At 69.2% G+C, this 57,671-nt stretch carries 49 protein-coding genes (1 of these 49 running past the window's edge); 15 read left to right on the plus strand and 34 right to left on the minus strand.

The features are described from left to right. Window positions 1-389: 389 nt before the first annotated feature. The 16 genes from tyrS to B9C99_RS21270 all read right to left on the minus strand — a co-directional run bounded on the left by tyrS (window position 390) and on the right by B9C99_RS21270 (window position 18,073). Window positions 390-1,667, minus strand: a complete 1,278-nt coding sequence (gene tyrS / locus B9C99_RS21195) for a tyrosine--tRNA ligase (protein ID WP_088899249.1) — start codon at window positions 1,665-1,667, stop codon at window positions 390-392. Window positions 1,668-1,682: 15 nt separating this feature from the next. Next, entirely contained in the window at window positions 1,683-2,333 is a 651-nt protein-coding gene (locus tag B9C99_RS21200) for a DNA-3-methyladenine glycosylase (protein WP_088899250.1), read from the minus strand. After that, window positions 2,318-2,539, minus strand: coding sequence for a Trm112 family protein (locus B9C99_RS21205; RefSeq protein WP_016692763.1), 222 nt, complete (start codon window positions 2,537-2,539; stop codon window positions 2,318-2,320). The genes B9C99_RS21200 and B9C99_RS21205 overlap by 16 nt, the downstream gene beginning before the upstream one ends. 39 nt (window positions 2,540-2,578) lie before the next feature. Continuing rightward, window positions 2,579-5,563, minus strand: coding sequence for an AMP-binding protein (locus tag B9C99_RS21210; protein WP_088899251.1), 2,985 nt, complete (start codon window positions 5,561-5,563; stop codon window positions 2,579-2,581). Window positions 5,564-5,716: 153 nt separating this feature from the next. Continuing rightward, window positions 5,717-7,138, minus strand: a complete 1,422-nt coding sequence (gene argH / locus B9C99_RS21215; RefSeq protein WP_016692765.1) for an argininosuccinate lyase — start codon at window positions 7,136-7,138, stop codon at window positions 5,717-5,719. A gap of 2 nt (window positions 7,139-7,140) precedes the next feature. Next, window positions 7,141-8,340, minus strand: a complete 1,200-nt coding sequence (locus B9C99_RS21220) for an argininosuccinate synthase (RefSeq protein ID WP_088899252.1) — start codon at window positions 8,338-8,340, stop codon at window positions 7,141-7,143. A gap of 47 nt (window positions 8,341-8,387) precedes the next feature. Beyond that, window positions 8,388-8,897, minus strand: coding sequence for an arginine repressor (locus B9C99_RS21225; protein WP_016692767.1), 510 nt, complete (start codon window positions 8,895-8,897; stop codon window positions 8,388-8,390). A 2-nt stretch (window positions 8,898-8,899) separates the two neighbouring features. After that, complete coding sequence (gene argF, locus B9C99_RS21230) at window positions 8,900-9,829, minus strand: ornithine carbamoyltransferase (protein ID WP_088899253.1); 930 nt, start codon at window positions 9,827-9,829, stop codon at window positions 8,900-8,902. A 6-nt stretch (window positions 9,830-9,835) separates the two neighbouring features. Beyond that, window positions 9,836-11,023 carry an acetylornithine transaminase gene (locus B9C99_RS21235; RefSeq protein WP_088899254.1) on the minus strand — a complete coding sequence of 396 codons (1,188 nt, stop codon included), beginning with the start codon at window positions 11,021-11,023 and terminating at the stop codon, window positions 9,836-9,838. Next, window positions 11,020-11,958 (minus strand): acetylglutamate kinase, encoded by a 939-nt coding sequence (gene argB / locus B9C99_RS21240; protein WP_088899255.1) that lies wholly within the window; start codon window positions 11,956-11,958, stop codon window positions 11,020-11,022. The genes B9C99_RS21235 and argB overlap by 4 nt, the downstream gene beginning before the upstream one ends. Next, window positions 11,955-13,205 (minus strand): bifunctional glutamate N-acetyltransferase/amino-acid acetyltransferase ArgJ, encoded by a 1,251-nt coding sequence (argJ, locus tag B9C99_RS21245; RefSeq protein WP_059381097.1) that lies wholly within the window; start codon window positions 13,203-13,205, stop codon window positions 11,955-11,957. The genes argB and argJ overlap by 4 nt, the downstream gene beginning before the upstream one ends. Beyond that, window positions 13,202-14,275, minus strand: coding sequence for an N-acetyl-gamma-glutamyl-phosphate reductase (gene argC, locus B9C99_RS21250; RefSeq protein ID WP_060652954.1), 1,074 nt, complete (start codon window positions 14,273-14,275; stop codon window positions 13,202-13,204). The genes argJ and argC overlap by 4 nt, the downstream gene beginning before the upstream one ends. A gap of 60 nt (window positions 14,276-14,335) precedes the next feature. Further along, window positions 14,336-14,836 carry a PspA/IM30 family protein gene (locus tag B9C99_RS21255; RefSeq protein ID WP_088899256.1) on the minus strand — a complete coding sequence of 167 codons (501 nt, stop codon included), beginning with the start codon at window positions 14,834-14,836 and terminating at the stop codon, window positions 14,336-14,338. Next, window positions 14,833-15,837: an SDR family oxidoreductase gene (locus B9C99_RS21260; protein ID WP_088899257.1), complete on the minus strand. Its 1,005-nt coding sequence runs from the start codon at window positions 15,835-15,837 to the stop codon at window positions 14,833-14,835. Before B9C99_RS21260 ends, B9C99_RS21255 begins: the two co-directional genes overlap by 4 nt. Beyond that, window positions 15,834-16,745, minus strand: a complete 912-nt coding sequence (locus tag B9C99_RS21265) for a bile acid:sodium symporter family protein (protein WP_088899258.1) — start codon at window positions 16,743-16,745, stop codon at window positions 15,834-15,836. Before B9C99_RS21265 ends, B9C99_RS21260 begins: the two co-directional genes overlap by 4 nt. Continuing rightward, window positions 16,742-18,073 (minus strand): NAD(P)/FAD-dependent oxidoreductase, encoded by a 1,332-nt coding sequence (locus B9C99_RS21270; protein ID WP_088899259.1) that lies wholly within the window; start codon window positions 18,071-18,073, stop codon window positions 16,742-16,744. The genes B9C99_RS21265 and B9C99_RS21270 overlap by 4 nt, the downstream gene beginning before the upstream one ends. Window positions 18,074-18,131: 58 nt before the next feature. On the opposite strand from B9C99_RS21270, the gene B9C99_RS21275 reads away from it, so the two are divergent. After that, window positions 18,132-19,199, plus strand: coding sequence for an Lrp/AsnC family transcriptional regulator (locus tag B9C99_RS21275; RefSeq protein ID WP_088899260.1), 1,068 nt, complete (start codon window positions 18,132-18,134; stop codon window positions 19,197-19,199). Here B9C99_RS21275 and pheT read toward each other — a convergent pair. The 6 genes from pheT to infC form a co-directional block, all read right to left on the minus strand. Then, entirely contained in the window at window positions 19,188-21,674 is a 2,487-nt protein-coding gene (gene pheT, locus B9C99_RS21280) for a phenylalanine--tRNA ligase subunit beta (RefSeq protein WP_088899261.1), read from the minus strand. The two genes, B9C99_RS21275 and pheT, sit on opposite strands and share 12 nt — an antisense overlap. A 59-nt stretch (window positions 21,675-21,733) precedes the next feature. Next, the gene (pheS, locus tag B9C99_RS21285) at window positions 21,734-22,804 is read right to left on the minus strand and encodes a phenylalanine--tRNA ligase subunit alpha (protein WP_026061249.1); all 1,071 of its coding nucleotides are present in this window, start codon (window positions 22,802-22,804) and stop codon (window positions 21,734-21,736) included. A gap of 84 nt (window positions 22,805-22,888) precedes the next feature. After that, window positions 22,889-23,701: an RNA methyltransferase gene (locus B9C99_RS21290; RefSeq protein ID WP_026061250.1), complete on the minus strand. Its 813-nt coding sequence runs from the start codon at window positions 23,699-23,701 to the stop codon at window positions 22,889-22,891. Window positions 23,702-23,739: 38 nt separating this feature from the next. Beyond that, window positions 23,740-24,120, minus strand: coding sequence for a 50S ribosomal protein L20 (rplT, locus tag B9C99_RS21295; RefSeq protein WP_006553977.1), 381 nt, complete (start codon window positions 24,118-24,120; stop codon window positions 23,740-23,742). A 67-nt stretch (window positions 24,121-24,187) separates the two neighbouring features. Continuing rightward, window positions 24,188-24,382 (minus strand): 50S ribosomal protein L35, encoded by a 195-nt coding sequence (rpmI, locus tag B9C99_RS21300; RefSeq protein WP_006553978.1) that lies wholly within the window; start codon window positions 24,380-24,382, stop codon window positions 24,188-24,190. A 71-nt stretch (window positions 24,383-24,453) separates the two neighbouring features. Then, complete coding sequence (gene infC / locus B9C99_RS21305; protein ID WP_080597679.1) at window positions 24,454-25,167, minus strand: translation initiation factor IF-3; 714 nt, start codon at window positions 25,165-25,167, stop codon at window positions 24,454-24,456. 319 nt (window positions 25,168-25,486) lie between these two features. Between infC and B9C99_RS21310 the strand changes: the two genes are divergently transcribed. Beyond that, entirely contained in the window at window positions 25,487-25,852 is a 366-nt protein-coding gene (locus B9C99_RS21310; RefSeq protein WP_016692782.1) for a DUF1844 domain-containing protein, read from the plus strand. A gap of 97 nt (window positions 25,853-25,949) precedes the next feature. On the opposite strand, the gene uvrA is transcribed toward B9C99_RS21310, so the two are convergent. Next, window positions 25,950-28,973 carry an excinuclease ABC subunit UvrA gene (gene uvrA / locus B9C99_RS21315; protein WP_088899262.1) on the minus strand — a complete coding sequence of 1,008 codons (3,024 nt, stop codon included), beginning with the start codon at window positions 28,971-28,973 and terminating at the stop codon, window positions 25,950-25,952. Window positions 28,974-29,104: 131 nt separating this feature from the next. Here uvrA and B9C99_RS21320 point away from each other — a divergent pair, with 131 nt between their 5' ends. Continuing rightward, window positions 29,105-29,794, plus strand: a complete 690-nt coding sequence (locus B9C99_RS21320) for an MBL fold metallo-hydrolase (RefSeq protein ID WP_088899263.1) — start codon at window positions 29,105-29,107, stop codon at window positions 29,792-29,794. Between the two features lie 36 nt (window positions 29,795-29,830). After that, complete coding sequence (locus B9C99_RS21325; protein WP_016692785.1) at window positions 29,831-30,154, plus strand: hypothetical protein; 324 nt, start codon at window positions 29,831-29,833, stop codon at window positions 30,152-30,154. A 43-nt stretch (window positions 30,155-30,197) separates the two neighbouring features. Here the strand turns inward: B9C99_RS21325 and B9C99_RS21330 are convergent, their stop codons facing one another. Then, on the minus strand, window positions 30,198-30,464 hold the full coding sequence (locus tag B9C99_RS21330; protein WP_016692786.1) for a hypothetical protein: 267 nt from the start codon (window positions 30,462-30,464) through the stop codon (window positions 30,198-30,200). Window positions 30,465-30,657: 193 nt separating this feature from the next. Here B9C99_RS21330 and B9C99_RS21335 point away from each other — a divergent pair, with 193 nt between their 5' ends. The 4 genes from B9C99_RS21335 (at window position 30,658) to B9C99_RS21350 (ending at window position 36,585) form a co-directional block, all read left to right on the plus strand. Then, complete coding sequence (locus tag B9C99_RS21335) at window positions 30,658-32,352, plus strand: alkaline phosphatase D family protein (RefSeq protein ID WP_088899264.1); 1,695 nt, start codon at window positions 30,658-30,660, stop codon at window positions 32,350-32,352. A 166-nt stretch (window positions 32,353-32,518) separates the two neighbouring features. Further along, window positions 32,519-33,562, plus strand: coding sequence for a DoxX family protein (locus B9C99_RS21340; RefSeq protein ID WP_172415046.1), 1,044 nt, complete (start codon window positions 32,519-32,521; stop codon window positions 33,560-33,562). Window positions 33,563-33,792: 230 nt separating this feature from the next. Next, complete coding sequence (locus B9C99_RS21345) at window positions 33,793-36,054, plus strand: ATP-binding domain-containing protein (RefSeq protein WP_172415047.1); 2,262 nt, start codon at window positions 33,793-33,795, stop codon at window positions 36,052-36,054. A gap of 111 nt (window positions 36,055-36,165) precedes the next feature. Beyond that, the gene (locus B9C99_RS21350) at window positions 36,166-36,585 is read left to right on the plus strand and encodes a hypothetical protein (protein ID WP_088899267.1); all 420 of its coding nucleotides are present in this window, start codon (window positions 36,166-36,168) and stop codon (window positions 36,583-36,585) included. 4 nt (window positions 36,586-36,589) lie between these two features. Here the strand turns inward: B9C99_RS21350 and B9C99_RS21355 are convergent, their stop codons facing one another. The 3 genes from B9C99_RS21355 to uvrB form a co-directional block, all read right to left on the minus strand. Continuing rightward, window positions 36,590-37,042: a universal stress protein gene (locus tag B9C99_RS21355; protein ID WP_059381080.1), complete on the minus strand. Its 453-nt coding sequence runs from the start codon at window positions 37,040-37,042 to the stop codon at window positions 36,590-36,592. A gap of 156 nt (window positions 37,043-37,198) precedes the next feature. Then, a complete protein-coding gene (locus B9C99_RS21360) occupies window positions 37,199-38,071 on the minus strand; it encodes a hypothetical protein (protein WP_088899268.1) in 873 nt (290 codons plus the stop codon). A gap of 45 nt (window positions 38,072-38,116) precedes the next feature. Further along, a complete protein-coding gene (gene uvrB / locus B9C99_RS21365; RefSeq protein WP_016692792.1) occupies window positions 38,117-40,276 on the minus strand; it encodes an excinuclease ABC subunit UvrB in 2,160 nt (719 codons plus the stop codon). Window positions 40,277-40,345: 69 nt separating this feature from the next. On the opposite strand from uvrB, the gene B9C99_RS21370 reads away from it, so the two are divergent. From B9C99_RS21370 to B9C99_RS21390, 6 genes are all read left to right on the plus strand, one after another. Further along, window positions 40,346-40,864: a DUF402 domain-containing protein gene (locus B9C99_RS21370; RefSeq protein WP_088899269.1), complete on the plus strand. Its 519-nt coding sequence runs from the start codon at window positions 40,346-40,348 to the stop codon at window positions 40,862-40,864. Window positions 40,865-41,326: 462 nt separating this feature from the next. Next, the gene (locus B9C99_RS21375; protein WP_051033008.1) at window positions 41,327-43,042 is read left to right on the plus strand and encodes a sodium:solute symporter family protein; all 1,716 of its coding nucleotides are present in this window, start codon (window positions 41,327-41,329) and stop codon (window positions 43,040-43,042) included. Further along, entirely contained in the window at window positions 43,039-43,170 is a 132-nt protein-coding gene (locus B9C99_RS26040; RefSeq protein WP_016692795.1) for a putative transporter small subunit, read from the plus strand. The genes B9C99_RS21375 and B9C99_RS26040 overlap by 4 nt, the downstream gene beginning before the upstream one ends. A gap of 1,052 nt (window positions 43,171-44,222) precedes the next feature. Next, window positions 44,223-45,389, plus strand: a complete 1,167-nt coding sequence (locus tag B9C99_RS21380; RefSeq protein WP_253250156.1) for a hypothetical protein — start codon at window positions 44,223-44,225, stop codon at window positions 45,387-45,389. Between the two features lie 305 nt (window positions 45,390-45,694). Further along, entirely contained in the window at window positions 45,695-46,231 is a 537-nt protein-coding gene (locus B9C99_RS21385; protein WP_088899270.1) for a sigma-70 family RNA polymerase sigma factor, read from the plus strand. A gap of 104 nt (window positions 46,232-46,335) precedes the next feature. Next, window positions 46,336-46,629, plus strand: a complete 294-nt coding sequence (locus B9C99_RS21390; protein ID WP_088899271.1) for a hypothetical protein — start codon at window positions 46,336-46,338, stop codon at window positions 46,627-46,629. A 29-nt stretch (window positions 46,630-46,658) separates the two neighbouring features. Here the strand turns inward: B9C99_RS21390 and B9C99_RS21395 are convergent, their stop codons facing one another. Continuing rightward, window positions 46,659-47,348, minus strand: coding sequence for a TetR family transcriptional regulator (locus B9C99_RS21395; RefSeq protein WP_088899272.1), 690 nt, complete (start codon window positions 47,346-47,348; stop codon window positions 46,659-46,661). 182 nt (window positions 47,349-47,530) lie between these two features. Here B9C99_RS21395 and B9C99_RS21400 point away from each other — a divergent pair, with 182 nt between their 5' ends. Continuing rightward, entirely contained in the window at window positions 47,531-48,553 is a 1,023-nt protein-coding gene (locus B9C99_RS21400) for an NADP-dependent oxidoreductase (protein WP_088899273.1), read from the plus strand. Between the two features lie 572 nt (window positions 48,554-49,125). On the opposite strand, the gene B9C99_RS21410 is transcribed toward B9C99_RS21400, so the two are convergent. The 6 genes from B9C99_RS21410 to B9C99_RS21435 form a co-directional block, all read right to left on the minus strand. Continuing rightward, window positions 49,126-49,788 (minus strand): FMN reductase, encoded by a 663-nt coding sequence (locus B9C99_RS21410; protein WP_088899274.1) that lies wholly within the window; start codon window positions 49,786-49,788, stop codon window positions 49,126-49,128. Then, window positions 49,785-50,927, minus strand: coding sequence for an LLM class flavin-dependent oxidoreductase (locus tag B9C99_RS21415; protein ID WP_060652933.1), 1,143 nt, complete (start codon window positions 50,925-50,927; stop codon window positions 49,785-49,787). Before B9C99_RS21415 ends, B9C99_RS21410 begins: the two co-directional genes overlap by 4 nt. Before the next feature lie 97 nt (window positions 50,928-51,024). Next, window positions 51,025-52,242 carry a dephospho-CoA kinase gene (gene coaE, locus B9C99_RS21420; RefSeq protein ID WP_186455092.1) on the minus strand — a complete coding sequence of 406 codons (1,218 nt, stop codon included), beginning with the start codon at window positions 52,240-52,242 and terminating at the stop codon, window positions 51,025-51,027. A gap of 47 nt (window positions 52,243-52,289) precedes the next feature. Further along, window positions 52,290-53,123: a DUF5602 domain-containing protein gene (locus tag B9C99_RS21425; RefSeq protein WP_071935114.1), complete on the minus strand. Its 834-nt coding sequence runs from the start codon at window positions 53,121-53,123 to the stop codon at window positions 52,290-52,292. Between the two features lie 47 nt (window positions 53,124-53,170). Further along, on the minus strand, window positions 53,171-54,559 hold the full coding sequence (locus tag B9C99_RS21430; RefSeq protein ID WP_016691433.1) for an FAD-binding oxidoreductase: 1,389 nt from the start codon (window positions 54,557-54,559) through the stop codon (window positions 53,171-53,173). 112 nt (window positions 54,560-54,671) lie between these two features. Further along, a protein-coding gene (locus B9C99_RS21435) for a BTAD domain-containing putative transcriptional regulator (protein ID WP_088899276.1) crosses the window boundary here: on the minus strand, window positions 54,672-57,671 show its 3' portion. Its footprint extends 423 nt past the window's final position; 3,000 of the gene's 3,423 nt are visible here — the last part of the coding sequence; the start codon falls outside the window, past its right edge — the gene reads right to left on this strand; the stop codon is at window positions 54,672-54,674.

Consider the following 57,671-nt stretch of genomic DNA (forward strand, 5'->3'; position numbering starts at 1 on the left):
CTGGATCACCGCAGACGGAAGAATGCGATGTCCAGCAACAACCACCCACAAAAAGTGAAGTGGTCGCACCAAATATTATTTGGCACTGACATTCATCGGCACACTGTTGAGTTCTCAAAGAACACGCGCACATCATCACGTTTCCGGACACCTGTCCGGCTCGCTCCGAGGCAACCGTTCCAAGCTATCACATCCGATTTCAGGGCCGCAAATCGCTGCTTTCCTGTTCTCTTCCGTGAGAGCCGATCGATGCGACATCGAACATGCCTGTTTCCGAACCTCTCGGTCCGGCGGGCTGTTCGGTGTCGCTCGAACGACGACTAAGTTACGCCGACGCTAACGAGCCGTCAAATCCGCTGGTCAGAGGCCCGCCAGCGTCGGCGAAGGTGTCAGTCGCGGACGACTCGCACGCCGGCGAAGTTCCGCTTGCCCCGACGCAGGACGAGCCAGCGTCCGTGCAGCAGTTCTCCGTCGCGCGGGGTCCACTCCTCCGAGGCGATGCGAACGTTGTTGACCGATGCGCCGCCTTCCTTGACGGTGCGACGCGCAGCTCCCTTGCTCTCGCACAGACCCGACGCGACGAGCAGGTCGATGATCGTGTCCGGCTCGCCGGCGCGGAGCTCCGTCACGGACGCCTCGGTCAGTGCGGCCGCGAGCGTGGCCTCGTCCAGCTCGCCCAGCTCGCCTCGTCCGAACAGGGCGCGGCTGGCCAACTCGACCGCAGCGGTGTTGTGCGCCCCGTGGACGAGCGTGGTCATCTCGGCAGCGAGTCGCTTCTGGGCCTCACGTGCGTGCGGACGCTCCGTGGTGGCGGTCTCGAGCTCGGCGAGTTCGTCCTTGTCGAGGAAGGTGAACCAGCGCAGGTACTTCATGACGTCGGCGTCGGCTGCGTTGACGAAGTACTGGTACCAGGCGTACGGGCTCGTCATCTCCGGGTCGAGCCACAGGCTGCCACCACCGGTGGACTTACCGAACTTCTTGCCGTCGGACGAGGTCACGAGCGGGACGGTCAGGGCGTGCACGCTCGCGCCGTCGGTACGGCGGTTGAGCTCGACGCCGGCGATGATGTTGCCCCACTGATCGGAACCACCGACCTGCAGCGCACATCCGTATTCGCGGCGGAGCTGCACGTAGTCGTTGGCCTGCAGGAGCATGTAGCTGAACTCGGTGTACGAGATGCCGTCGCCTTCGAGGCGGCGCTTGACCGTGTCGCGGGCGAGCATCACGTTGATCGAGAAGTGCTTGCCGATATCGCGCAGGAAGTCGATCGCGGACAGCTTGCCGGTCCAGTCGAGGTTGTTCGCGACCACGGCTCCCGTCGGGGAGTCGTCGAAGTCGACGAACCGCTCGAGCTGCCCACGGATCCGCCCTGCCCATTCGGCGACGGTGTCGGCGGAGTTCATGGTGCGCTCCCCCACGTCCCGCGGGTCGCCGATCATGCCGGTCGCGCCACCTGCGAGAACGATGGGCCGATGGCCGGCGCGCTGGAAACGCTTGAGTGCGAGGAGCGGAACGAGGTGACCGGCGTGCAGGCTCGGGCCGGTCGGATCGAAACCGGCATAGAGGGTGATCGGACCCTTGTCGAGTTCGCCTCGGAGTGCGTCGAGATCGGTCGCTTGCGCGATGAGCCCGCGCCAGGTCAGTTCGTCGAGAATGTGCTCAGTCACCGTTCGATCATCCCATCACGCTCGAGGGGCGGCGGGTGCGCGTGGGCTGCGCCGGTACGCGGAGACCCCGATCGCGCCGGGAACCCACAATCGCCACGGCCTGTCGGCCGCCACGCTGATCCCCACGCGCGGACCCCGCGCGACCTCCCCGACCAGCGGTTCGGACGGAAGTTCCACCCGTACCCGAGCGTCGGAAGCATCCACGTCGATGCCGTTGTCGGTCAGGTCGAGTCCGAGCGCAGCGGCCAGATTGCCCGGACCGCGCGCAAGATTCGCGAACGGTGTGCCGGGCGTGCGACGCGAACGGACGGCCTGTTCCCCCTCGACGACCTCGCCACCCCGCAACAGCACGGCCGCGGCGGTGCCGTCGGGACCGAGGGAGACGTTCGCGCAGAAGTGCAACCCGTAGCTGCGGTAGACGTACAGGTGCCCCGCAGGTCCGAACATGACCGAATTGCGCGGGGTCGGTCCGCGGTACGAGTGCGCGGCCGGGTCCGGCCACGGTCCGTCCTCGGGTCCGCCGTAGGCCTCGACCTCCGTCAGCAGGACGGCGGTCTCCCCCACCCGGACGGTTGCTCCGAGCAGCGCTTCGGCGGCCTCGACCGGATCGAGTCCTTCGAGTTCGCCGCGGACGGATCGACGATTGCGGCTCAGTCGGTGCTCCATCCGGCGACACCGCGCGCGGTGAAGTCCTCGTGCTCGGCGTCGGTGACCTCGCGGGCCTCGTCGACGAGGAGGACCGGGATGCCGTTCTCGATCGGATACGCCCGTCGCAGTCGCGGGTTGTACAGGACGGCGTCGTCGACGAGAAGCAACGGCCCCTTGTCCTCCGGACAGGCCAGAATGCTCAGCAACGTGGGATCGACAGCCACGGATGTCCTTTCGAAGGGCGGAACCGAACCGGACCCAGGCTACCGCGCCCCGGCGGGCGAACCGGCCGTGCCCGCCTTCCACGCCGTGGCCACGGCCTTGGTGAACCGCTTGTACGTGCCGGTGTCGGGGTTGAGGTACCAGGTGCGGACGGTGGGCACGGGCAATCCCTGTTCGCGCAGACGATCGGCGGACGGGCGGTAGGACGGGCCCAACGGGATGTCGGGTACGACGTGCACGAGATCGGGTCGTTCGTCGGCCGGGACCGAGTCGAACGCCGCCGTGATCTCCGCGGCGGTCGGTGCACGGTTGCCCCGCAGCGAGCAGCCGGCCACCGCGATGTCGCGTCCTCCCACCGAGATGCCGTAGGCGACGGCGAGATCGACGCGCGGGATCGCTTCGAGCACGTCGGCCACGCTCTGGGTGAAGACCGGGCCGTGGAAGGTGGGGATGACCGTCCGCCGACTGTCGAGCAGCCAGTAGTCGCCGTCCGCATCGCGCCGGAACAGGTTGTCGGTGGGCACCCACACGTCGCCCGGTTCGAAGACGCCGCGCATCACACCGGTGATCGCCGAGGTGGCGGGGCCGGGACGGCCGAGCAGCAGCCCGACCTCGCCGACCTGCGCCTCCCGCACGAAGCCGCGTTCGTCCTCGACGAGTCGGCCTGCGCCGGCGTCGTAGGCGGCGAGGCGCACGTCGGCGCTGCCGGGCAACGGCCGGCCCTTCGAGCCGATCTTCGAGCCGGAGACGTTCGCGAGCACGACGTTGCCCTCGGTCGACGCGTAGAACTCGAGAACCCGGGCGGGCTGGAACCGGTCGAGGGTACGGCGCCACAACCCCGGTGGCATGCCGGAACCGATGAACAACCGGATGGGATGGATGGCGTCGATGTGCAGCGACGGACTGTCGAGCACCTCACGCATCATCGACCAGGTGTAGGTGACGACGGTGACGCCGTAGCGGTGCACCTCGTCGCTGAAGAGCGACGGATTCAACCCGCGCGACAGCGCAATACGCGCCCCACCGGCCAGCGCACCACCGAAACTGACGAGCAGACCCGACGAATGATGCAGGGGCGCAAGGCAGTACATGGTGTCGCCGCGGCCCAGCGAAGCGGCGGTGGCGGTCCCGAAGGCCGACAGCGCCCATCGGTAGTTGGTGACCCGTCGCACCGCGAGCGTGTCGCCGCCACCGGAGAACAGGATGAACGCGAGTTCGCGTGCGAGTCCCGGATCGGCGACGTACCAGCCCGGCAGTTGCACGGAGGAAATGTCGAGTCGTTCGAGATCGACGACGTCGGCGCCGGGTTCGATGTCGAGGTCGCGGACGTCACCGCCGCCGAGTACCAGCACGGGCAGGCCGGTCGCGACGGCCGCGTCGAGGTTCTCGGGATCGGCGACGATCTTCTCGACACCGCCGAGTCGTACGGCCTCGGCGATGTCCGGTCCCGGCGGGATCAGGACGGACACGCCGCCGAGACGGGAGATCGCCGCGACCGCCGCCATTGCGCTGGGGCGCACGTCCATGAGGATGCCGACGTGCATCGCGGGACGGATGCCGTTGTCGACGAGCCCGAGGACGACGTTGTCGATCCGCCGGTTGACGGCCTCGAAGGTGTAGACCCGGTCCTCGAAGATGAAGCACTCCCGCTTCGGCGACTTGCGGCCGATCTCGGCGAGCAGGCCACCGACGGAGATGCGGGTGCGCGGCTGGATCTGCCCGAGCCGCGCGAGCCGGGGCAACGCGCGAGCGGCCTCACCGGTCAGATCGCGTGCTCCGCGGACGGCACCGACCGCGATCCCCGCGAGCCCCTTGCCGAAATCGGTTCCGACGTCGGCGAGCGTTGCGGCCGTATGCGTGATGCGGGATGCGACCGAGACGCCGGTGCCCTCGTCGGTGGGGTTCGGCACGGCCATCGGCGCGATGCCGACGGGCCGGTCCCCGACGCCCTCGCGCCACTGCACCCACTCCCCGACCGACGGCCACGTCTGCTGACCGGCAACACTACCGACGACCAGACCGAAATGCCCTGCGCGCAAGGTGTATTCGTAGACCTCCGCGCGGGGCGACGCCTTGCGGATGCCGCGCACGGCGAGCGGTTGCCCGATGTCGTCGACCTCACCGATGAACGCGAGGACGGGGCAGGTGATCTCGGCGAGGCTCACCGCCCGGTCGTTGATGACGAAACCGCCACTGACCATGCGGTTGTGAGCGATGAACTGGCGCAACACCTCGGCGACGGCCGGTCCGGACCACGCCACCCACCCCTCGGTGTCGAGGAACCGGCGCTGAGGTTCTCGCGGCAGCAGCGCTTCCCGGTCGTGGAGCTGGAGCAGGAAGTCGATGCGCGATCGCACGGTCTTGACCGGATCGAGCAGCTGGAAGCCGGTGCGCGCCATCCACCCCGTGATCGCGAGGCGGTTGAAGACGTGGTCGGCGAGGAAGTCCGCGGAGTGGGTCGCGACGATCTCCGGGATCCCGAAGGGCAGGGCGGCGAGGGTGTCGACCGGGCTGCCGAAGGTGATCAGGCTCGCGATGCCGCGGCTGCGCCGGTACGCCGCGACCTGATAGCAGAACATGCCGCCCTGCGAGTACCCACCGAGGTGCACGTCGCGGCCGGTGTAGGCGCGGACGCAGTCGACGACCTCGTCGAGGGCGAGGATGTGATCGGTGAGGGTGCGTTTCCAGCCGCCCTCCTCCTGGTCGGGCGACCCGAAGTCCACGACCCAGGGGTCGAGTCCCGCTTCGTGGAGGGTGCCGACGGCGCCGGCGTCACGGGTGACGTCGTACACCTCGGCGGACACCATCATCGGTGGCACGAGGACGATCGGGATGCCCGTGGAAGCGGTGTCGGACTCGGGGAAGTACCGGCGGAGCCGGTACATGGAGGTGCGCTCGACGACCTGATAGGGCGACGACGACCGGCTGGGTTCGAGGCCACCGAAACGCAGGACTTCGAGACCGTTCTGGGCAGTGGCGACGAGCCGTCGCACCGACTCGGTCACTACATCGGCGTCCAGTCCCACGGTCCGCTCCCCTTCTCGACGATGTATCCGCACCGGTCCCCGGCACCTGCGGTTCTACACCGGTACCCGCTGCATGCCGAGAGTATGTGCCAGCCTGCCACACCACCCTCACCGTCCCGGGCAACTCGGGGTGTGCCCGGGACGGCAGGCGTGTCAGCCGCGAACCCAGTCGCGCAGGTGTGTCGCGGCGTCGCGCACGCGGCCGAGCTGCTCGGCCACCCGCACGCCCGCGGTGCCACCACGCGCGTCGCGTGAGGCGATGGATCCTTCGACGGTGAGCACTTCCCGCACCTGCGGGGTCAGGGCCGGATCGACGCCGGCGAGCTCCTCGTCCGTGAGGTCCTCGAGGCCGACCCCGCGGCCTTCGGCGACCCGCACGCATGCCCCGGCCGCCTCGTGGGCGACGCGGAAGGGAACACCCTGGCGGACCATCCACTCGGCGATGTCGGTCGCGAGGGTGAATCCGGCGGGTGCGAGCTCGGCCATCCGCTCGGTGTGGAAGGTCAGCGTCGAGACGAGACCTGCGATCGCCGGGAGCAGCAGCTCGAGCTGTGCGACGGAGTCGAAGACCGGCTCCTTGTCCTCCTGCAGGTCGCGGTTGTAGGCCAGCGGCTGCGCCTTGAGCGTGGCCAGCAGACCGGTGAGGTTGCCGATGAGGCGACCGGCCTTGCCGCGGGTGAGCTCGGAGACGTCCGGATTCTTCTTCTGCGGCATGATCGACGACCCGGTCGACCATTCGTCCGCGAGGGTGACGTACCCGAACTCGGGGGTGCTCCACAGGATGACCTCCTCCGCCATGCGGGAGAGGTCGACGGCGATCTGCGCGAACACGAACGCCGCTTCCGCCGCGAAGTCGCGGGAGCTGGTCGCGTCGATCGAGTTGTCCGCCGCCGAGTCGAAGCCCAGGTCGGCTGCGATCGCGTCGGGGTCGAGACCGAGCGACGAGCCGGCGAGTGCTCCCGACCCGTACGGCGAGACCGCAGCGCGCTTGTCGAAGTCACGCAACCGGTCGACGTCGCGCAGCAACGGATGCGCGTGCGCGAGCAGGTGGTGCGCGAGCAGCACGGGCTGCGCGGCCTGCAGATGCGTCTTGCCGGGCATCACGGCATCGGGGTGCGCCGCGGCCTGGCCGGCGATCGCCTCGACCACGTCGAGGACACCGTCGGCGATGCGCCGCGCGCTGTCGCGCAGCCACATGCGGAACAGCGTCGCGACCTGGTCGTTGCGGGAGCGGCCCGCGCGGAGCCGGCCGCCGACCTCGGGGCCGACCCGCTCGATGAGTCCCCGTTCGAGCGCGCCGTGCACGTCCTCGTCGGACTCGGCGGGGCCGAACGCACCGGAGGCCACATCGGCGGCGAGTCGGTCGAGGCCGTCGAGCATCGTGGCGAGGTCGTCGTCGGTGAGGAGTCCGGCGCGGTGCAGGACCTTGGCGTGGGCCTGCGAGGCGCGCACGTCGTACGGGGCCAGCGCCCAGTCGAAGTGCGTGGACTTGCTCAGCGCCGCCATGGCGGCGGCCGGTCCGGATGCGAACCGGCCGCCCCACAGGGCACCTTCGTTGGTGCCGTGAGCCGTCATGACTACAGGCCCAGATCGCGCTTCGCGGCGACCTTCGACGACAGGCCGTGGATCTGCACGAAGCCCTTGGCGTTGGACTGGTCGAAGCTGTCGCCCTCGTCGTAGGTGGCGAGGTTGAAGTCGTACAGCGACTCGGGGCTGCGACGGCCGTTGACGGTGATGTGTCCGCCGTGGAGCACCATGCGGATCTCGCCGGTGACGCGTTCCTGGGTGTTCTCGATGAAGGCGTCGAGAGCGGTCTTCAGCGGCGAGTACCACAGGCCGTCGTACACCAGCTCGCTCCAGCGCTCCTCGACGCGGCGCTTGTAGCGGCCGAGTTCGCGCTCGAGGGTGACGTGCTCGAGTTCCTGGTGGGCGGTGATGAGGGCGATGGCGCCGGGGGCCTCGTAGATCTCGCGGCTCTTGATGCCGACGAGGCGGTCCTCGACCATGTCGAGGCGGCCCACACCCTGTGCGCCGGCGCGACGGTTGAGTTCCTGGATGGCCTCGAGGACGGTGACGTGCTTGCCGTCGATCGCGACGGGGCGACCGGCCTCGAAGGCGATGATCAGCTCGTCGGGTGCCTGCCAGTGGGCGGTGGGGTCCTCGGTGTAGTCGTAGACGTCCTTGGTGGGGGCGTTCCACAGGTCCTCGAGGAAGCCGGTCTCGACGGCGCGGCCCCAGACGTTCTGGTCGATGGAGAACGGCGAACGCTTGGTGACGTTGATGGGCAGGCCGTGCTCCTCGGCGAAGGCGATGGCCTTCTCGCGGGTCCAGGCGTAGTCGCGGACCGGTGCGATGACCTGGAGGTCGGGGGCGAGGGCGCCGAAGCCGACCTCGAAGCGGACCTGGTCGTTGCCCTTGCCGGTGCAGCCGTGGGAGACCACGGTGCCGCCGTGCTCGCGGGCGGCCTGCACGATGTGCTTGACGATCAGCGGGCGGCTGATGGCCGAGACGAGCGGGTAGCGATCCATGTAGAGCGCGTTGGCCTGGACGGTGGGCAGGCAGTACTCGTTGGCGAACTCGTCCTTGGCGTCGACGACGATCGATTCGACGGCACCGCAGTCGAGGGCGCGCTGACGCACGACCTCCATGTCCTCGCCACCCTGGCCGAGGTCGATGGCCACGGCGACGACCTCCTTGCCGGTCTCCTTGCCGATCCAGCTGATGGCGACGGAGGTGTCCAGCCCGCCCGAATAGGCGAGTACGACGCGTTCGGCCATTGTCTTTGTGCTCCTTCGTATTTCGACGTGCGTCTATGAGTGGTAGGTCAGGCGAGTGATTCGATTTTCGCGGCCAGTTCGGCTCCCGTCGTCGGTTCGCGGGCGATGACCGCGATGGTGTCGTCGCCGGCGATCGTTCCGACCACCTCGGGTAATGATGCCCGATCGAGTGCACTGGCCAGATAGTGCGCCGCCCCGGGTGGGGTGCGCAGCACGGCGATGTTGCCGCTGGAGTCGGTGGACACCAGCAGTTCGCCGAGCAACCGGGACAGGCGGTCGGTGCCTCCGGTCACGCCGCGCACAGGGCTGCCGTCCTCCGGGACGACGTACACCCCGGCGCCGCCGTCGGCCGCGCGGAGCTTGACGGCGCCGAGTTCCTCGAGGTCGCGGGACAGGGTGGCGGTGGACACCTCGATGCCGTCCTCGGCGAGGAGGGCGGCGAGTTCGGTGTGGCTGCGCACCGGGTGCGCGGCGAGCAGTGCGACGATGCGGGCCTGCCGCGCCGCGCGGGTCGGCGCGGTCGCTGCGCTGTCCGCATGGTTCGCCGCGGTGCTCACGGTCAGCTCCGGCTCTGCTCGAGCAGCCACACGAGCAGGGCCTTCTGTGCGTGGAGGCGGTTCTCGGCCTCGTCCCACACCACCGACCGCGGTCCGTCGATGACCTCGGCGGTGATCTCCTTGCCGCGGTAGGCCGGCAGGCAGTGCAGCACGATCGCGTCGGTGTCGGCGAGGGAGACGAGGTCGTCGTTCAGCTGGAACGGCCGGAAGGGTGCCTCGCGGTCCTTGCCGTCGTCCTCCTGCCCCATCGACACCCAGGTGTCGGTGACGAGCACATCGGCGCCGGTGGCTCCGATGCGCGGGTCGTCGGTGACGGTGACGCTGCCGCCGGTCTGTTCGGCCCGTGCGCGGCTCGCGGCGACGACCTGCGGGTCGGGGGTGAACCCGGCCGGGGATGCGATGGTCACGTGCATGCCGGCGGTGACGCCGCCGAGCATCAGCGAGTGCGCCATGTTGTTGGCGCCGTCGCCGAAGTAGGTCATCCGCAGGCCCGCGGTGGCGCCCTTGTTCTCGCGGATGGTTTGCAGGTCGGCGAGGACCTGGCAGGGGTGGAAGGTGTCGGTGAGTGCGTTGACGACGGGCACGGTCGAGTGCTCGGCGAGCGTCTCGATGCGGTCCTGTCCGTAGGTGCGCCACACGACCGCTTCGGTGAACCGGGAGAACATCCGGGCGGTGTCCTCAAGGGTCTCACCCTTGCCGATCTGGGTGGAGCCGGTGTCGACGACGATGGCGTGTCCGCCGAGCTGGGCGATGCCGGCGTCGAAGGAGAAGCGGGTGCGGGTGGAGGTCTTGTCGAAGAGCACGGCGACGCTGAGGGGCCCTTCGAGGGGGCGGCGGGACAGCGGTGCCTTCTTCAGTTCGGCGGCGAGTTCGAGCACCTCGGTCTGTTCGGCCGGGGTGAGGTCGTCGTCGCGCAGGAAGTGGCGGAGCACGGGTCGTCAGTTCCCTTCCCGGTCGGCGGTGTCGAGGACGGCGGGCAACGCCGTCACGAAGCTTTCGGCCTGCTGTTCGGTGAGGATCAGCGGGGGGGCGAGGCGGATCACGTCGGGTGCGGCGGCATTGACGAGGAAACCGGCCTCTCGGGCGGCGGTCTCGACGGCCGGTGCCTTCGCGGCGGTGAGGACGACACCGAGGAGCAGCCCGGAGCCGCGCACGTGCGAGACGAGCGGGTGCCCGAGTTCCTCGATGCCGGCGGCGAGGGTCTTGCCAACGGTGTTCACGTGGTCGAGCAGGTTCTGCTCGTCGATCGTGCGCAGCACCGCGAGGGCGGCCGCGGCGCACACCGGGTTGCCGCCGAAGGTGGTGCCGTGCTTGCCGGGCTGGAACAGCTCGGCGGCCGGGCCGGTGGCGAGGACGGCGCCGATGGGCAGTCCGCCGCCGAGACCCTTGGCGAGGGTCATCACGTCGGGGGTGATGCCCGCTGCCTGGTGAGCGAAGAAGCTGCCGGTGCGGGCGATGCCGGTCTGGACCTCGTCGAGCACGAGCAGGGCGCCGCGTTCGGTGGTGATGCGACGCGCGCCGGCGAGATAACCCTCGGGCGGGACGACGACGCCGGACTCGCCCATGATCGGTTCGAGGAAGACGGCGGCGGTGTTCTCGTCCACCGCGGCCTCGAGGGCGTCGAGGTCGCCGTAGGGCACGAACTCGACGCCGGCGGGCATCGGTTCGAAGGGGGCGCGCTTGTCGGGCTGGCCGGTCAGGGCGAGCGCGCCCATGGTGCGGCCGTGGAAGGCCTTCTCGCACGCGACGATCTTCGGCCGTCCGGTGAGCCGGGCGATCTTGAACGCCGCCTCGTTGGCCTCGGTACCGGAGTTGCAGAAGAAGGCGCGACCCTCGTGACCGAAGCGATCGAGGAGCTTCTCGGCGAGTTCGAGCACCGGCGGCGAGGCGTACAGGTTCGACACGTGGCCGAGCTGGTTCAGCTGCGCGGTGACGGCCTCGATGATCGCCGGGTGGCGGTGGCCGAGGCTGTTGACGGCGATGCCGCCGAGCAGGTCGAGGTACTGCTTGCCGTCGGCGTCGGTGAGGACGGCACCGTCGCCCGCGACCAGCGCGACCTTGGGCACGCCGTAGTTGTTCATCAGCGAACCCGCCCAGCGCTGCTGGAGGTCGGACGTGCCGGTCATGCGGGGCCTTCCTTCCCGGAGGACGGCACCACCATGGTGCCGATGCCTTCTTCGGTGAACAGTTCGAGGAGTACGGAGTGAGGTTGGCGCCCGTCGATGACGTGCGCGGTGGGCACTCCGCCCTGCACGGCGCGCAGGCACGCCTCCATCTTCGGGACCATGCCGGAGTCGAGCGACGGCAGCAGCGCGGTGAGCGCGTCGGCGTCGATCCGCGAGGTGAGCGAGCTGCGGTCGGGCCAGTTCGTGTAGAGGCCTTCGACGTCGGTGAGCACGACCAGCTTCTCCGCGCCGAGCGCTTCGGCGAGGGCGGCCGCGGCGGTGTCGGCGTTGATGTTGTGCACCACGCCGTCGGCGTCGGGCGCGATCGTCGAGACGACGGGGATGCGCCCGGCGGCGATGAGGTCGAGCACCGCACCGGGGTCGACGCTGGTGACGTCGCCGACGAGCCCGATGTCGGTGGCCTCGCCGTCGACGACGACCGTGCGGCGGGTCGCGGTGAACAGTCCGGCGTCCTCACCGGAGGTGCCGACGGCGTAGGGGCCGTGGCTGTTGATCAGGCCGACGAGTTCGCGTCCGACCTGCCCGAAGAGCACCATCCGCACGACGTCCATGACCTCGGGGGTGGTGACGCGGAAGCCGCCGCGGAATTCACCTTCGAGGCCGAGTCGCTTCAGCATGGCGTTGATCTGCGGGCCGCCGCCGTGCACGACGACGGGGTGGAGGCCGACGGTGCGCAGGAACGCCATGTCGGCGGCGAAGGCGGTCTTGAGAGTGTCGTCGATCATGGCGTTGCCGCCGTACTTGACGACGACGATCTTGTCGCGGAACTTCTGCAGCCACGGCAGGGCCTCGGCGAGGACGAACGCCTTCTGGTGCGAGGTGAGGTCGGCGATCAGTGCGTCGGTCACGTCGTCTCCTGTGTTCGTTCCGGTCACGACGAGTACGCCGAGTTCTCTTCGACGTAGGCGTGCGAGAGGTCGGTGGTGCGGATGGACACCTGCGCGTCGCCGAGACCGAGGTCGATGTCGAGGGCGATGTCGGCGGCGGACAGGTCGACCTCGCGGGCGCCGGGGGCACCGACACCGTCGATGCACACCGGGTTCCCGTTGAACGACACGGAGATCTTGTCGGGGTCGAGTTCGATCGGGGCGATACCGATGGCGGCGAGCACGCGGCCCCAGTTGGGGTCGGAGCCGAACAGGGCGGTCTTGACGAGGCTGTCGCGGGCGACGGTGCGGGCACCGATCAGGGCGTCGGCTTCGCTGGCGGCGCCGCGGACGGTGACGGTGACCCGCTTGGTGACGCCCTCGGCGTCGGCCATCATCTGCTCGGCGAGGTCGTCGCACACGGCGAGGACGGCGGCGTTCAGCTCGTCCTGGCTCGGGGTGATGCCGCTCGCGCCGGAGGCCAGCAGCAGCACGGTGTCGTTGGTGGAGGTGGCGCCGTCGACGTCGAGGCGGTCGAAGGTGAGCCGGGACGCGTGGCGCAGCGCGGTGTCGAGTTGGTCGGCGGTCGCGACGGCGTCGGTGGTGACCACGCACAGCATCGTCGCCAGGGCGGGGGCGAGCATGCCGGCGCCCTTGGCCATGCCGCCGACGTTCCACTTGTCGGCGTGGTGCAGGGCGGCCTGCTTGGGCACGGTGTCGGTGGTCATGATCGCGTAAGCGGCGTCGGTGCCGCCGGAGATGCCCCCGGCGAGTTCGTGGACGATCTCCTGCACGCCGGAGAGCACCTTGTCCATCGGCAGGCGATCGCCGATCAGACCGGTCGAGCACACGGCGACCTCACCGGCACCGGTCTCGGTGCCCCAGTTGCTCAGCGCGTCGGCGACGGCCTCGGCGGTGGCGTGGGTGTCCTGGAAACCCCCGGCGCCGGTGCACGCGTTGGCGCCGCCGGAGTTGAGGATCACCGCGCGCAGGCTGCCGGACTTCAGCACCTGCTGGGACCACAGGACGGGAGCGGCCTTGACCTTGTTGGTGGTGAACACGCCGGCGGCGGTGAGTTCGGGGCCCTCGTTGAGTACGAGCGCGAGGTCCTGCCTGCCGGAGACCTTGATACCGGCGGGGATGCCGGCGGCCCGGAAACCGGCGGGGCTGGTGACACCCTGGGTGCGGATCAGGCGTCCTCCGGCGATCTCGGTAGCGCCGGTGTAGACGTCGTCTGCGTACTTGTTCTCGGTCACGGAGCCACTCCCACGGTGGACAGGCCGGCGGTCTCGGGCAGGCCGAGTGCCAGGTTCATCGATTGCACGGCGGCACCGGCGGTGCCCTTGGTGAGATTGTCGAGCGCGGCGACGACGACGAGCAGTCCGGCGTCGGCATCGACGGTGACGGCGATCTGGACGGCGTTCGAGCCGACCACCGCGCCGGTGGCGGGCAGCGCGCCTTCCGGCAGCAGCTGCACGAACGGTTCGTCGGCGTAGGCCTTCTCGTAGACGGCACGGGCCTCGGCGGCGGTCACCGTGGTCGGCGCGGTGCAGGTCGCGAGGATGCCGCGCGGCATGGGCGCGAGGACCGGGGTGAACGAGACCTTCACGTCGGTACCGGCGAGAGCGGAGAGGTTCTGCTTGATCTCCGGGGTGTGCCGGTGGGCGCCGCCGACGCCGTAGGCGCGGACCGAGCCCATGACCTCGGAGCCGAGCAGGTCGACCTTCGGGGACTTCCCGGCGCCGGAGGTGCCGGAGACGGCCACGACGTTCACGACGGGTTCGACGATGCCGGCGGCGACGGCCGGGGCGAGGGCGAGCGAGGCGGAGGTCGGGTAGCAACCGGGGACCGCGATGCGGGTGGCGCCGACGAGGGCGTCGCGCTTGCCGGGCAGCTCGGGCATGCCGTAGGGCCAGGTGCCGGCGTGGTCGCTGCCGTACCAGCGCTGCCAGTCGGCGGCGTTCTCGAGCCGGAAGTCGGCGCCGCAATCGATGACGACGGTCGTCTCGGGCAGCTGCTCGGCGATCACGGCGGAGTGGCCGTGCGGCAGGCCGAGGAAGACGACGTCGTGCCCGAGCAGGGTGTCGATGTCGGTGGCGCCGAGCACGCGGTCGGCGAGCGGCAGCAGATGGGGATGGAACTCACGCAAGGTGGCGCCGGCGTTACCGCCGGCGGTGAGCGCGCCGATGACGAGTGAGCCGTCCTGGTAGGCGGGATGGCCGAGGAGCAGACGCAGGATCTCGCCGCCCGCGTAACCGCTGGCGCCTGCCACGGCGACCCGTAGCGGCGACTCGGGGGTGGCGGTGAAGTCCGGTGAAGTACCCATACGAATGATTATGCACCCTCATGCAAATCATTTCATAGGGGGTGTCCCTTTCGGGAGGATTCACTCCGACCGCAACGACCGTCGGATCTGCTCGAGCCGGTCGGCAGCGGCCGCCTTGCGCTCCTCGTACTGCTCCTCGAGCGTGCGAGCCGCCCCGGTCGCGTGAGCGAGTTCCTCCGCGCCGAGCGCGGTCGCCGAACGCTGTTCGATCTTCTCACGCACCGATTCGAAGGTCGGCACCCCGTCCGCGGTGTAACCGGTGATCTCCTCGATCGTCGGTGCGCGGACCGGGCTGTCGACGATTCCGGAGTCGACGACACCCGGTTCGACGATCTCGGCTTCGTGCACCTGAGCCTCGTGGACGTCCTCCTCGCGCGGGGTCACGTCGGGATCGGGGCTCGGCTCCGGGTCGATCGGCGGCACGTCCGGAATGTCCGGGCCCGGCGGCACATCCGGCACCGTCGGCGTCTCCGGCCCGGCCGGGGTGACGTCGGGGACGGGCTGCTCCGGCTTGTCGGGTTCCTCGGGAGACGGCACCCGGCCGGCTTCGTCCTTGCTCATGCATCCAGGCTACGTCGCTCGGCTCCCGCTGAGTCCTGTTCGGCGCGAGCCCGCAGATACGCCTCGAAGGCCTCCCGGCTGGTGTACCGCAGGCGCACACCGAGTTCCTCACGCAACCGCCGGTTGTCGAGCACCGGACGGTACTGCAGGAAGCCGACCCGCTCCGGGCCGTGCTCGGTCAGACGCAACGCGCGCCCGATCCGCAGGGCGAGCTTCAGCACCGCGGCGGGCACCGTGAGGGTCCTGCGGTTCGTCATCGCGGCGATCTCGGGCACGGTGACGACCCCGTCGCCCGCGACGTTGAAGATGCCCGTGACCGGACCGAGGACGGCCTCGGCGAAGGCCGCCGCGACGTCCGTGTGCCAGACGAACACGAACGGGCTGTCGCTGCCGGCGACGACGAGCAGCCGCTCGCGGTCGAGCAGTGCGGTGATCTGGTTGCGGACGGTCTCCCCCAGGATCGTGCCGATCCGCAGGATCACCTGTTCGAGCTGCGGATCCTCGACCCGGGTGGCGGCGAGCATCTCCTCGACAAGACGCTTGTGCCGGCTGTAGGTGAACTCGTCGTTGCCGCGGATCGGATCGTCCTCGGTGAGCGGGACCGGGTTGTCGGCGTGATAGCCGTAGGCGGCGCCCGAGGACGCCACCACCAGCCGTCGCACCCCGTAGGTCAGTGCGGCGTCGACGACGTTGCGTGCGCCGTCGACGTCGACGGCGTATTCCTGCTCCGGGGTGCTGTCACGTCCGGGGTTGACGATGGACGCCAGGTGCACGATCACGTCGGGGCGGTGGGTGCCGACGACCTCGGCGATCCGGCGGCGGTCGCGGACGTCGGCGATCACGTGGGTGACGGCGTCGTCGGCGTCCGCGGGTTCGTGAAGGTCGGCAGGTACATGGAGGTCGGCGCTGATCACCCGGACACCGCGCGAGCGCAGGGCCGCGACGACGGCGCTGCCGAGGAAGCCGTTGCCACCGGTGACGAGGGCGGTGAGGGAGGTCATGCGATCACCTTTCGAGTTGCGGTGCGACGGGACCAGACGGTGGCCAGGAGCAGTCCGGCGACGATGTCCCAGATCCCCCACCAGCCGGCGACGATCGCCATGCCCCCGAGTCCGTCGAAGAAGGTCATGACGAGGCCGAGGCCGAGACCTGCGTTGCGGATGCCGACCTCGAACGAGACCGCTCGGCGGCTGTACTCGGGCAGTCCGCTCGCCCATCCGCACAGATAGCCGAGGCCGAGGGCGATCGCGTCGTGCAGGAACACCGCGAGCAGGACGAGTCCGATGTAGTCGAGGAAGTCGGCGAAATTGCCGGCGAGCCCGGCGACGATGAAGGCGAGCAGTGCGAGCAGGGATCCGTTCTTCACCCACGGCTGGGCGCGGGACGCGAGGCCGGGCGCCTTCTGCGCAGCCCAGATCCCGAGGACGAACGGCAGCCCGATGATCAGGGCGATCTGCACGACCATGTCGAGGCCGTCGAGTTCGACCGAGCGCAGCAGCGCCCGGGTGTCGTCGCTGCGACTGCCCCAGAACGCGAAGTTGATCGGCATGAGCACGATGGCGAACACGTTCGACACGGCCGTCATCGACACCGACAGGGCGACGTCGCCGCCGGCCCGGTGGGTGAGGACGTTGGAGATGTTCCCGGGCGGGCAGCACGCGACGAGGATCATGCCGAGCGCGATCGACGGCGCGGGGTCGAGCAGCAACGTCAGCAGCCAGGTCACGGCGGGCAGTGCGAGGAACTGCGCGGCGATGCCCACCGCCATGGCCTTCGGTGCGCGCAGGGCACGGCGGAAGTCGTCGACGGAGGTGTCGAGGGCGATGCCGAGCATGATCGCCGCGAGCACGACGTTGAGGACGAGCAGCGAACCGGAGTCGAAGGAGAGCCTGACGTCGTCGACGTTCACCGCACGCCCGCCCCGGTGGACGAGCCGGCGGCCTCGCGGACCGCGCGGGTCTGATCGCGTAGCGCCGTGCGATAGGCGTCCTTGTTGACGTAGTAGGCCATCCGGCCGAGCTTCAGATAGCGGTAACCGCCGGTGAGGTCCGGGGGCGAGGCCGCGAGGGCCGCCCGCCATCGCGCCGCGGCCGCCGGGTCGGTGTCGGTGAGACCGATCGCGGCGGCGACGAGTTCGGCCTGTTCGTAGCGGCCCTGCCAGCCGAGCCCGGACGACTCGACCATGCCGAGCACGAACAGGTTCGCGAACCGACGGCTGATCATGTTCAGCAGCAGGTCGGGTGCGTGGCCGCGCCAGTCGAGCAGGTCGCGGTCCAGGAACGGATAGTCGAGGACGTAACCGGTGGCGTACACGATCATGTCGTAGCCGGCGGCGGAGCCGTCCCGGAACCGGACCTCGGCGCCGTCGTACCGCTCGATGTCGGGCCGCACCTGCACGTCCCCGTGACCGAGGTGATGCAGGATCAGCGAGTTGACGACCGGGTGCGATTCGTAGAGACGGTGGTCGGGTGCGGGCAGCCCGAAGCGGGTGGGGTCGCCGGTGAACTGGCGCAGCAACAGCGCGTCGAGGCGCTGTTTGATCGGCGCCGGCAGCGGCCGCCCGCGGGTGAGGGTGTCGGCGGGACGCCCGAACAGGTACTTGGGCACGAAGTGATAGCCGCGGCGCACGCTCAGGTCCACCGACCGGGCGTGATGGACGGCGTCGACGGCGATGTCGCAGCCGCTGTTGCCGGCGCCGACGATCAGGACCCGCTTGCCGCGGAAGCTCGTCGGGTCCTTGTAGGCGCTGGTGTGCAGGATCTCGCCGTCGAACTCGCCGGCGATCTGCGGGTGGTTCGGTGTCGCGAGGGTGCCGTTGGCGACCACGACACCGCGGTAGAGCTCGGTGGTCGCGGCGCCGTCCCGGTCGGCGGCGGTCACCCGCCACCGGTCGCCGTCCGGTTCGACGCGGGTCACGGTCGTTCCGAAGCGGTAGTGCTCACGCAGGCCGAAGACATCGGCGTAGTCGCCGAAGTACCGGGCGAGTGCCGCGTGCCCCGGATAGTCCGGTGTCTGCGGCGGCATGGGGAACTCGGCGAACTCGGTGGTCGTCTTCGAGGAGATCAGGTGCGCCGACTCGTAGACCGTGCTCGCCGGGTTGGTGATGTCCCACAACCCCCCGACGGTGCTGTGGGACTCGAAGCCGACGAAGTCGATGCCCTGCCGGGAGAGCGCGCGGGCTCCGGCGAGTCCCGAGGGGCCCGCCCCGATCAGCGCATACTTCTGCTCCGTCTCCATGTGTCGTAGGCTCGCAGGCCGCACGAATTCGGCACGGATTTTGCAGGATAATGACGAAATGGACGATTCCGAGTACGGAACTTCGCGATCGATCGATGAAATCGACCTGAGAATTATCAATGCGCTCCAGTGGTCTCCGCGCTCCACGTGGGATGCGCTGGCCGGTCCGCTCGGTCTCGATGCCGCCACGGTGGCCCGGCACTGGCGCCGCCTCGAACGCGAACGTCTGGCGTGGACCACGATCACCCCGGGGCCGCGCATCCTCGCGCAGGTGACCACCGCGCTACTGGAGATCACCATGGCACCCGGCGCAAGGAGATCGGTGACCGAGGTGATGACCGGGCGTCCGCACGCGGTGACCGTCGAGGTGCCGTCGGCCGGCGCCGACCTGCTCGTCACTGCCGCGACCGCGACCTACGAGCAGATGACCCGGTTGGTCGTCGACGACCTGGCACAACTGCCCGGCGTCGCGTCGATCCGCACCCACGTGGTCTCGGAGTGGTTCACCGAGGGCGGGGCGTGGCGACTGAACGCGCTCGGGCCGGGCGAGCGAGGGGAACTGACCTCGGGCTCGCGGCGGGTAGGTGAGCGGCGCGGACGCACGGCGATCTCCGCCACCGATCGCGCGATCCTGTCGGCGCTGGCAGTGGACGGCCGCACCCCGATGCGCACCCTCGCGGAGATCGCCGGGGCCGGCGCGGCAACGGTCAAACGCCGGGTAGAGGCATTGCTGGCCGCAGACGTCGTCGGCCTACGGTGCGAGTTCGCGCATCCCGCAGCGGGTTTCGCGGTGCTCGTCACGTTGTGGTGCACGGTGCCCGTGGAGCGGTTGACCACCACCGGGCGGGTGGTGAGCCGGGAGCCGGAGGTGCGCAACTGTTTCGCCGTCGTCGGCGCCGCGAACCTCGTGGTGCAGGCGTGGTTGCACTCCCCCGCCGAGGTCCCGGACTTCGAGGCCCGGCTGCTCGCACGATGCCCGGACCTGACCGTGCGGGACCGGGTGCTGGTGTTGCGCATTCACAAGCTCGCCGGGCACATCCTCGACCGTGCGGGCCGCAAGGTCACCACGGTCCCGCCCGACGTGTGGCTGCCGGGCGGGGACGCGGGCGTCGTCTCAGGCGCGTAGCTCGGCACCGACCGCGGTGGCCGCGGCGGCGACCGCCGCCTCGCGGGCGGCGCTGGCCTCGTCCTCGGTGAGGGTGCGATCGGGAGCGCGGAAACGCAGCGCGAATGCGAGGGACTTGCGGTTCTCCCCCAGCTGGGCGCCCTGGTAGACGTCGAACAGACGGATGTCCTCGAGCAGGTCGCCGCCACCCGAGCGCAGGGCGCTCTCGACGTCGGTGGCCGGCACGTCCGCGTCGACCACGACGGCGACGTCCTGCAGGACCGCCGGGAACGGCGAGACCACCGGCGCCGGAAGCGATTCCACGATCGGCAACGCGTCGAGGTCGAGTTCGAAGGCGCACGTGCGGGCGGGCAGGCCGGCCCGTTCGATCACCGCGGGATGCAGTTCGCCGGCGTGGCCGACGACGACCCCGTCGACGAGCAGTTCGGCGCAGCGGCCGGGATGCCACGGCAGGTACTGCGCGGCGCGGCGCTCGAGGCGCACCCCGGCGGCGCGTGCGACGGTCTCCGCGGCGGCGAAGGCGTCGAAGGCATCGGCGGCGCGGCCCGTGCCCCACGGACCGGCCGGTTCGCGCAATCCGGCGAGCACACCACCGACATGGACGGGCTGCTTCGGCAGCGACCCTTCGAGCAGGGCGATCTCGTCGTCGGTGGGACGACGGTCGACCGGCAGCAGGTCGACCGGCTTCGTCTCGGAGGTGGGCTGCACGACCTGCGCGATCGCGTAGAGCGACAGGTCGCGCTGTCCGCGCGAGACGTTGCGGCCGAGGATCTCGAGCAGACCCGGCAGCAGCGTGGTGGCCAGCTCCGGACGGTCGGACTCGAGGGGGTTGAGCACCTTGGTGGTCACCCGTCGCGGGTCGTCGGCGTCGAGCTTCCAGGTGTCGAACACACCGGCCGGCAGGAACACCGGGGCGAGCACCTCGACGTAGCCGTCGTGGGCGAGGGCACGGGAGACGGCGCGGCGACGCTTCTGCGTGGCCGTCAGACCACGACCGGCGGGGGCGGTGGGCAGCACCGACGGGATCTGCTCTAGACCTTCGAGGCGCAGCACCTCCTCCACGAGGTCGGCGGGCTGACGCAGGTCGGGACGCCAGGTCGGCGGGGTGACGACGAGCTGGCCGTGGCCGTCCTCGCCGACGCCGACCTCGACCGCGCACCCGATCTGTGTGAGGCGGCGGGCGGCGGTGCCGTTCGGGTAACTCACCCCGGCCATGCGGTCGGGCAGGTCGATGTCCATGCGGATCGTCGGGCTCTCGGTGGGCACGACCATGTCGGTGAGGGTCGATTCCACCTGTCCACCGGCGATCTCGACGAGCAGGCTCGCGGCCCGGTCGAGCGCGGCGCGGGCCAGGGCCGGATCGACGGTGCGTTCGAAGCGCTTGCCGGCCTCGCTGCTGAGCTTGTGCCGGCGGTTGCCGCGGAAGACGGCGAGCGGATCCCAGGTGGCGGCCTCGAGCAGCACATCGGTGGTGCTGTCGCCGACCTCGGTGGTGGCGCCGCCCATGATGCCGGCGAGGGAGATCACCCCGGAGTCGTCGGTGATGACGACGTCCTCGGGATCGAGGTCGCGCTCGACACCGTCGAGGGTGGTGAGCTTCTCCCCTGCCCGGGCGCGCCGCACGACCAGTTCACCCTGCAGGGTGGCGGCGTCGAAGGCGTGCAGCGGCTGGCCGAGCTCGAGCATGACGTAATTGGTCACGTCGACCGCGGGCGAGATCGGGCGGACACCGGCGGTGTGCAGGCGGCGCTGCATCCACCACGGGGTGACGGCCTTCGGGTCGATGCCGGTGACGCGCCGCGCGGCGAACCGGGTGGCCTTCGTCTCGGGTTCGAGCCGGATCGGGTAGGCCTCGCCGCCGTCGGACGGCAGCGCCGGCACGGCCGCGGGATCGGCGAATTCGAGGTCGAAGCCGCACGCGAGTTCGCGGGTGAGTCCGCGGACGGAGAAGCAGTATCCGCGGTCGGGGGTGATGTTCAGTTCGATGACGGTGTCGCCGAGGCCGAGCAGATCGTTGGCGTCGGTGCCGGGTTCGGCGGTGCCGGGCTCGAGCACGAGGATGCCGGAGTGGTCCTTGCCGATGCCCAGCTCGGACAGCGAGCAGATCATGCCGTCGGAGACGTGCCCGTAGGTCTTGCGCGACGCGATGGCGAAGTCGCCGGGGAGCACGGCGCCGGGCAGGGCGGCGACGATGAGGTCGCCCTCGGCGAAGTTGCGGGCGCCGCACACGATGCCGCGCGGTTCGTCCTCACCGACGTCGACCTTGCAGAAGCGGATGGGCTTCTTGAACTCGGTGAGCTCGGTGATCTCCACGACACGTCCGACGACGAGGTTGTCGATGCGGCCGAGGGTCTCGATGTCCTCGACCTCGAGTCCGACCCGGACGAATCCCGCGTCGAGTTCCTCGGCGGTGACGTTCCACTCCGGGGTGGCGCGCTGCAGGATCTCGGTCAGCCAGGACTGCGCTACTCGCACTTGTGCTCAGCTCTTTCGTTCGGTCGTCGGTCGGTGGAGTCGGTGTCGGGAGCGGGCTCTCAGCCCTGCACGCCGAACGGCAGGGTGAAGCGCACGTCGCCCTCGACGATGTCGCGCATGTCGGGGATGCCGTTGCGGAACTGCAGGGTGCGTTCGAGGCCCATGCCGAACGCGAACCCGGTGTACACGTCGGGGTCGATGCCCGAGGCCCGGAGCACGTTGGGGTTGACCATGCCGCAGCCGCCCCACTCGACCCAGCCGGCACCACCCTTCTTGTTCGGGAACCACACGTCCACCTCGGCGGACGGTTCGGTGAACGGGAAGTAGTTCGGACGCATCCGGGTGCGGGTCTCCGGACCGAACAGCGCCCGCGCGAACGCGTCGAGGGTGCCGCGCAGGTGCGCCATGGTCAGGCCCTTGTCGACGGCGAGGCCTTCGACCTGCGAGAAGACCGGGGTGTGGGTGGCGTCGAGTTCGTCGGTGCGGAAGGTGCGGCCGGGGCACACGACGTAGATCGGGATGTCGCGGTGCAGCATGGTGCGGACCTGCACGGGCGAGGTGTGGGTGCGCAGCACCTGCCGCGAGCCCTCCGGGGCGATGTGGAAGGTGTCCTGCATCGTGCGCGCCGGATGGTCGGGCAGGAAGTTCAGGGCGTCGAAGTTGAAGTGCTCGGTCTCGACCTCGGGGCCTTCGGCGACCTCCCAGCCCATCGCGACGAAGACGTCGGCGATCTCGTCGGAGATGATCGAGATCGGGTGGCGGGCGCCGAGCGCGCGGCGGGTCGCGGGCAGGGTGACGTCGACGGCCTCGGCGACGAGGACCGCGGCGTCGCGCTCGGCCTGCAGCGCGGCCTTGCGGTCGTCGAAGGCGGCCTGCACGGCGGTGCGGTGGGCGTTGACCCGCTTGCCGGCGTCGGCGCGCTCGTTGCCGGGCAGCGAGCCGAGGGCGCGCTTGGCGAGGGAGATGGGCGCCTTGTCGCCGAGGTGGTCGATCTTCGCCTGGGCGAGTTCGTCGAGGTCGGTCGCAGCGGCGAACGCGTCGATCGCGGACTTCTCGGCGGCGGTGAGCGCGTCCTCGGTCAGGGCGCTCGGATCGACTGCCGGCGGGGTGCCGCCCTCTTTCTTGGCCACGACCGGTGCATCTCCTTCTTCGGACGAACGGGTGATCTCGGTAGGTGCGGTCCGGGCCGGAGGCCGCGGAAGCACGGGGAAATCCTATGTGATGGGCCGAGCGGCCCGATGTTGCACCCGCGCGCTCGCATACAGGCAGATCGAGGCGGCGGTGGCGAGGTTGAGCGATTCGGCGCGTCCGCGGATGGGGATGCGGACGCGGTGGTCGGCGCGGGCGGCGACCTGCGGGTCGAGTCCGTGGGCCTCGTTGCCGAACAGCCACGCGGTGGGTGCGGCGAGCAACTCGTCGGCGTCGTCGAGGTCGATCTCCCCGTCGGCGGCCGTCGCGAGGATCTGCACGCCGGCCTCGGCGAGCGTGGCCAGCACCCGGTCGGTGTCGCGTTCGCGCGCGACCGGCAGATGGAAGATGCTGCCGGCCGAGGAGCGCACGCACTTGCCGTTGTGCGGGTCGACGCTGTCGCCGGCGAGGACCACGGCGTCGGCGCCCACGGCGTCGGAGACGCGGATGAGGGTGCCGGCGTTGCCGGGTTCGGCGACCGCGACGGGCACGGCGAGGAGCCGCGACCGCGGCGTCACCGCTTCGGCGAGCGGCACGTCGAGGGTGTCGCACACGGCGACGAGGCCGGGCGGGGTGACGGTGTCGGACAGCCGGGCAGCGGCCCGCTCGGTGACGATCCCCACGCGCACACCCTTGCGGTGTGCCTCGTCGACGACCGTCGCGTACCGGGCGGCGGCCGCCTCGGTGACGAACAGTTCGTGCACGCGGGCGGCGGCGAGCGCCTCGGTGACGGAGTTCTCACCCTCGGCGAGGAACCGCCCGGTCTTGCGACGCTCGGCGGTCCGGAGCAGTTTCACAGCAGAAACGACCCGTGGTGTGCGCTCGGTGAGCGTGTCCACGGGTCGTTCCTGGATGTTGTCGTAGCTCAGGGCAGCACTCAGGCAGCCGGAGCGTTGACGTCGGCCGGCAGGGCAGCCTTGGCGACGGCCACGAGGCCGGCGAAGGCCTCGGCGTCGGAGACGGCGAGCTCGGCGAGGATCTTGCGGTCCACCTCGACACCGGCGGCCTTCAGGCCCTGGATGAAGCGGTTGTAGGTGATGTCGTTGGCGCGGGCAGCAGCGTTGATGCGGCTGATCCACAGCTTGCGGAAATCACCCTTGCGGGCGCGACGGTCGCGGTAGGCGTAGGTCAGCGAGTGAAGCTGCTGCTCCTTGGCCTTGCGGTACAGGCGCGAGCGCTGTCCGCGGTAGCCCTTCGAGGCCTCGAGAATCGAACGACGCTTCTTCTGGGCGTTGACGGCCCTCTTCACGCGTGCCACTGGTTATGTGTCCTGTCAGAGTTCGGGGGACGAACGAGGTGTCCCCGGATGGATCGGTCGGAGAGGCTCAGAGCCCGAGCATGCGCTTGACGCGCGGAGCGTCGGCATCGGCGACGACGGCCTTGCCGTCGAGGCGACGCGTCACCCGCGAGGACTTGTGCTCGAGCAGGTGGCGGCGACCCGCCTTCTGGCGCAGGACCTTTCCGCTACCGGACACCTTGAATCGCTTCGCGGTGCCGCTGTGGGTCTTCGACTTGGGCATGGAGTCCTCAGTTCTTGTCGTGTGCGTACATCGGTGCTCACGGACAGCACCGGATGTGCTGCCTGAGCGGGCTAGTTGCTCTGGGCGTCGCCCGTCTCGGGAGCCGGCGCGGACTCCGTGGACGGGGCTGCGGAGGCTGCCGGGCGCGGAGCGGACTTCGCCGGTGCGGCCTGCGCGGCTTCCTGAGCCTTCGCGCGGGTCTTCGCACCCTTGTGCGGGGCCAGCACCATCGTCATGTTCCGGCCGTCCTGCTTCGGACTGGTCTCGATGAAACCGAGCTCGGCCACATCGGCGCCGAGGCGCTGCAGCAACCGGAATCCGAGTTCGGGGCGCGACTGCTCGCGGCCGCGGAACATGATCGTGACCTTGACCTTCGAACCGGCTTCGAGGAAGCGCACGACGTTGCGCTTCTTGGTCTCGTAGTCGTGGTCGTCGATCTTCGGACGGAGCTTCTGCTCCTTGATCACGGTCTGCTGCTGGTTCTTGCGCGATTCGCGCGCCTTCTGCGCGGCTTCGTACTTGAACTTGCCGTAGTCCATGATCTTGCAGACCGGCGGCCGGGCGTCGGGTGCCACCTCGACGAGGTCGAGGTCGGCTTCGATTGCCAGGCGGAGGGCATCTTCAACACGCACGATTCCGACCTGTTCACCGCCGGGTCCGACGAGTCGGACTTCGGGAACTCGGATGCGTTCGTTGATGCGGGTCTCAGCGCTGATGGGGCCTCCTAGGTAGAGCGGTGTGGTCGGTCTGACCGCACCGCAGCACGTGGCCCTACTCCTCGACAAGAAGACCCCGCTGTGGTGCCGAGGCTCCACGCGGGGTCCGATACCGACCGGTCGACGGCCACCCGGCTCGCGCCGGATGATCCGCACCGCCCGATGAAGGGCGGACGTCCGGGGCTTCCGCACCCGGAGGACCGGACCCCTGAGCTGCATCGATGTGCCGCCAGAGGTGGGAGTCGGACTCCACTTTGCTGCCCACGGAGGATCACCGCGGGCGGTCGTGGGATCAAGTCTAACAAAAAGCCACGTCGACGACGAATCGGCGCGTCGGCGCCCCACCCGCGCGGTCGGCGAGGAGCGGCGCAACCCTATGCTCGACGCTATGACGGATGCTCCCGAGACCCCCGATCAGGACGCTGCGGCAGAGGATGTGCGCGAGCTCGCCGACATCCCGGCCGTCGAGGTGATCAGCCGCGCAGCCGTGATGCTCATGAGTTCGGCTGCCGAGAAGCTCGGTCTCGCCGACGAGGATCCCGACAGCAGCGCACGACGCGACCTCGACGAAGCCCGCCGCGTGATCACCGCACTCGCCGGCCTGATCACATCATCGGTGGAATATCTCGGTCCGCACGCCGGTCCGCTGCGCGAAGGGCTGCAGGCCCTGCAGCGCGCCTTCCGTGAGGCGTCGGCCGTGCCCGACGAGCCCGGCAAGGGCCCGGGCGAGAAGTACACCGGCCCGGTCTACTGAGCCGAACCGGCACTTTTCGCCTACGTCACGATCCACAGCCCGACTTCATCATCGACGCGACCGAGCCGCCCACCGCTGAGGTGGGCGGCTCGACTCGTCAGCTCGCGGCGGCCACCTTCTTCTTGGTGGTCTTCGCCTTCGCCGCCGTCTTCGCGGCGGCGGTCTTCGTCCCGGCAGTCTTCGCCGCGGAGGCCTTGGTCGTGGCAGCCTTGGTCGTCTTCGCCGCGCGCTTGCGCGCCGGCGCCGGAGCGGGCGCGGTGGTCCGCCCGTCGAGGATCTCCGCGAGGAAGCGTCCGGTGTAGCTCTCCTCCACCGTGACCACCTCCTCCGGAGTGCCCTCCGCGACCACCGTGCCGCCACCGGAACCACCCTCGGGACCCATGTCGATGATCCAGTCGGCGGTCTTGATGACGTCGAGGTTGTGCTCGATGACGATGACGGTGTTGCCCTTGTCGACCAGACCGTTGATGACCCCGAGCAGCTTGCGGATGTCCTCGAAGTGCAGACCCGTGGTGGGCTCGTCGAGGATGTACGCGGTGCGCCCGTTGGAGCGCTTCTGCAGCTCGGCGGCGAGCTTGACGCGCTGCGCCTCACCACCGGACAGGGTTGTCGCCGGCTGGCCCAGGCGGACGTAACCGAGACCGACCTCCACCAGCGTGTTGAGGTAGCGGTGGATGGAGGTGACCGGCTGGAAGAACTCCGCGGCCTCCTCGATCGACATGTCGAGCACCTCGGCGATGGTCTTGCCCTTGTAGTGCACCTCGAGCGTCTCGCGGTTGTAGCGGGCGCCGTGGCATACCTCGCACGGCACGTACACGTCGGGCAGGAAGTTCATCTCGATCTTCAGCGTGCCGTCGCCCGAGCACGCCTCGCACCGGCCGCCCTTGACGTTGAAGGAGAACCGGCCCGGCTGGTAGCCGCGCACCTTCGCCTCGGTGGTGGACGCGAACAGGCTGCGGATCTTGTCGAACACACCGGTGTAGGTGGCCGGGTTCGACCGCGGGGTGCGGCCGATCGGCGACTGGTCGACCTGGACAAGCTTGTCGAGCTGGTCGAGTCCGTTGATGCGGGTGTGCCGTCCGGGGACCTGCCGCGCGCCGTTGAGCTTGTTGGCCATTACGGTGGCGAGGATGTCGTTGACGAGTGTCGACTTCCCGGAGCCGGACACACCGGTGATGCAGGTGAGAACGCCGAGCGGGAACGACACGTCGATCTCGCGCAGGTTGTTCTCGCGGGCACCGACGACGGTGACCTGCCGACCCTTGTCGATCGGTCGCCGGAGCGCGGGGATCTCGATCTCCTCGCGTCCGGACAGATAGGCACCGGTAAGCGATTCGGGGTTGTCGAGCAGTTCCTTGTAGGTGCCGCTGTGGACGACCTTCCCGCCGTGCTCGCCCGCGCGCGGTCCGATGTCGACGACCCAGTCGGAGGCGCGGACGGTGTCCTCGTCGTGCTCGACGACGATGAGCGTGTTGCCGAGATCGCGCAGTCGCGTGAGGGTGTCGATGAGACGACGGTTGTCGCGCTGGTGCAGACCGATGGACGGCTCGTCGAGCACGTACAGCACGCCGACGAGACCGGAACCGATCTGCGTGGCGAGACGGATGCGCTGGGCCTCACCACCGGAGAGGGTGCCCGCGGCACGCGAGAGGGTGAGGTAGTCGAGTCCGACGTCGAGCAGGAAGCCGAGTCGGGCCTGGATCTCCTTGAGGACCTGCCCGGCGATCGCGGCCTCGCGCGCGCCGAGGACGAGGCTGTCGAGGAAGCGTGCGCACTCGGCGATCGACAGGTCGCTGACCTCGGCGATGGACATCGCACCGAAGTCGCCCGCGCTGACCGTCACGGCCAAAATCTCGGGACGAAGGCGGGCACCGGCGCAGGCCGGGCACGGGATCTCCCGCATGTAGCCCTCGTAGCGTTCCTTGGCCTGCTCGGACTCGGACTGCTCGAGGCGGCGGTGCAGGAACGGCATGACACCCTCGAACTCGGCGTAGTACGAGCGGACGCGGCCGTAGCGGTTCTTGTAGCGCACGTGCACCTGCTCGGTGCTGCCCTCCAGCACGGCCTTGCGCACCTTGGCGGGCAGTTTCCGCCACGGGGTGTCGATGTCGAATTCGAGGGCGTCGGCCAGGCCGGACAGCAGTCGGCCGAAGTATTCGGCGCTCTGACCCATCGACCAGGGCGCGATCGCGCCGTCGGCCAGGCTCAGATCCGGGTCGGGCACGACGAGATCGGGATCGACCTCCTTGCGCACGCCGAGACCCGCGCACTCGGGGCACGCGCCGTAGGGCGAGTTGAAGGAGAACGACCGAGGTTCGAGTTCGTCGATGGACAGCGGGTGCGCGTTCGGGCACGCCAGGTTCTCGGAGAACCGGCGCTCGCGGTCGGGGGCGTCCTCCTCGCGATCGACGAAGTCGAGCACGACGACACCCTCGGCGAGCCGCAGCGCGGTCTCGATGGAGTCGGTGAGGCGCTGCTGGGCACTGGGCTTGACGGCGAGGCGGTCGACGACGACCTCGATGTCGTGCTTCTCCTGCTTCTTCAGCTTCGGCGGATCCGACAGGGGGTGGACGACCCCGTCGACGCGCACACGGGAGTAGCCCTGGATGGTCAGCTGCTCGAAGAGATCGACGAACTCGCCCTTGCGGGTGCGCACGACGGGTGCGAGGACCTGGAAGCGGGCCCCGGCCTCCATCTCGAGCACCTGGTCGACGATCTGCTGCGGCGTCTGCCGGGAGATCTGCTCACCGCAGACCGGGCAGTGCGGGGTGCCGGCACGCGCATAGAGCAGACGCAGGTAGTCGTAGACCTCGGTGATGGTGCCGACGGTGGACCGCGGGTTGCGGTTGGTGGACTTCTGGTCGATCGACACCGCGGGCGACAGGCCCTCGATGAAGTCGACGTCCGGCTTGTCCATCTGTCCGAGGAACTGGCGAGCGTAGGCCGACAACGACTCGACGTAGCGCCGCTGCCCCTCGGCGAAGATGGTGTCGAACGCGAGGCTCGACTTGCCCGAACCCGACAGTCCGGTGAAAACGATCAGACTGTCGCGCGGCAGGTCCAGGTCGACACCACGCAGGTTGTGTTCCCGGGCTCCACGCACGATCAGGCGGTCTGCCACGCCACATCCTTCCTGTAGACAAGGCCGGAGTTCGGCCCTCAGCCATGGTAGGCGCGGGTACCGACACGTTTCCGTGACGAACACCGCGCGCCCGGGGCTCACGCGCGTGCACGCGAAGGTAGGTTGGCTGCATGACGCAGCAGCCCGTGATCATCGAGGACACCTACACCGGCGACGTCACTCCCGGCGGACCCGCGCAACGCCGAAGGATTCCCGGAGCGAGCATCGTCAAACTCGCCGTCGGCGAGATGAACAACAACACCTATCTCGTCACCGACGACGCCACCGGCAAGTCCGTCTTCATCGACGCCGCAAACGAACCCGACCGTCTCGTGCAGTTCCTCCGCGACAATGCGCCGGAGCTCGAACTGATCGTCACCACCCATCAGCACTGGGATCACTGGCAGGGCCTCGAGCGGGTCGCCGCCGAGACCGGTGTGCCGACCGCCGCGCACGAGCTCGACGCCGGTCCCCTGCCGGTGCAGCCCGACCGGATCCTGACCGAGGGCGACACCGTGCAGATCGGTGAGCTGAATCTCGAGGTGATCCACCTCTCAGGGCACACTCCGGGGTCGGTTGCGCTGGTCCTCACGGAACAGGGCACGGGTCGCACGCACATCTTCACCGGCGACTCGCTGTTCCCCGGCGGGGTCGGCAAGACGCCGAACGACGACGCTTTCCGATCGCTCCTCGGCGACGTCGAGTCCAAGATCTTCGACCGGTTCGACGACGAGACGATCTTCTACCCCGGACACGGCAAGGACTCGACCCTCGGAGCCGAGCGTCCGCATCTCGGCGAGTGGCGCGAGCGGGGTTGGTGACGGTCCCGTACCGGGCCCGCAGAGGCAGGAGCCCCCGTGCACTCCGATCGCGATGACGTGCCGCCGCCGTTCACCCTCTGTTCGGACGTCGACGGCATGCGGTACGTCATCGTCGACCCGGCGGATGCGGACATGTCCGGATGGGCCGTCGAGCTGATGGATGCGAACATCCGGTGGCCGGATCCGAACGCCCTGACGTCCCTCTCGTCGTTCGAGCAGGACACCTGGTTCGTGACGGACAACGGGCACTGGAACGGCCTCGGCTACGGCACACCGAAGACCGCATGGTGTGCGATCGCAGCCCACGGGGCCAGGATCAGTGCCTGGATCGGACCCGCCGGCACTCGGTACGAGCCCTAGCTCACAGCACCGCCTGCGACACCCGAGCGCACTCGCACGACGTCTAGTCGGGGGCACCCTCCCTGTCGGTCCCCGCCTCGCCCCTGCCCGCCTCACCCGTGCCCGCGTCGGCGTGCTCCTCGCTCGAGTGCTCACCCACCGTGTCGGCGAAGGCCGTTCCCGAGACCATCCCGTTCGTGCCCGGCACGACCGTGGTCGGTCGTGCTCCCGGCTCGTACATACGGTCGATCTCCTCGGCCTTCTCCTTCGCCTGTCTTTTCTCTTCGTCGTCGAGCCGATCCCAACGGGTCGGATCCTCCGCGTCGGTCATGTCCGGGCCCCCTTCCAGCACGCGGCACCGACCCGAGCGGGCCGATGCGGTGGCGTCCGTTCCAGGGTGCGCCCCGTCGCGGAGTCCCGGAGGTCGAACGAGGATCGGAGTTCGCCGGAATCCTCCTGGGCACCACTGCCGCGAGTACGCTCGAAAACCGGACGAGCTCGCACGAGCACGGAGGCCTGACACTGTGGCGGATCTCGTACTGGGGCCGGTGCTTCGGCACATCGGCGACACGGACGCCACGATCTGGGTGGAGACGTCCGAGCCCTGCACGGTGCACGTGCTCGGCAGCTCCGAACACACATGGACGGTCGCGGGACACCACTACGCGCTCGTCACGGTCCGAGACCTCGACCCCGGATCGGTGACGTCCTACGAAGTGGATCTCGAGGGCCGGGTCGTGTGGCCGCCGGCCGGGGTTGCACCGCCGCTGATCAGGACAGCGGGAGACGACCCCGACGGCTTCGTGCTCGCCTTCGGGTCGTGCCGGGTGGCATCGGAGAGCGCGGAACCGACAGCCGTCCTGGGAAAAGACGCTCTCGTCGCCTACGCGCAGCGCATGCGTTCGCTGCCGATCGACGAATGGCCCGACGCGCTGTTGCTGCTGGGAGATCAGGTCTACGCCGACGAATTGTCGGAGGAGATGAAGCGACGGGTCGGTGAGCGTCACGATCTGTCGGAACCGCCCGGTGCCCAGGTGCGCGACTTCGAGGAGTACACCTGGCTGTACAGCCGGTCGTGGTCCGAGGACAACGTCCGATGGCTGCTGTCGACCGTCCCGACCTCGATGATCTTCGACGACCACGACGTGCACGACGACTGGAACACCTCCTATTCGTGGCGCCGGGAGATGGAGGCCTCCGCATGGTGGGAGGAACGCATCGTCGGGGCGTTGGCGTCGTACTGGATCTATCAGCACATCGGGAACCTCTCCCCCGCCGAACTGGATGAGGATCCGCTCTACGACCGGGTGCGGAACTGTGCCGGGGACGCCGAACCGATCCTGCGTGCGTTCGCGTCCGGCGCCGACGAGGAAGCCGACGGCAGCGCTGGGGTGCGGTGGTCGTACCGCCGTGATTTCGGACCGGTGCGTCTGCTGGTGATCGATTCGCGGTGCGGCCGGGTGCTCGCGCCCGACCGGCGCGACATGGTGTCCGATCCGGAGTTCGACTGGATCGAGGAGCAGACCGACGGCGACTACGACCACCTGCTGATCGGCACGTCGCTGCCGTGGCTCCTGCCCCGCGCGATGCACGACCTCGAGGCGTGGGACGAGAAACTTGCGTCCTGTGCGCGCGGTGCCCGACCGGCACGCTGGGCCGAGAAGCTCCGCCGCGCCGCGGATCTCGAACACTGGTCGGCCTTCCGTGATTCGTTCGAGCGACTCGCACGGCTGCTGCGGGATGTCGCCGCCGGACGTCGCGCCGGAACGTCCGGCCGCGCGCCCGCGACGATCTGCGTCCTCTCGGGCGACGTGCACCATGCCTACGCCGCCCGCGTCCGATTCGCGACGCCGACCGCCGGCGCGGTCTACCAGCTGACCTGTTCGCCCCTGCACAACCACGTCCCGGCAGCCGTCCGGGTCGCCTTCCGCGCAGCGTGGAGCAGCACCGCCGAGCGTGTCGTGCGACTGCTCCTCGGCCGGGTCACGGCCGTTCCCGAGGCGTCGTTCTCGTGGTCGAAGGTGACAGGTCCGAGCTTCGGGAACCAGATCGCCACCCTGCGGACGCGAGGACGCGCCGCGCGTCTGACCATCGAGCGAAGCGTCGAGATCGCGTCGGGTCCGCGTCTGTTCGAGACCGTCGCGGAAGTGCCCCTGACCACCGAGGGTCGGCCGCCCGAGGTCCCGTCCGCTCGCGCGGAGGAACAGTCGTCGAGGTGAGCCCGGACGGGTGGCACCCACCGGCATCCGATTCGGGATTTATTTGATTTCCGTACGCTCCGAAATACCGCTTCGTGTCCTTCGGCCCTGCTTCGCGAATATTCCCGTGACGCCCGGGGTACCTGTGTCAGGGTTTGGAAACACAGCCGACCACGGGAGGAACCACATGCTCGTCCGGAGAATTGCGCGGCCCATGCTCGCGTCCATCTTCATCGCCGGGGGTATCGACGCCCTGCGGAAGCCCGAGCCGAAAGCAGGTGCCGCGCAGCCCGGGCTCGATCAGGCTGTGAACGCCCTGCCGGCGTCGATCACCGACCGGCTCCCCAGCAATCCCGAGACTCTCGTCCAGATCAACGCCGCAGTGCAGATCGGCGCCGGGACCCTGTTCGCACTCGGCAAGGCACCGCGCCTGTCCGCTCTCGCCCTGATCGGTAGTCTCGTACCGACAACCGTTGCGGGCCACGACTTCTGGAACGTCGAGGATCCCGATGCCCGCGCCCAGCAGCGCACCCAGCTCATCAAGAACGTGAGCCTGATGGGTGGTCTGCTCATCGCTGCCGTGGATACCGAGGGCAAGCCGTCGCTCGGCTGGCGGGGCCGCCGCGCCGCACGTGCCGCGCAGAAGTCGGTGGCCGCCGCGCTCCCGGGCCATGCCTCCGACGGCCACACCGCCGAAGCGCTGCACACCGTCGCCGAGCGGGTGAAGACGCTGACCGAGGAAGCCGGCGAGCAGGGCGGTCACTTCCTCGAGATCGCCAAGGAACGGGCACCGGAACTCGCGGAGGCCGCGCGCGAGCGGGGCAGCGGACTGCTCGAGGTCGCCCGCGACCGCGGCCCGGTGCTGACCGAACGGGCGCGCGATCGCAGCGCCGAGATCCTCGGTGTCGCGCGGGAGCGCGCCCCCGAGCTCGCCGAGGGCGCCCGTGAACGCGGCACCGAACTGCTCGGACTGGCGCGCGAGCGCACCCCTGAGCTCGCCGACGTCGCCCGCAAGCGAGGCTCGAAACTGTGGGACACCACGGTCGATCGCAGCTCGGAGTGGGCCAAGCTCGCCGAGGAGCAGTCCTCGATCCTCAACGCTCGGGCCCATGTCGCCGCGGAGAAGGCCCGTCTGCGTGCCGAGGCCGCGCGCAAGCAGGGCACGAAGGCGGAGAAGAAGCTCGCGAAGAACCTGAAGGCGCTCGAGAAGAGCATCGAAAAGAAGAAGTAGTCCGGTACGGCACCGTGGTGCGGGCGTGCGAGGGAATCGCACGCCCGCACTGCTGTGATCAGGCTTTCTGCCCGTTTCCCTCCTGCGGCGACTAGACTTCTCGGGCACTTTCGTCGACGCGTCACCCCTGCGGCGGCGAGCGATCTCGTCCTGTCTATCCCCGAGGAGTCCCTGTGCCGGTTGATGGCGCGTCCCATCCGGAGCTCGATCGCGAGCAGGCCTACGTGGCGATGCTCTACACGCATCTCGACGGTCTGCGCGACTACGCGAAGACCCGGCTGGCCCGCGTGCTGCGCGAGACCGGAGGCACCCCGCAGGCGCGCAGCGAACGCGAGTCGTACACCCACATGTACACCGAGGACATCGCGAAGTACGACGCCGCCGAGCACGGTCTGTGCTTCGGCCGCATCGATGTGCGGGACGACGGGACGGACACCTCCGGACCCGTGACGGAGGACGGCGCGGAGACCCGCTACATCGGCCGCCTCGGCATCCTCGACGAGGACAACGACTACGAGTCGCTGCTGCTCGACTGGCGCGCACCCCAGGCCCGCCCGTTCTACCTCGCGACCCCCGCCGCTCCCGACGGCGTCGTGCTGCGCCGCCACATCCGCAGCCGCGGCCGCTCCGTCACCGCACTGCACGACGAGTACCTCGACCTCGACGCGGCGCTCGAACACGCCGACACCCCACCGGCCGGTGGCGTGGCCGGAGAATCGGCGCTGCTCGCCGCTCTGAACGCCGCGCGTACCGGGCAGATGCACGACATCGTGGCGACGATCCAGGCCGAGCAGGACGCGGTCATCCGGTCCGAGCATCGCAGTGTGCTCGTCGTCCAGGGCGGTCCGGGCACCGGCAAGACCGCTGTCGCGCTGCACCGCGCGGCCTACCTGCTCTACACCTACCGAAAGCAGCTGGCGAAGAGCGGCGTGCTCATCGTGGGCCCGAACAGCCGCTTCCTCGACTACATCGGTCAGGTGCTGCCCTCGCTCGGTGAGACCGGGGTGCTGCTGTCGACGGTCGGGGATCTGTATCCGGGGGTCACGCCGACCGTCGAGGACGGTCCCGTGGCCGGCGAGCTCAAGGGCTCCCTGGACATGGTGAAGGTGCTCGAGAAGGCCGTCCGCGACCGGCAGGAAGTGCCCCGCTCCCCCGTTCCGCTGAGCTTCGACACCTACGCGCTCACCCTCGACCGCAAGATCGTGACCCGTGCGCGGGGTCGCGCCCGGTCGTCCCGCCGACCGCACAACCTTGCCCGGCCGATCTTCGTGAACGGGGTCATCGACGCCCTCGCCGACCAGCTCGCCGGGATCATCGGATCGAATCCGCTCGGCGGCGCGAACCTGTTGAGCCGGGAGGACATCCACGATATCCGGTCCGAGATGCGTTCGGATCCCGACATCGTCGCTGCGATCGACGCACTGTGGCCGGAACTGTCCCCGCAGCAGGTGCTCTCGGATCTGCTCGCCTCCCGCGACCGGATCGCGTCGGCGGCTCCGACGCTGACCGACGAGCAGATCGACGCGCTGCACCGTCCCGATGCACCGGGGCATTTCAGCGCCGCCGACGCTCCCCTGCTCGACGAGCTCGCCGAACTGCTCGGTGTGGACGACGCCGCCGAACGTGAACGCGCGAAGCGGCGCTGGCGCAAGCAGATCGCCGACGCGCAGGGCGCACTCGACATCCTCACCGGTTCGGCACCGCAGGATCTCGAGGACGATCTCGATCCCGAACTGCTCATGGCATACGACCTGATCGACGCCACTCAGCTCGCCGAACGACAGAACCACCGTCGCCACGAGACCACGGCGGAGCGGGCGGCCGGTGATCGCACCTGGACGTACGGCCACGTGATCGTCGACGAGGCGCAGGAGTTGTCGGCGATGGCGTGGCGAACGATCATGCGCCGCATCCCGAATCGCTGGATGACCCTGGTGGGCGACACCGCGCAGACCGGGGATCCGGCGGGAACCGAGTCGTGGCAGCAGATCCTCGAACCGTACGTCGCGAACCGGTGGAAGAAGACCGAACTGACGGTCAACTACCGCACCCCGGCGGAGATCATGAGGATCGCGCACGCGGTGCTCGCGGAGATCGATCCCGACCAGGTGCCGCCGCAGTCGGTGCGCGAGTCCGGTTTCGAGCCGTGGGCGCAGCACGTCGACGCGGACGCGGTGCTCACCACCGTCCAGGCCGCGCTCGACGCCGAGACCGGCCCGGGCACGACGGCCGTGCTCGTTCCGGCGCGGCTCGTGGCTGCGTGGGAGCATCTCGCGTCCGAGTCGGTCACGGTCGCGACCGTGAAGGAGGTCAAGGGCCTCGAGTTCGACGCGGTACTGCTCGTCGAACCGGCGGAGATCCTCACCGATTCCTCACGCGGGATGAACGACCTGTACGTGGCGCTGACCCGAGCCACCCAGCGTCTCGGGGTGGTGCACTCGGAGGCGTTGCCGGAGGTGCTGGCCGGTCTCGCCGCGCCGACACACTGCTGAGCCGACACGGTTCGGCAGACACCGCCGAGCGGACCCCAGGACCGGTCACCGGACGGTACCGTCCTTCGGGGCAAGGGACTGGGACGGATCATCCGCGGAGGGAACGAACACGTGGCCTATGGGGCAGCGCACCACCGGATACGTCGAGCGGGGTGCGCGGCGATCGCGGCGCTGAGCGGGTTCCTCGTCTCCGCCGCGTGCGGATCGGCGACGCCGACCCAGGACGAAGCGCAGGCCGCGACGTCCACGACGTCGATCGCCCCGACCTCGTCGACGCCGCCCGACGTGCGGTTCCTGCGGGTGAAGGAGGCGCTGGACGCGTCCGGACTGGTCGCCGATGTCAAGGACGACACGGTGCTGGCGGTGGTGCGAGGGGTGTGCGACCAGTTGAGCGCGGGCGTGCCGGAGCACGACGTCCTCGTCACGCTCCGGCCGATCGCCGCCTATGCTGCGGGCGCCTCGGGGTCGCGCATGTCGGCGGACGATGCCGCCGCGCGCTACCTCGAGACCGTCCGCGAGGAGTACTGCTGATCCGTCAGCGGACGGTGTGCACCACCAGCACGTCGCACAGGGCCTTGCGGGCGACGTCCGACGGGACGGAACCGAGCAGGCGCCCGGTCAGCGTGTTGAGGCCGCGGTTGCCGATGACGATGAGATCGGCGTCGACCTCCTCGACGAGCGTGAGGAGCGATTCGACGGGGGCACCGACGATGGGGCGCTCGGTGATCTTGCGGGCGCCGGCCACGGTCGCCTTCTCCCGTGCGGTGCGCAGGATCTCGTAGGTCGGTGCCGAGCCGGTGACCTGGTACGCCTCGTCGCGCAGCGCGTCAGCGGCCTGCGCGGTGTCCTTGGGGTCGGCCGGGTAGTAGGCGCAGGCGATCACCAGTTGGGCGCCGGCGTCGCCGGCCAGAGCAGCTGCCTTCTCCACGGCCCGATACGACGATTCGGAACCGTCGGTTCCGACGACTATGGTCCGGTAGGCGCTCATTCATCCTCCATCAGGTGTGTGGTCCATCGACGCGTGCCGCCGATGCCGTCGTCGACGGAGGACACGCACGCTCCCCCGCCATACGCTGCGTCGACAGTAGCGGGATGGGCGGCCCGGGTGGGACGTTTGGGTCTCATCCCACAATCGCGTTTGATGTTACCGCGCGTCACCGTAACGCGGGCCGAAGAGGCCGGCGGGGAACACCTCGGCGTCGACGAAGGCATCGCGCCACGGCAACGCGAGGTCGAGCAGACGCTCCACACCCTCGTCACCGAGCGCACTCCACGGCGCGACCGCCAGGTCGTCGGTGAGATCCTCGACGAGCTCACGCACCTCGAATCCTTCGCCGGTGAGCTCGCCACGCTTGTCGAGCAGCCCGCGCCCGCGCAGTTCCTTCTCGGCGTCTGCCCACTCGTCCCGCGACCAGCCCCGCAGCTTCCGGGCGGGATCGGTGGCGAAGCCGATACCGGTCGCAGTGTGGGTGACGAGTGCGTCGAGACCCGACAGTCCCGCGGTCTGCAGCGCCGCGACATGGCCGTCGCCGCGATATTCGCGCAGCAGCGTCAGGGCGTGCCACAGGCGCAGGTGCGCCTCCTCGGGCCAGGGCAGGTCGGCGTGAGCAGCGTAGAGCGGGCGCCCGTCGGGACCGGGGATCGCCCGCGCCGCGGTGGTCGCGAGGTCCGCGGCCTCGTTCATCTCCGCAGAATCGAGCACGTCCTGCCCGAGGACCCGCCGGTGGAGAGCGTCGAGTCCGCGCAACCGCGCCGCGATGATCGCGGCCGGCTCGGCGCTCTGCCACACGGCCGGGACGGCCGATGCCACCAGGCGGGGCGAGAAGCTGTAGAACGTCGCGGTCACGACCCCGGGGCCGACGGCACCCAGAGGCGCCGCGCGTCCCCCGAAGTACTGCGCAGCCGGGCCGTCGACACCGAGCGCGGCGAGTTCGCTCGCGACGTCCGGCGCGAAGTAGACGCCCGAGTGCAGCAGTTCGAGTGCGCGGGCAGCACGCCCGGCCGAAGAGGGATCCATGGGAAGCGACCCTACCGAGTCGCCGGCGCCGACCGGGCCGTGCGACTACTTCAGGCCCGCGGCGTCCATCCCGCGCAGTTCCTTCTTCAGATCGGAGATCTCGTCGCGGAGCCGTGCGGCCAACTCGAACTGCAGGTCGCGGGCGGCCTGCATCATCTGATCGGTGAGCTGCTGCACGAGATCGGCGAGTTCGGCGCGCGGCATCGTCGAGGTGTCGCGACCTTCCACGACACCGGAGCTGACGGCCCGCCCGGACTCGCCCTGGGCTCGGCGACCACGCGAGGCGTTGCGGCCGGAGCCGCCCACCTCGACGGCCTCGGTGTCCTCGGCCTCCTGATAGACCTGGTCGAGGATGTCGGCGATCTTCTTGCGCAGCGGCTTCGGATCGAGACCGTGTTCGGTGTTGTAGGCGATCTGCTTCTCGCGACGCCGTTCGGTCTCCTCGATGGCCCGCGCCATCGAGTCGGTGATCTTGTCGGCGTACATGTGCACTTCGCCGGAGACGTTGCGGGCCGCGCGGCCGATGGTCTGGATCAGCGAGGTCGTCGACCGCAGGAAGCCTTCCTTGTCGGCGTCGAGGATCGCCACCAGCGACACCTCGGGGAGGTCGAGACCCTCACGGAGCAGGTTGATGCCGACGAGCACGTCGTATTCGCCCAGACGCAGCTGTCGCAGCAGTTCGACACGGCGCAGGGTGTCGATGTCGGAGTGCAGATAGCGCACCCGGATACCGAGTTCGAGCAGGTAGTCGGTGAGGTCCTCGGCCATCTTCTTGGTGAGCGTGGTGACGAGGACACGTTCGTCGCGCTCGGCGCGTTCGCGGATCTCGTGCACGAGATCGTCGATCTGACCCTTGGTGGGCTTGACGACGACCTGCGGGTCGACGAGGCCGGTGGGGCGGATGACCTGCTCGACGAACTCACCGCCGGTCTGCCCGAGCTCGTACGGACCCGGGGTCGCCGACAGATAGACCGTCTGACCGATGCGGGCGGCGAACTCCTCCCAGGTCAGGGGTCGGTTGTCGACCGCCGACGGGAGACGGAAGCCGAAGTCGACGAGGTTGCGCTTGCGCGACATGTCGCCCTCGTACATCGCGCCGATCTGCGGCACGGTGACGTGCGACTCGTCGATGACCAGAAGGAAGTCCTCCGGGAAGTAGTCGATGAGCGTCGCGGGCGCGGACCCGGCGGGGCGGCCGTCGATGTGACGGGAGTAGTTCTCGATGCCGGAGCAGAAGCCGACCTGCCGGATCATCTCGATGTCGTACTGGGTGCGCATGCGCAGACGCTGCGCCTCGAGCAGCTTGCCGCGGTTCTCCAGATCGGCCAGGCGCTCCTCGAGCTCGGCCTCGATGCTCGCGACGGCGCGTTCCATGCGCTCGGGACCGGCCACATAGTGGGTCGCCGGGAAGATGCGCAGGGAGTCGACCTTGCGCACGACGTCGCCGGTGAGCGGGTGCAGGTAGTACAGCGCGTCGATCTCGTCGCCGAAGAACTCGATCCGCACGGCGAGTTCCTCGTAGGCGGGGATGATGTCGACGGTGTCGCCCTTGACGCGGAACGATCCGCGGGTGAACGCCATGTCGTTGCGGGCGTACTGGACGTCGACGAGCAGGCGCAGCAGCGCGTCGCGCGGCACCTCCACACCGACCTCGAGCTGGATGGACCGGTCGAGATAGGACTGCGGGGTACCGAGACCGTAGATGCACGAGACGGACGCGACCACCACGACGTCGCGGCGGGACAGCAGCGACGAGGTGGCGGAGTGCCGCAGCCGCTCGACGTCGTCGTTGATCGACGAGTCCTTCTCGATGTAGGTGTCGGTCTGCGCGATGTACGCCTCGGGCTGGTAGTAGTCGTAGTACGAGACGAAGTACTCGACCGCGTTGTTGGGCAACATGTCTCGCAGTTCGTTGGCGAGCTGCGCGGCGAGGGTCTTGTTGGGCGCCATCACGAGGGTGGGTCGCTGGACACGCTCGATGAGCCACGCGGTGGTGGCGGACTTGCCGGTACCGGTGGCACCGAGCAGGACGACGTCCTTCTCCCCCGACTTCAGCCGGCGCTCGAGCTCGTCGATGGCGGCCGGCTGATCGCCGGCCGGTTCGTACTCGCTGACGACCTCGAAGCGGGCCTCGGTGCGCTCGATCTCACCCACCGGCCGGAACTCGGAGTGTGCGACGACGGGATGTTCACTTGCGAACGCCATGGAATCCAGAGTAAGCGCTCCCACCGACACGCATCGCGGTCCTGCGTGCGGCACGGTTCGCCCGCTAGCGTGCATCCCGTGTCCGCGACCCCGCATCCCGTGAAGACCGAGACGTTCGACGTCGCCGCGAAGACCAACATCGACCCGAAGGGCTTCGTGCGCGCGGTCGACGAGTACCGCGTCGAGGAGTGGGGCCTGTACATGGCGCGACCGTCCGACCACCCGCAGTTCCACTATCTCGAATCGTGGCTGCTGCCGGACCTGCGCCTGCGGGCCTCGATCTTCCATTTCACTCCGGGCAACGAACGCGACCAGGACCGGTACGTCGACGTCGGCGAGTTCCGGCGCGAGGGCGACATCTGGTACTCCCGCGACCACTATCTCGACCTGATCGTCCGTACCGGCCGCGACACGATCGTCGAGGACATCGACGAACTGGTGGTCGCGGTCACCACCGGGATGATCGACGCGGCCGCGGCCGAGACGGCGATCGACACGGCGCTGCGGGCGGTGGACGGCATCGCCGCGCACGGCCACGACCTCGACGCGTGGCTGCGGGAACGGGGTGCGCCCGTCTCCTGGCGCTGAGGCGCAGGATCTCCGCGCAGGTGTCGTCACCTGCGCAGACAGCGGGGGCGCAGGAGCGAAAAAGTTACTGCCGCAAAGGACATGGTAATCTGCCCCGGCCGGCGAAGCAGTGCACCGAGAAGGCGACCATCGGGGCCGGCCCGGATCGCCCCTCCGCGTGCACATCGCCCGACCGAGGACACCCCTCGCGCCGGCGGCGCGCGCCCGTGCAGCCCACGAGCGCCGACGAGAACGCCGCCGATCCCTTCGTCGGCACACGCCCGGATCCGGGCGTGCCCTGCTGGAGCGGTATGCCGCGCCCGCCGGCCCGTGGCCGATCGGGCGCTCGACGCATGCCCACCGTCCGGTGGTGGATCGGACCGACACCGAAGCGGAACCGACGGACAGGACGCGCACAGCGCGCCCTGGGTTCCGCTGCGCTCCGATCGCCGCGGACGTGACGCGAACACGAAGGAGGTCGCAGTGAACGGCACCGAGCTCGTTCAGTTCAGCGCCGCGACGATCGTTGTCCTGCTCGTAATCTTCTATGGTGGAACGCTTCTCATCTCCGCCCGGATCGGGAAGAAGGACGAGAACGCCGACGGCTACATGACCGCCGGCAACAAGGTCGGTTTCGGGGTGTCGGCGGCCAGCATGACCGCCACCTGGATCTGGGCGTCCTCGCTGTACGCCTCGGCGACCTCCGGATACACCTACGGCATCTCCGGCCCCATCCACTACGGGCTGTGGGGCGCGCTGATGATCCTGTTCATCTACCCCTTCGGCAAGCGGATCCGCGCGGTCGCACCGAAGGCGCACACCCTCGCCGAGGTGATGTTCGCCCGACACGGACGGTCGAGCCAGCTCATGCTGGCCGGGTCGAACCTCGTCGGCAGCCTGATCAGCCTGATGTCCAACTTCATCGCCGGCGGTGTGCTCATCTCGCTGATCTCGCCGTTCGGCTTCGTCCAGGGCGTCGTCTTCATCGCTGCCGGCGTGTTGCTCTACACCCTGTGGTCCGGCTTCCGCGCGTCCGTGCTGACCGACTTCGTGCAGGTCGTGGCGATGCTGGGCGCGGTCGTCGTCATCATCCCGGCGGTCTTCTTCATCACCGGCTTCCCCGACGCGTTCGACAGCGGGTCCGCGAACCTCACCGACCAGCAGGGCGACTTCTTCTCGAGCGATGCCTTTCTGAACCAGGGCGCGCCGTACATCGCGGCCGTGCTCGCGTACGCCATCGGCAACCAGACGATCGCGCAGCGCCTGTTCGCGGTGCGCGAGGATCTCATCAAGCCGACCTTCGTCACCGCGACGATCGGCTACGGCGCGACCGTCATCGGCGTCGGCATGTTCGGCGTGCTCGCGCTGTACCTGGGCGTCGACCCGATGGACGGCGACGTCAACAACATCGTGCCGCAGATGGTGGCGTCGTTCCTGCCCACGGCACTGGTCGTCGTGTTCTTCGTCATGATCATCGGTGCGCTGTCGTCCACGGCCGATTCCGACCTGTCGGCGCTGTCGTCGATCGTCATGGCCGACATCTACGGCCAGAACATCGCCGGCGGCACCCGCAATGCAGATCCCAAGCGGATGCTGTTCATCGGGCGCGCCACGATGGTCGTCGCGACCGCCGCTGCCGTGGCGTTCGCGAGCATGCGGTTGAGCATCCTCGACCTGCTCGTGTTCGTCGGCGCGCTGTGGGGTGCGCTGGTCTTCCCCGTCATCGCGAGCTTCTACTGGCACAAGGTCACCAACAAGGCGTTCACGACGTCGGTGCTCGTCGCCCTGGCAGCGTTCCTGCCGGTACGTTTCGGGTGGTTCCCGATGGACGGCGTGCTCGCCTGGGCGGTGGACATCGCCTCGGTGGTCGGTGTCGGCGTGATCGCGGGTCTGATGGCGTTCGGCTTCTTCGGACTCCGGGCCGCACGCGTCGTCGGTGTCGTCGCCGCGGTGGCCGTGGCACCCTTCGCGCTCGGCTCGGTCCACGACTACGCCGTGCTCAGCGCCTCGCTCGTCGCCTACGCGGTCAGCACGGTCGTGTGCTGGGCGATGTCCGTGAACTCCGACGAGAACTTCGACTTCGAGGTCATCGCGCAGCGTGTCGGTGACTTCGACGTGGTGGAGGACAACGCACCCGAGAACGACGCTGCGCCCGAGAAGAACCCCGCAGCAACCACTCCGGAGAAGGAGACCCGATGAGCACGCTCGCGCTGACCGTCTACGTCCTGATCTGGCCCGTACTCGTCGCCGGCGTGTTGGCGGCGCTCTGCCGCGGCTTCGTCAAGGAGTGGCTGCAGGCCCGACGGAACGGCGAAGATCTGATCTGACCCTCCCGGCGGGCATCTCAGCCACAAAGCCGGTCGCTCGAGATTCTGTCGTGCGGTTCGTCAGATCGTTCGTCCGGACAGGCATGTTCGCTATCTCCGCTCCAGAAGTGGCGGCTGACGAACGCGACCAGGGAACGAGCATCCTTCTGGCGCGATTCTGAGAGCTCTCACGAGACGGTTCCATCCCTTGGTCTCGCTCACGCCAGGAAGCGTTGACGTCGAATGAGCTCGCAATCGGAAGGCCCGCATCGGGACGGCGCCGAGTGTCCCAGCCCTGGGATGGGCACTCGGCAGTGCTCAGCCGCTACCTCATGGTTCGACCGTGAAGTCAGGAGGATCTTTCACTGCGTAGTACGACGGGGGGCGTTTCGTCGCATGAGGACGGCGACGGTCCCTGTCCAGATGAGCAAGTAGAGGGTGGCACGTAATGGATGCCAGTCTTCGGCCAGTTCTACGAGGGCAATGACTGTCGCCACTACGAGAACGGCGAAAGGGACGGTGGCATAGTTGCGGATCGTCTCCACCTATCCCAACTTTCGGCGAGCTTCGAAGGCGGACCAAGCTGCGACGGCCACCCAGAGAACACCGATCCCTGCGATATACGGGGAGGGTGCTGCAATGTACGCGGCTCCGATCCCAACTCCTGCAAGGATGGAGGAACACACACCGGGGTCTCTGACGTAATGCCGCACGTTGTCCCTTTCGTCGGTTTCTCCAGACTAGTCGAATCCCCGGATGTGCTGGGCCGATCACTTGGAACTCACCACGGTGTCTCCACGTCGACCCCACCTGCCCAACCGACTGTCCCGAGTAAGTACCTACGGCCTCGCAACTGGGGATACCCCGGCAACACTGCGAGCCTGGTCGGGCTCGTCGCGACGATCGGTGTAGGCGCCACAGTCGCCGCCACGGTCTTCCAGTAGGACCGCTCGTGACGATTCGATGTGAATGGCATCACACATGATCCTGGGCAGGCACATTCATGCGGTCCGCGCTCTCCGATCCGCGTCACGTATCGATCCGTGTTCGCACACCGAGGAGAGAGCCGACCCATGCGTACATCTCGTGCCACGCGCGCCGTCCTGGCGGTCGCGACGGCAACCATCCTGGCGGCCGCCGGGTGCGGTTCCGACACGACCGTCACCGGAAACGGGACCGAACCCGCAACCCCTCCCGGGCAGGAGAGCACCGAAGGAATCGACCTCGCCTCGTTGGACACCGGAGAGTATCGGGTCGAACCGCGCGACTTCGTCGGGGAGAACTTCGCTGCCGGTGAAGCCGGACCGGTGATCGAGGGACAGCGGATGGCCGAGTTCGTCGTCCACCCCCACGACATCGATCCGACGCTGACGACGGAAGGATCGCGTACCGGTGTCTCGGTGTCCACCGACAGGATCCTGGCGGACGGTGCCGGCAATCTCCTCGAACCCTTCGGGATGATCACGGGATTCCGGACCTCCCGCAGCACCGAGGACGAGTCGGGAATGCTGCAGGTCGCGGTGGCGCGGTTCGCGACTCCCGAGGACGCCGCGCGGGCCGCGCAGGTCGTGCACGACTTCGAGCGGGTCGACAGGACGACGCCGCTCGCCAGCGATCCCTCGATCGTCACGGGTATCCCGCCGGCGGTGCCGGTCGCCGTGCCGGGGGCTCCGGAGACTCTGGCCTCCGTACGGTCGTGGGACGTGATCGGTCGCGTGACCACCACGACGATCACCCCGCAGGGAAGCTTCGTCATCCACACCTATGCGAGCAGCGAGACCGGGGACGTCGCCTGGACCACCGACATCGCCGCGCGTGCCGCGCGGGCCCAGGCGACGCTGCTCGACGGTTTTCCTGCGACGCCGGTCGAGGAGATCGGCGATCTTCCGATGGATGTCGACAGGGTCCTCGCCCGGGCGGTGGGCCTGCCGGAGGGGGCGCTCCCCCGCCTGTCCGACCTCGCGGTCTACGGGCCGGACGGATGGCTGCACTTCGATTCGCATCCCGCCCGTACCGAGAGGATCTTCGAGGTCACCGGAACCGACCGGATCGCCAAGGCCGCGTCGAACGTCTACCGCACTGCCGGTCCTGCGGAGGCGGAGCTCCTGCGGGACGATTTCGTCGAGACGATCCGGGAGATGCATCCGGACCTCGTCGAGGACGAGACCGTTCCGCAGGACATCCCGGGAACACGTTGCTGGTCGGGTGACGTGGCGCAGGGGCGGGCGAGTGTGTGCTGATTGTCCACGGGCGGTACATGGCGGAACTCTCGGGGCTGCGGCCGGTGGGAACGAGGCTCCCGAGAACGACTCGCTTCGTACGATGTCACAGCGGTTGGCCACCCAGTACGTGAAATTGGTCCGATCCCAGGAGATGGGCTTGGGCGAGAACTGATCTCGCGGTATTGTCGACGGGTGGTCGACGCTGCCCCCGACGGCGTCGACCACTTCGAACCACGGTATATTCGTAACTCCCCCGCCCGTCGAGCAGAGGCTCGAATGTGCATGCGGGACAATGTGACTGCTCGGGATGGTGAGGGGACTCGATGAGCGAGGCCGAGTTGATCGAGCGGTGCCGGGCAGGCGATCGGGCAGCGTTCGCCGAACTCGTCGCACCGTCACGCGAACGTGTGTGGGCGGTCTGCGTCCAGATCACAGGAAACCGGCACGACGCCGAGGACGCACTGCAGGATGCACTGATCGCGGCGTGGAAGAATCTCGACAAGTTCCGTGGCACAGCAGCATTCGGAACATGGCTGTATCGCATCGCGAGCAATGCGGCGCTCGCCGTCGTGCGCAGACGACGTGGTGAGGTCCTCGGCGAACGGGTCGGGGACGAATATACATCCGGGGAAACACTTCTCGCCGACAGCGTGGTCGACGGTGATGCGGTCCGTCGGGCCCTTTTCCTTCTCCCCGAACAGTTTCGGGTTGCGATCGTGCTGCGCGAGTATGCACAACTCGGTTACGCCGAGATCGCAGCCCATCAAGGGGTGGGTGTGCAGACGGTGAAGAGCCGGATCAGTCGCGCCCGTAGGCAACTCGTCGATCTGCTGAGTCCGGCACTGCTCGGCGCAGAATGAGTCGCCTCCGACCGGCGGTCGGCCCGTATCGATCCGGCAACGACGATCGGATCGGCCGGCACGGAGGGCACCGAACGGCCGGAGAATCCCCGGAAGGATGAGCAATGACGCGAAGCGAACCGAATCCGTTGCCCCCGTTGGGGGAATCGCTGGGTCTCGACCTGATGGACCGGATACCCGAACTACCCGGGAGCGTCTGGTGTCGGGTGCTCGATATCGCCACCGATCCCCTCACCCCTCGCATCGGAACCGAACTGGTTCCTGCCGAGGGAATCGATGAGGACGATATCGAGCACCCCGTCATCGACGACCTGCCGATCGAACACCTCGGCGATCTCGACCTCACTGATACATCGGATCCGGAAATCGTCGTCGACACAACCGATCCCGACTTCTGATCGTACGACCTGCCGAGATTCGTCCTGCATCATCGCAGCCCCATCCCTGTCGATCCGAGATCGACGACCACCTCGTGCAGTGGTCGCCCCACCGGACCGACCGCCAGCAGGCCGCGAATCGTCGCCGTGAGGACCATCATCGAGAACCCCTCGTGGTCGAACTCGGGAAGGTCGCGATGAGCCTCACCCAGGCGTTCGTCGGCGCTCAGCCGTTCGGCGACGTCGTCGCGTTGCTGCTGGAGCCCCGAGATCCGCTCGAGTTGCGCTTCCTCGGCCACCGCGAAGTTGATCGCGGTGCTCGCCACCGCACTGGCCAGAGCGACAGCGACGTCGGGGGTGTACCCGCGGCGCACGAGAGCTTCGACCTCGCTCGCCATCAGACGCTGCCCCGCTTCCCCGCGCGGGAAGAGCGTCTGCATGTAGGTTCCCAGGCCCGCATGAGCCAGGACGAACGCGCGGAGCTGCAGACCGAACGACAGCAGGTGCTGTTCGATGTCGTGTGCCGGATCGTCGCGCAGAGCGAGATCGCTGAGCAGACTCTCCCCCACGACGAGTTCGAGCCCCCAGCGACCGTCCACGTGGCGGTACAGCGCCGCCGTGGAGACGTCGAGTTCGGCAGCGACGGCGTTGAGGCTCAACTGTCGCAGCCCGATCGCCCGACCGACGCGGATGATGTCCTCCACGTCGATCTTGCGTGCACGCCTGCGGACGCCGGCCACCCCGCTCGCCCCTCCGATCGCCTTAAGTTAGACCCCATAACTTAAGGAACTATAGGTGTGCCCCTCGGGAACGGCAAGTCGCCGAGCCGCATCGCAGCAATCCCTGTTGACACACCCTCCGTCCGTCGGGGATGAACGAGACAGATCTGTCTCGATATTGGATCCCACCACGGAGGCGAATCATGATCGTCGGCGCACGCAGACCCGGTACCGGCACCATGCCGGCCGCCCGCCACGAACAGTGGGGGTCTCCCCTCGGGATCGTCGATGTTCCGCGGCCCGAACCCGCTGCCGGAGAAATCCGTATCGCCGTCGAGGCGACGAGCGTCAACCGGATCGACATGTACACCGGGCGCAATGCCGGCTACGAACAGTCGATGCGACTCCCCTTCGTGCCCGGATGGGATGTCGCCGGCGTCGTCGACGCCATCGGGTACGGCGTCACGCGGTTCGAGGTGGGGGATCGGGTATTCGGTCTGGCCCGGTTCCCCTACCCCGCCGGAACGTACGCGCAGTACACGGCCGTGCCCGCCTACCAACTGGTGCCGCTGCCCGCGTCGGTCCCGTTCGTCGAGGCAGCGTGCCTTCCGATGGCGGCGCTGACCGCGTGGCAGATGCTCGACGCGGCCGGAGTGGGCAGTGGGTGCCATGTCCTGATCAGCGGCGCTTCGGGTGGGGTCGGACATCTCGCCGTGCAGATCGCGGTCGCACGCGGCGCGACGGTCGTCGCACTCGCGCGTCCCCACGACCACGCCGCCCTGTACGAACTGGGCGCCCGGTCGTGCGTGGACTACACCGACCGTCCTGCTGTCGCCGCCATCGGGACGGTGGATGCAGCACTCGACCTGGTCGGGGGCGATTTCGGTGTCTCGCTCTTCGATTTGGTCGCACCGGGTGGGACCGTCGCGCTCGCGACCGCGTGGTCGATCCCGCGGTACCGGGCGGCGGCCGAGGCACGCGGAATCCGGGCGGTCGCGTGCCTCGTCGAACCGGATCCCGTAGCACTCACGGCGATCGCCGGTCTCGTCGATGCGGGACGCATCCGGGTCGTCGTCGGCGCGCGGTTCGATCTGTATCGTGCGGTCGAGGCCCAGGCCTGGGTGACGAACCGTCTCGGCTTCGGCAAGGCGGCGATAGTGGTGGGCGACCGGGAGGGACGACGTGAGCGAGGCGACCAAGCAGGTACGCGGGGAGGCCCTGCGTGAGAAACTGGTCGACATCGCAGCAGAGCTCTTCTACGCCAACGGTGTTCGCGCAGTGGGGGTCGACGAGGTCGTTCGCCGCGCCGGAGTGGCCAAGGCGAGCCTGTACCGCTGGTTCCCGAGCAAGGACGACCTCGTCCTCGCCGTGCTCCAGCGGCGCGACGACGACTTCTGGGCGAAATGGGACAGCACCGCCGCGCAACACCCGGACCCACGTGAGCAGCTCGACGCCCAGCTGGCCTGGATCCAGGACCTCGCGATGCGGACCGATTACCGCGGCTGCGCATTCGTCAACACGGCAGCGGAATTCGACGGCGACGAGTCGCAGCACATCAGGAATCGCTGCCTCGACCACGAGGAAGAGCTCCGCCGCAGGCTGCGTGCCCTGACCGGTGAGCTCGGCGGGCCCCACAGCGACCGGCTGGCCGATCGACTGCACATCTCGATCGTGGGGGCACTCGCGGTCGGCGGACTGTATCGGGTGAACGGCCCGGCGGCCGAGCTGCGCGCTCTCCCGCGGACCTGCTCAGTGCCTACCTCCCCGCCGACTGCCGACCGGCCCGCGACGTGGGGGCTCATCCCAGGTGAGCACCGAGCAGTTCCCGGAAGGACGGTCCGTCCGTGCGGACCGCGTTGCCCGACGCGCGCGGCCGTCCGGGGGGCGAGACTTCCGAGACCCCGTGTGGTGAGCCCGTGCTGCGGGTGATCTGCTCGGCGAGTTCGTCCGCCGCCCGGTCCATCCGCCCCCGCAGTGCCGTGGCGGCCTCGCCCGCGCCGAAGTCGTCGGTGGCCGCGAAGACGCCGGTGGGCACGACGAGCGCGCGCAGATAGCTCAGCAGCGGCCGCATCGCGTGGTCGAGGACCAGCGAGTGCCGGGCGCTGCCCGCGGTCGCGGCGATCACCGTGGGCACACCGGTGAGCGTGTCCGGGTCGAGCGCGTCGAAGAACATCTTGAACAGGCCCGAGTAGCCGGCGGCGAAGACCGGGCTCACCGCGATCAGCCCGTCGGCGGTCGCGAGTTGTTCGCGGGCCCGCGCGACCGCCGCGGTGGGGACACCGGCGGTGAAGGTGGTGGCGAGATCCGTCGCGAGGCTGCGCAGTTCGATCACCTCGATCTCCGCGTGGTCGCCTCGCGCACCGACCGCGACGCGAGCGGCCTCGGCGATGCGGTCGGCGAGCAGACGGGTGGTGGACGGCTCGGACAGGCCACCGCTGACGACGACGATGCGGCGGGTCATCGGGCGTCCGCCTCCTCGGGCACGAGGTCGACGCGGGCCGGGATCACCTGGCGGTGCGCCGAGTCGGCCCCCTGCGCGGCGAGGGTGGTGTGCGTGGGCGGGTCGGACGGCACGTGGGCGGGGCGGCGACGTTCGAATTCCGTACGCAGCACCGGCACGACCTCCCGGCCGAGGATCTCGATCTGCTCGAGCACGACGTCGAGCGGCAGACCCGCGTGATCCATGAGGAACAGCTGACGTTGATAGTCGCCGGCGTAGTCGGCGAAGCCGAGCGTGCGTTCGACGACCTGCTCGGGTGTGCCGACGGTCAGCGGTGTCATCGTCGAGAAGTCCTCGAGCGACGGGCCGTGACCGTAGACGGGCGCGTTGTCGAAGTAGGGACGGAAGATCCGCTTCGCCTCGGCCTCGGTCTCCGCCATGAACACCTGGCCGCCGAGTCCGACGACAGCCTGGTCTGCGGCGCCGTGACCGTACTGCTCGAACCGCTGCCGGTAGAGGGCGATCATCTGCTGGATGTGTTCCTTGTTCCAGAAGATGTTGTTGTGGAAGAAGCCGTCGCCGTAGAAGGCGGCCTGCTCGGCGATCTCCGGCGAACGGATGGAGCCGTGCCAGACGAAGGGCGGGGTGTCGTCGAGCGGCCACGGGGTGGAGGTGTAGCCGTGCAGCGGTGTGCGGAACTTGCCCTCCCAGTCGACGACGCGTTCGCGCCAGAGCCGTCGCAGCAGGTGGTAGTTCTCGATCGCCAGCGGGATGCCCTGCCGGATGTCCTTGCCGAACCACGGGTAGACCGGTCCGGTGTTCCCGCGCCCCATCATGAGGTCGACGCGGCCGCCGGAAAGGTGCTGCAGCATCGCGAAATCCTCGGCGATCTTCACCGGGTCGTTGGTGGTGATGAGAGTGGTCGCGGTCGAGAGGATGAGCTTCTCGGTCCTCGCGGCGATCCAGCCGAGCATCGTCGTCGGCGAGGACGGGACGAAGGGTGGATTGTGGTGCTCGCCGGACGCGAAGACGTCCAGGCCCACCTCCTCGGCCTTCAGCGCGATCTTCGTCATCGCGACGATGCGCTCGTGTTCGGTGGGGACCCGACCCGTCGTGGGGTCGCGCGTGACGTCGCCGATGGTGAAGATGCCGAACTGCACGGTCGAACCTCCGTCAAGTAGTTGAACTATCAACTACTCTAACGGATGGGGCATCCGGAAGATTCCCGGGCGGGTCCCCGCCTGGGGTCCGGACTCCCTAGGCCGACCAGCCGGTGCTCTGGGCCCACTCCCACGCGCGATGATGCGCCCGGTCGAACCACGGGGCCTTGAGCGCCGCGTAGGCGGCGGCCGCCTCGGCAGGATCCGACTTCTGCGCCGCTTCGGCTGCAGCATCGGCCTTGAGGTCGGCGTACTCGCGCTTCGCGGTGTCGACCGCAGACAACCAGTCACGCAGCAGCAACGCGAACTGCTGGGCGGGCCAGCCGTCCACCCTGACCGCCACCCGCGACGGACGGCCGGGATCGGCGCTGCCGTGCAGCCGCATCTCCCACACCGCCGGGTCGGTCTCTCCCCCGGCGCCGTAGGACGGCTTCGGTTCGTCGGTCACCACATCGTCGATGCGCGGGAAGCCCGCAGCGGCCAACGCGGGTGCGAGCGCGTCGGCTGCCGCAAGGTCGCCGACGGTGATCTGCAGGTCGATGACGTCGACGGCGGCCAGACCGGCCACCGCGGTGGAACCGATGTGGTCGATGCGCTCGGCCGCTCCCCCGGCTGCAAGGGCCAGCCGGGCGATGAGCCGCTGCGCCTGCCGATGCCACTCCTCGCGCGCGGGCACGAGCACCGGATCCGCCTCGACCACCGTGCCGGTGCGCAGATTCTTCTCGAACGGCACCAGACGGTCGTTCCACAGCGTCCGGACCTGCTCGACCAGCACCTGCTGATCACCGGTGTTGTCGAGCCACACATCGGCGACCTCGCGCCGTTGTTCCTCCGTCGCCTGCGCCGCGATCCGCGCGCGGGCGTCCGCCTCGGGCATGCCGCGCAGTTCGACGAGACGCCGGATCCGCTCCGTCTCGTCGGCGTGCACGACGGCGACGAGGTGGAAGGCCGGCGCCATCCCGCCCTCGACGAGCAACGGGATGTCCTGCACGACCACCGCGTCGTCGGGCGCAGCGGCGACCAGCTCGGCGGTACGGCGCCCGACCCGGGGATGGGTGATGGCGTTGAGAACCGCGCGGGCATCGTCGCTGGCGAACGCCTTCGCCGCGAGGGCAGGGCGGTCGAGGGTGCCGTCGGACTGCAGGATGTCCTCGCCGAAGGCGTCGACGAGCTCGGCGAGTCCCTCGGAGCCGGGAGCGACGATCTCCCGGGCGACGACATCGGAGTCGACGATCACCGCCCCGAGTTCGACGAGCTCCTTGGCGACGGTCGACTTGCCCGCGCCGATTCCTCCGGTCAACCCCATTCGCAGCACGCTGCCCAGTCTCGCATCACCGCGTCGCCGGGGCACCTTCGCGGTCCCTACGACGCCTCGCGCATCGTCAGCCCCGACAACGCCACGACATATTCGCCCGCCTGTTCGTCGAAGTCGACGGTGTACACCGTCGGGTAGTAGCCGGTCCGTTGGTACGACGACGGTTGTTTCACGACCTCCCGCAGGGACGGCTTCGCCGCCAGCCACTCCCGCGTCATCATCGGCTCGATGAAGATGAACTCCCCGTCCCACGACCCGTTGAGCAGCACCTCGGTGAACTCGAAGGATCCGGGGATCACGCCGTCGGCAGCGTCCGTCCAGTGCATGCCCATGAACGGCACAGTGTTCTCGACCGGCGGACCGGGCGGTGGGATGTACCCCTCCGGAACGTATTCGGGGTCGGGGAGCCGCGCCGCGCGCTCCGCGAAATCGGGCGCGCCCGGGTCCACCTCGCGGTCGGCGTCCGTCGTGTAGAAGTGCATGTCGAAATGGGGCGCGCCGTAGAGGATCTCCGGATCGTGCCCGTTCGGGTTCCAGTCCAGCATCACGTGGTCGAAACCGGTGTCCGGGGCGCCGGCGGGAAGATCCAGCATGAGCATCGTCATCTCGGCGTCCGGGCCGTCGGGAAGGCCGGTGAGCACGGACTCGGACATCCGGATACCGACCTCACGCGGCCTACCCTCGTGATCGACGACGACGTAGGTGCGGGAGATGCCCTCCCCCAGTTCGCTTTCCGGTCCGTAGAGGGTGGTGACACCGTGATGGTGTCCCGCGGTCTCTGCGCCCTCGGCGGTCGGGACGGATCCGTCGCCGCAACCCGTCAGGGCGAGAACGGCGCAGGTGGAGAGGGCGAGTGCGGTGATCGATCGAGAAGTTCGCATTGCCTGCCTTGTGGGAGTGGAGGGGCTCGGGGCGGGAGGTGTCGGTCTCATCGGGGCCGGCGAACGACCTGCCCGACGCGCAGCACGCCGTGGGTGTCGTGCTCGTCGGCGAGGGCGCCGAGCCAGTGCGCGGTGTCGTCGTCGTAGGTGCGCGCGATGCGGTCCGGATCCGAGGTGGCCGTGAAGTTGGGCAGCGAGGTGCCCGTGGTCCACGGCGCCAGCGCCCGGTCGATCACGTGGGTGTGTGCGACGACGGCGTCTGCCGAGGGTGGCGCGAGCACACCGATGACGAAGAGGGTGAAAGCGGCGTCGCGGTGGCAGAAGGCGCTGCGATGCCGCGGTTCGCGTGCCAGGGCTCCGCCGAGGAGCCGTACCTCGACGATGGTCTGCGGCGAGTGCGAGCCCGGTCCCGCCACCGAGAGCAACGCGTCGATCGCGTCGTGCGTCAGTTCGCGGGTCAGCGCACTGTGTTCGTGGGTCGGCATCGGGTCGACCGGGTCGGCGTGCACCGCTCCCAGTGCCGCGTACGGCAGGGTGGCGATGCCGTCGAGGATCGGCGCCGCGACCGTGCGCAGCGCACCGAGGATCGCCTCGGACTCGGCTTCGCCGGCGACGCTCGCGAAGCGGACGGCCACGGTCGCGCGGCCGGCCAGCGGTTCCGGGACTCCCGGCAGCGGCGGCAGTTGCAGGAAGGCCAGCGAGGTCGAACTGTGCTCGGGCAGGTCGGCGCACAGGTCGAGCCAGGCGTGCGCCACCGTGGCCGCGTCGGCGCCGTCGAAATACAGCGCCCCACCGTAGAAGTGCGGCAGGGGCATGAGGTCGATCTCCACCGCGGTGACGATGCCGAGGGTCGCCTTGCCACCGCGCAGGCCCCAGAACAGTTCGGCGTGCTGCTCGGGAGTCACCCGGAGCAGGTCTCCGTCACCGGTGACGAGATCGAAGGCGCGCACGTGGTCGGAGGACAGTCCGTAGGTGCGGACCAGCGGTCCGATTCCCCCGCCGGTCAGGAAACCGGCGACGCCGACGTGGGGTGACGATCCCGCGAGCGGGGCCAGACCGTGGGGTGCGGCCGCGTCGACGACCTGCTGCCACACCAGGCCGGCTCCGAGACGGGCGGTGCGGGTGTCGGGGTCGATCAGGCATTCGGTGAGGCGGCCGGTGTGCACGAGCAGCACATCGTCGCCGAGGGGCACGGCGCCGTGCCCGGTGCGCTGTACGGCCACCTTCAGGCCGTGTTCGCCCGCGAACCGGACGGTGGCGCTGACGTCGAGGGCGTTCTCGACCGCGATCACCGCGCGGGGACGGACCGGGACCGCCACGTTCCACGGGGTCGCGGCGTCGTAGCCGGGTTCGCCCGGCAGGGAGATCGATCCGGTGACCGCGGTGCGGAGGGCGTCGAGTGGGTCGGTGCCGACGGTGGGCGTCCGGAGGTTCATGTGCACTTCCTTTCGTCGCACGGGATGAGGTGCGACGAAAGAGTGCCGGGACCGGCTTGGCGGCTTCTTGCGGCGACGTGGGGGCGTCGTCCAAGTGTCCGCCAAGAACCGGTCAGGTGGGGATCGAGCGGGCGTGGGCGGCGAGGCCGAGCATGCCGGTGCGGGTGGCTTCGTCGGCGATCGCGACGATGTCCCGGCTGCGTTCGGGCGAGACCGGGCGCAGTTGGGCGCGCAGCAGACGGCACCGCAGCAGTGTCGGTGGGCTCGATGTGCGGGTCGCGAGGTCCTCGGCCCGGTCCAGCAGCACTGCGGCGTCGTCGGTGCGTCCGAGCAGTGCGTGCAGGCGCGCGCAGACCTCCGCCACCGAGCCGATCACCCCGACCTGTCCCACCGTCGCGATGCGATCGGTGAACGGATCGAGGAGCTCGAGGAACATCTCGGCGTAGTCGACGAGGGCGAGGTCGGCGACGACGCGCGCGATGAGTGTGCGGTGACCGAGCGTCGTCCAGGTGAAGGGTGCTCCCTTGGCTACCCACTGTTCGATGTCGCGGATCACCGCCGCGGTGTCCCGGCGGGCGCCGGCGATGGCGATGCTCCAGGAGTCCGGTTCGACGGTGCCGGGATCCGCGTCGGCGAGGGTGCCGTACTCCCACTCGAGGGTATTGGTGGCGAGATCGGAACTGCCCGCCGTGTACAGCTCGGTCTGCAGGTGGAACTGTGTGGCGGTGTCGTAGTGGCGCCGGGTCTCGGCGAAGTCGCCGTGCCACGCCGCGAGGGTCGCCTCCATCCATCGCAGCTGTACGCGCAGCACAGGCAGACGCAGCAGGTCGCAGCCGGCGATGCCCCGGCGGACGTGGAACGTGGCGGCGTCGACGTCCCCGAGGTTCATCTGCGTCATGCTCGCGACGGCGTGGGCGATCACCTCGTCGAACCGCGCCTGCTGGTGCGGAAGCGCGAGAAGTTCGTCGGTGAGACGGGCGGATTCGTGACTGTGTGTCGCGACCCCCGAGTAGAGGAGGATGCGGCCCAGCAACGCGTCGGCGACGACGTCCGGGTCGGCGAGTTCGCGTGCGATCTCCAGCGCGGTGCGGCTCATCCCGTCGGGGACGGACGAATCGGGGTGATAGCAACTGCCCACGGCGAGCGCCGCGAGCACCCGGGCATGCGCCGCGCGGTCGGTCGCGACGAACGGTTCGAGTGCGGCGAGGCGGTCGAGGACCGGTCCCGGATCCTTACCGTAGGACACCCACGGCCACGCGCCGGCCGCGCGCAGCAGCGCTGCAGCCAGGCGCCCGGCCGTCGACGTGCGGCCGTCGCGGACCGCGTCGAGCAGACCGGCGTCGACGACATCGAGTACGGTCTGGCCGCGACCCGCCCGGGCGAGTGCCTCGACGCGCGCGACGAGCAGATCGTCGCGGTCGCCCGGGGATCGTTCCGCGGCGGGCAGCAGGTCGAAGGCCCGGACGGCATCGTCCCACCAGCGTGCCGCCTCCTCCGAGTTCCACCTCTCGGTGGCCTCGCGGGCGGCGGTGACGCAGGCGTCGAACACGATGCGAGGGTCGACGAGCGGTAGTGCCGCCATGAGGTGCCGGGCTCGTCTGCCGGCACGATCCGGGTCGGAGGAGTCCGCCAGGACCTCCGCGACGCGTGCGTGCATGCGTTGGCGGCGGATGGCGGGAATCGCCGCGAGGACCTCGTCGCGGAGCAGTCCGTGGGCAAAGGCGTACCCCCGCAATCCGGGATCGGCGACGATGATGCGTTCGTCGGCGGCGTCGTCGAGGTAGTCGGCGAGGGTGTCGGGATCGAGGCGGGTCGCACCGGCGAGGATGTCCATCTCGATGGTGTCGCCGACGACCGCGGCCACTCGGAGCACCTGCAGGACGGCGGGTTCCACCGCGGCGAGCCGCCGCGCGAGGACCGAGCGGACCGCCATGGGGATGCCCCCGTCGAGGCGTTCGTCCCGGGGAAGACGTGCGTATTCGGACACGAACAGCGGGTTACCGCCGGTCCGTTCGGCGAGCAGGCGGGCCTCGTCGGCGTCGAGCGGTGCGCCGCTCACATGTCCCGCCAGGGCGGCGACCTCGGATTCGGCGAGCGCCGGGACGTCGATGTGCCGGTTGCCTTCACCGTGCAGCACGGCGTCCACGAAGCGCTGGACGGTGGGGGTCGTCTCCGAGTCGCGGAGTGTGCACACGAACCAGACGCCCCGCTTGTGCAGGGCTCCCACGAGATACAGCAGGCAACGTAGGGAGGTCGGGTCGGCCCATTGGATGTCGTCGAGCACGATCGTGAGCACGGGAGTCTGCGCCGCGGCCGTTTCGACGACGCCCAGAATCCGCTCGTAGACCGCGAAGCGCGCTTCGTCGGATTCCACTCCGGTGGGCGGGATCAGGGTGGTGTCGGCATCGGCGCCGAGTTCGCGCAGGATGCGCCGGATCGGCCACCAGGCGGGCGCTCCGTCGTCCTCGAGACACCGCGCCCACACGGTGGTCCCGCCGATCGCGGCGGTCCTGGCGTCGCATTCCTCGGCGAGGCGGGTCTTGCCGATGCCGGCGGGTCCGGTGAGGACGACCCACCGGGTCGCGCCGGAGCGGACCTCGTCGAGCATGCGGTCGAGGGTTCCGGTCTCGGAGGTGCGCCCGACGAAGATGCGTCCGGGGCCCGGCGCCGGGGTGGGCGCGGGGACGGCGGGCGCGGCCGGTGCCGGAACCTCCTCCGCGCCCGTCCATCCCGGGGTGCGGGGCCACGCCGCGAGTCCCGGTTCGTGCCGGAGGATCGCGCCCTGCAGGTCGGTGAGTTCGGTGCCGGGCCGCAGCCCCAGCTCGGCGTCCAGTCTCGTCTCGTGGACGCGGAACTGTTCGAGTGCTTCCGACGAACGCCCCGCTCGGTGCAGGGCGAGCATGCGCAGCCAGCAGGTGCGGTCGCGGAACGGGAACTCGCTGCACAGTTCGGTGGCGTCGACGAGGGCGGGAGCGAGGCGACCGAGGGCGAGCAGCGCGGTGATCCGGGTCTCACGGCATTCGGTACGTACCTCGTCGAAGGATGCCGCCGCGACCTCCACCCAGTGTTCGTCGCGCAGGTCCTCGAGGAGATGCCCCCGCACCGAGTCGAG

Origin of the sequence: Rhodococcus sp. BUPNP1 (assembly GCF_002215235.1) — a bacterium.
Taxonomy (GTDB): Bacteria; Actinomycetota; Actinomycetes; order Mycobacteriales; family Mycobacteriaceae; genus Rhodococcus.

What these genes read in the sequence shown, in the direction of transcription:
- B9C99_RS21200 (WP_088899250.1), bottom strand. Translation starts at nt 2,333, where the DNA reads ATGGAGCACCGACTGAGCCGCAATCGTCGATCCGTCCGCGGCGAACTC.
- argH (WP_016692765.1), bottom strand. Translation starts at nt 7,138, where the DNA reads ATGACGGCTCACGGCACCAACGAAGGTGCCCTGTGGGGCGGCCGGTTC.
- B9C99_RS21220 (WP_088899252.1), bottom strand. Translation starts at nt 8,340, where the DNA reads ATGGCCGAACGCGTCGTACTCGCCTATTCGGGCGGGCTGGACACCTCC.
- B9C99_RS21235 (WP_088899254.1), bottom strand. Translation starts at nt 11,023, where the DNA reads ATGACCGGCACGTCCGACCTCCAGCAGCGCTGGGCGGGTTCGCTGATG.
- argC (WP_060652954.1), bottom strand. Translation starts at nt 14,275, where the DNA reads ATGGGTACTTCACCGGACTTCACCGCCACCCCCGAGTCGCCGCTACGG.
- B9C99_RS21255 (WP_088899256.1), bottom strand. Translation starts at nt 14,836, where the DNA reads ATGAGCAAGGACGAAGCCGGCCGGGTGCCGTCTCCCGAGGAACCCGAC.
- B9C99_RS21260 (WP_088899257.1), bottom strand. Translation starts at nt 15,837, where the DNA reads ATGACCTCCCTCACCGCCCTCGTCACCGGTGGCAACGGCTTCCTCGGC.
- B9C99_RS21270 (WP_088899259.1), bottom strand. Translation starts at nt 18,073, where the DNA reads ATGGAGACGGAGCAGAAGTATGCGCTGATCGGGGCGGGCCCCTCGGGA.
- B9C99_RS21275 (WP_088899260.1), top strand. Translation starts at nt 18,132, where the DNA reads ATGGACGATTCCGAGTACGGAACTTCGCGATCGATCGATGAAATCGAC.
- rpmI (WP_006553978.1), bottom strand. Translation starts at nt 24,382, where the DNA reads ATGCCCAAGTCGAAGACCCACAGCGGCACCGCGAAGCGATTCAAGGTG.
- B9C99_RS21310 (WP_016692782.1), top strand. Translation starts at nt 25,487, where the DNA reads ATGACGGATGCTCCCGAGACCCCCGATCAGGACGCTGCGGCAGAGGAT.
- B9C99_RS21320 (WP_088899263.1), top strand. Translation starts at nt 29,105, where the DNA reads ATGACGCAGCAGCCCGTGATCATCGAGGACACCTACACCGGCGACGTC.
- B9C99_RS21330 (WP_016692786.1), bottom strand. Translation starts at nt 30,464, where the DNA reads ATGACCGACGCGGAGGATCCGACCCGTTGGGATCGGCTCGACGACGAA.
- B9C99_RS21340 (WP_172415046.1), top strand. Translation starts at nt 32,519, where the DNA reads ATGCTCGTCCGGAGAATTGCGCGGCCCATGCTCGCGTCCATCTTCATC.
- B9C99_RS21345 (WP_172415047.1), top strand. Translation starts at nt 33,793, where the DNA reads ATGCTCTACACGCATCTCGACGGTCTGCGCGACTACGCGAAGACCCGG.
- B9C99_RS21355 (WP_059381080.1), bottom strand. Translation starts at nt 37,042, where the DNA reads ATGAGCGCCTACCGGACCATAGTCGTCGGAACCGACGGTTCCGAATCG.
- B9C99_RS21360 (WP_088899268.1), bottom strand. Translation starts at nt 38,071, where the DNA reads ATGGATCCCTCTTCGGCCGGGCGTGCTGCCCGCGCACTCGAACTGCTG.
- uvrB (WP_016692792.1), bottom strand. Translation starts at nt 40,276, where the DNA reads ATGGCGTTCGCAAGTGAACATCCCGTCGTCGCACACTCCGAGTTCCGG.
- B9C99_RS26040 (WP_016692795.1), top strand. Translation starts at nt 43,039, where the DNA reads ATGAGCACGCTCGCGCTGACCGTCTACGTCCTGATCTGGCCCGTACTC.
- B9C99_RS21380 (WP_253250156.1), top strand. Translation starts at nt 44,223, where the DNA reads ATGCGTACATCTCGTGCCACGCGCGCCGTCCTGGCGGTCGCGACGGCA.
- B9C99_RS21385 (WP_088899270.1), top strand. Translation starts at nt 45,695, where the DNA reads ATGAGCGAGGCCGAGTTGATCGAGCGGTGCCGGGCAGGCGATCGGGCA.
- B9C99_RS21390 (WP_088899271.1), top strand. Translation starts at nt 46,336, where the DNA reads ATGACGCGAAGCGAACCGAATCCGTTGCCCCCGTTGGGGGAATCGCTG.
- B9C99_RS21400 (WP_088899273.1), top strand. Translation starts at nt 47,531, where the DNA reads ATGATCGTCGGCGCACGCAGACCCGGTACCGGCACCATGCCGGCCGCC.
- B9C99_RS21410 (WP_088899274.1), bottom strand. Translation starts at nt 49,788, where the DNA reads ATGACCCGCCGCATCGTCGTCGTCAGCGGTGGCCTGTCCGAGCCGTCC.
- B9C99_RS21425 (WP_071935114.1), bottom strand. Translation starts at nt 53,123, where the DNA reads ATGCGAACTTCTCGATCGATCACCGCACTCGCCCTCTCCACCTGCGCC.
- B9C99_RS21430 (WP_016691433.1), bottom strand. Translation starts at nt 54,559, where the DNA reads ATGAACCTCCGGACGCCCACCGTCGGCACCGACCCACTCGACGCCCTC.